Origin of the sequence: Myroides sp. C1519, from assembly GCF_038039755.1 — a bacterium.
Classification (GTDB): domain Bacteria; phylum Bacteroidota; class Bacteroidia; order Flavobacteriales; family Flavobacteriaceae; genus Flavobacterium; species Flavobacterium phaeum_A.
Genome location: NZ_JBBPHM010000001.1, coordinates 115,344 through 173,014 on the forward strand (window position 1 = coordinate 115,344; position 57,671 = coordinate 173,014).

Genomic DNA, 57,671 nt, shown 5'->3' on the forward strand with positions numbered 1-57,671 from the left:
CTACATATTACTATTCCTCCTTTTGAGCCGAGCAAGTTTGTAATGTTTCCCTATATAGCTACAACGGCTTGTTTAAAATTTAGTCTATACACTGATGAGTTAAAGGGAGAAAAACAGACAGTTTTACCAAATCATATATTTGAGTTCTCATCGTCAAAGACAGCAACAGAAGAATTTCAGTGTTATTTTGAAATACCTAAAAAAGAACACTTTACAATTGTAATTGCAGAATTACTCTTTTACTATACTGCTGAAGATGATAGTAAAAATTTGCACAACAACAAACTATATCACCCAAGTACAATTATTTTCGGTAAATAAATTACTCCTCTAAATTAATATAAAACAACAAAAAAGCACAGTTCGTTTAAACTGTGCTTTTACTATTTTATTCGTTTACCAATGCTACGTCATCCCCTTATAATAAATGTCTTTACATAGAAATACCAATATCTAAACCAAAACATTTAAATAGACAACATACCTTTAACCTTCATATCTTTCTGATTAATGTTGTCCAAAGGCATAAAAAGAAATGCGTTTTATACACTTAACATAGATTACACAAAAAACAAACTACCTAATTAAGTTTTGCTTTCCTTACTTATCCCGTTATAAAATGCAACAAATTTTTCTTTTCTCTTTATAACTAACATTTGTTTTTACTCACTTTTATTCTACTTGATATTCTTTCAAATGTTAATTTATTTACACCAAATTCGACCAAATAATAACAATCTGTCAAAAAGCAAGGACATATTGCGTCAAACGCCATTAATTTTTATCCTTATTTCTCTTTAAAAATAATTGTTTTAGTAAAAATTCGAGGTTTAAAAAACAAAGATTAACAATCCCAATAATTTATTCGCAAAAAGCAATAATACACAAAGTTTTAGCTACTTTTTAAGTCTTTGCAGTACCTATTTTATCTATTTTTGTACAAGAATAAATCAGTAGAGTAATAATAAGTACAATACTTTAGATTAATTTTAAGTAAGAAATATTACAAGTAAATATTGATTCGCAATATGTAGAATTACTTTTAAAACATCTTCTTCAATTTAATAGCTATAGACTCATTAATTACCTAAAATATTTCCTGCTTAAACAAACATTCTTGTTGTTATGAAGCACTATAATATTCATCCTGATTTATATGTTGATATATTGCGTTAAGCTATCTTATCCAATATTTATAAATCAACACTAAATTCGAACTATATAGAACTCGTTTCTATAACGTTATATGTTGTTTCCTAATTAAAGCTCTATTGTTGTTGATAGAGCTTTATTTTTTTCTACTCCTTTGAAACAGCTATTCTAATCAAAACCATTTACGCCATTTGAAATACAATATCATTACGATAACCAAGGCAAACATTCCTCCTAAAGTCCAATAATACCCATTTTCAAACTTCAATTCTGGCATATTCTCAAAGTTCATTCCGTACACCCCAACGATAAATGTCAAGGGAATAAAGATGACAGATACTATTGTCAATACCTTCATAATCTCATTCATACGGTTGCTTTGTGCTGAAAAGAAGAAGTTTGTAGCACTGTCTAATTTGTTGAGGTTATACTCTATCTGGTCAAGCAACTCCACCGATTTAAACTGTAAACGCTCAAAAAACACCATACTCGACTTGCTGATAATACAATCCGTATTCCCTTTGTCGTGTTGGGTTTTAAGACTGTACAACACCTCTCTCAGTGGAATAATAGCTCGTTTAATGTCTTGTAACTCCTGCGTATATCCTTCAATATTGACCAACGTACGTCTTTGATACTGCGTCTTCGCATCTATTAACACCGTCTCTACCCCATCTTCAACTACATCTAACACCGTCAGGAAGCTGTCCATCAACGACTCCATTAAAGCGTACAACAAATAACTCGAATCACGCTTGCGCACTAAACCTGTCTTCGTGCGAATACGCTCTCTAATTACATTGAAAAAATCGCCTTTCTTTTCTTGAAACGACAGTAATATTTCGTTTTTCAAGATAAAGCTAACTTGTTCTACGTCTATAGTAACATCCGTTTCTTTAAACGGTAATATTGCCTTGACACTAAAAAACATAACATCATCCAACTCCTCAACACGCGTACGTCTTGAAAAGTTCAGTATCTCCGCCATAATATAAGATTCGATATTAAAGAAACGCCCTATCTCTTGAAGCAACTCAATATCGTGTAATCCGTGTAAATTAAACCATTTGATAGCATTTGGACTTGCCGCATTCAGAATATCCTCTATTTCCTTTAAACTCAAATCGTTGTACTCCTCAAATTTGTTTTCATCATAGACAAATAACTGCATTGAAATAGGAACATCCGGAAAATCACCTGAATATTCTAAATAATTGCCCTGAAGTTTTCTTATTTTATTATATTTAACTCGCCTCACATTTCTTAATTTTGAATAAATATACTGGTTTTTCCAATTAAACAGTATATTGAGGACTAATAACAAAACAAAAAACAATGACTATACTACTGAAAAACATCAAGGAAATTCTACAAGTTAGAAATCAACATATCGACAAATTAGAAGGACGAGAAATGAAAACACTGCCTGTGCTTGAAAACGCTTTCCTTTTAATTGAAAACGACATCATTAAAGACTTTGGTCCGATGAGCGATTGTCCGACTGCTGATTTTGACGAGGTAATTGATGTTACGGGGAAAACTGTTTTACCAACTTGGGTAGATAGCCACACTCATTTAGTATATGCTGGCAACAGAGAGTTGGAGTTTGTAGATCGAATCAACGGATTGAGTTACGAGGAAATATTCAATCGCGGAGGGGGAATTTTAAACTCAGCTAAGAAATTACAAGAACTTTCAGAAGAAGAATTATACGAACAATCGCGCAAACGCTTAGAGGAGGTTATCCAACAAGGTACAGGTGCGGTTGAAATAAAGTCTGGTTACGGACTTACATTAGAGGCGGAACTAAAGATGCTTAGGGTAATCAAGAAGTTGAAAGACAACTACCCTATTGAAATAAAAGCTACATTTTTAGGGGCTCACGCATTCCCAACAGCGTATAAGGACAATCACAAAGGATACATCGATTTACTGGTTGATGAGATGATTCCGGCTATCGCAAAAGAAGGGTTGGCGGAATATGTAGATGCTTTCTTAGAAACAGGATACTTCTCTTGTGAAGAAACAGAACGCATTATTCAAGCGGGACAAAAACACGGAATGATTGCGAAAGTACACGTTAACCAATTTACAGCTATTGGCGGAATTGAAATGTGTGTGAAGAATGGTGCTTTATCAGTTGACCACTTGGAAATAGTAACCGATGAAGATATTGCTATCTTAAAAGGGAGTAAAACAATGCCTGTAGCCCTACCTACGTGTTCGTTCTTTATTTCGATTCCGTACACACCCGCACGTAAAATGATTGACGCTGGATTGCCAATTGCCTTAGCATCTGACTCAAACCCAGGAACTACACCTTCAGGTAATATGAACTTTGTAGTATCTACGGCTTGTATTAAGATGAAAATGACTCCAGAAGAGGCTATTAATGCCGCTACAATAAACGGGGCTTATGCTATGGGCGTTGGACAAGATTATGGTAGTATCACAAAAGGGAAAAAGGCAAGTTTGATTATCACGAAGCCATTGCACTCTTTTTACGAATTGCCATACGCATTTGGTAGTAACAACATTGAGCAGGTTATCTTAAACGGAAAGTTGCAATAAGACAGAGGAACTCCTCTTTTTTACACACCACAAAAAATTGAACTATGAATAGTCAAAAGATAAAATTATTCAAGAAAGCTGATTTAATTGCCCTTACAAAGTTTAGAAGTGGCGAAATTAAGTTTGGCGAGAGAATACATACCTTAGAATCAGATGCTAATTGGGAAGACGAATTAGCAACGATAGATGCAAAATACGCTATTATTGGTATTCCGGAAGACATTGGGGTTAAAGCAAACCTGGGTCGCCCTGGAACCGCTACGGCTTGGCAATCGTTTTTAAACAGTTTCCTCAATATTCAACACAACCGCTTTTGTAAGGGAAGTTGGACTACAATTGTTGGTCATTTAGACTTTGAACAAGAAATGGCTGAGGCGAGAAACTTAGACACAACAAGTAAAGAGGACAGAAAACGCTTGTGTGAATTGGTTTCTTGTATTGACAAAGAGGTTTCTCATACAATTACCAAAATAGTTAATGCTGGTAAAATTCCGATTATTATTGGCGGAGGACACAACAACGCTTATGGTAATATCAAAGGAGTTGCTTTGGCAAAAGGGAAGCACATCAATGTCATTAACTTTGACGCGCATTCTGATTTCCGTCCTTTAGAAGGTCGCCATAGTGGTAATGGGTTTTCTTATGCCTTTGAAGAAGGGTTCTTGAAGAATTACTTCATTTTTGGACTACACGAAAACTATACTTCAAAGACTATATTTGCTGATATAAAGGCGAATGCAGACCGTGTGAAGTACAATACGTATGAGCAAATACGCATTAGAAAAGAAAAGTCTTTTGACACTGAGTTAATTACAGCTCAAAAGCACATAGACTATAATTACTATGGAATTGAGATTGATTTAGACGCGGTGCCAATGATTGCAAGTAGTGCCATTACACCAACAGGTTTCTCGGCAGAGCGATTACGTCAATTCATCCACTTCTTTGGAAAGTCGCGCAATGCAAGCTACCTACACATTTGTGAAGGAGCGCCGTCGTTAGACTTTGAACAAAACAGTCACTTAGTAGGTAAACTGATTGCTTATTTGGTAACTGATTTTATGAAATCAAATATGGAAAGACTTTAATTGTGAATATACTATTAGTTGAGGATGACACACGCATTAGCGATTTCATCGTAAAGGGTTTAGAGGAAAACGGAATGAGAGTTGAACTCGCACAAACGGGTGAGCACGCAAGAGAGCTTATCTTAAATGGAGAGTGGGACTTAATCTTGATGGACATTATGCTGCCGGGCATTGATGGTATTCAGTTGACTAAAATGATTCGTTTTAAGAAGAACTACACGCCTATTCTAATGTTGAGCGCTTTGAGTGAAACCTCAGACAAAATCTCTGCTTTAGACGGTGGTGCTGATGATTACTTGACTAAACCGTTTCACTTTAGCGAGTTGATTTCTCGTATTAATGCACTGACAAGACGTACGAAGTTTAACTACGAAAAAAGGGAACACGTTTATGTATGCCGCGATTTAAAGCTTGACCCCGAAAAACACCTTGTAATGCAAGGAGATAAACAAATAGACTTGTCTCCTCGTGAATACAAATTGCTGTTGTTCTTGTTGGAAAACAAAGACAAGGTCGTGTCGAGAATGCAAATTCTGGAACGCGTGTGGGGTATTCAGTTTGACACCAATACAAATGTTGTAGATGTGTATATCTCTTATTTGAGAAATAAACTGGATGAATCACAAGGCAAAATGATTCACACGATCAAAGGAACGGGTTATATGTTACAAGAATAATTATGAATTTACGCAACCGCTTGACGCTTTATAGTACGATTACCTTTGGTATTGTATTCTGTTTGGCTTCTCTCCTGATATTTTTGGCTTACTACAAACGAGCACAAGACAATATCTTTAGTGAGCTTGAGAATACAACCCTACTTTCGGCTATCTACTATTTAGAACAAGACGAGTTGCCTCAAAATGAGCATTCAGTTATTCGCGACCAATTTAGGACTACTATCCTAAGTAAGAACGTGGCTGTTATCAATGCTAATAACACAGTGGAGTTTGGTCAACTAATTGACGACCCAAATATTACAGATAAGATTCTGTCGTTAATACGCAAGAATGAAACCTTCTATTTTAAAAAGGACAACTCTTTTTACTACGGAATGTTTTACCCTGATAATCAAGGTGATTTTGTGGTCTTTACAAAAGAACCCGGTACTGAATATGCCTCTCAAATCAAGAGTTTACTACTGATATTGGGTATTGTTTTGCTATTGGGATTATTGGCTATTTACCTATTAAGTCGCTATATCTCAAATGTGGCGTACAAGCCGATTAAGAATATAGTACAACAGGTAAACGAAGTAAACTACTCAAACTTAGAGCAAGGAATTGCTGTGCCTAAAACAGACGATGAGTTAGAAGAGCTTATCACAACGTACAACAAGCTATTGGCTCGATTGTCTGAAAGTTTCCTTGTACAAAAGAACTTCATCAACTATGTGTCTCACGAATTTAAAACTCCGCTTACGGCAATTAGCGGAAGCTTAGAGGTGTTTGCACAAAAAGAACGCTCTCCTGAAGAATATAAACAAGTAACCCAAGAAGCATTAGACAATGTTTATAAGATTGAAAGTATCTTATCTAACTTGCTGCTATTATCGGGGTTAAAAAATGCAGAACACCAGTCACAGCTTGTGCGTATAGACGAATTGATATGGGATATTAACGAGGCATTGCACAATAAGCTAACGGAGTTTAAAACACAACTGCACATTGATATACAAGTAAACGACTTCTCGTTGTTAGAGTTCAAAGGGAATGAAACGTTGATTCACCTGGCATTGTACAACATCATTGAAAATGCCATTAAATACTCTAATAACAATCCGGTTGAGATTGTATTAAAGTCTGTCAATGGTCGCCTGAACGTTGTGGTTACAGACCACGGCAAGGGTATTGCCTCTGACGATTTAACCTTTATCAAACAAACATTTTATCGCGGTAAGAATGTAGGGAATATCAAAGGAAGTGGTATTGGGTTATCACTTGCTACAATTATCTTTGACCAACATAGTATAGGCTTTGATATACAGTCGTCTCTAAAGAATGGTACTGTTATCACATTGACGTTTTAGGTAGTCAAGCAAAAGGACATCTATTGATTCTCGTCTGATTTTAAAACGATTACGTTTACTTTATAATGCTTTATCGTTTTGTCAAACAAGTCTACTTCATCACAACTAAACTACAAGGATAAGTTGATGACAACAATGTATTGTAACACTTATTAGAAGGTTTTATTTAAGTAAGGAAACGACAATACCCGTAAGCAGCGTATCCCTCGTTGATACAAGGTTTACGTTGTCACATACATCTAAAGCCATTATATCCGTAACTATACTACACACCCCTTCTATACCTACTCTACCCTTATAAACTAAGGAGAATAACTATTCATTACTTGACAACAACAATAAAATAGTGAAGCTATAGAGGTCAGTTTAATCCCCTATTTTTGTTTCTTATAACCGTATTGTTCGATAAACATATCCGCTAAAGTAATTGCGGTCATTGCCTCAACAATAGGCACTGCCCTTGGTAACACACAAGCATCGTGGCGACCTTTCCCTTGTACTGTAACTACTTCATTTGCACTATTGATAGACTGCTGATCCTTCATCAAAGTAGCCGTAGGTTTAAACGCCACACGAAAATAGATATCCATACCATTACTGATACCACCTACTATTCCGCCTGCGTTATTCGTAGCCGTTTTTCCATCAGGTAAGATAACGTCATTATGCTCACTTCCACGCATCGTAGTACCAGCAAACCCACGTCCGAACTCAACACCCTTAACAGCGTTAATCCCCAACATTGCCTTTGCCAACTCCGCATCTAAACGGTCAAAGACAGGTTCGCCTAAACCAACAGGAACGTTTTGAACCACGCAGAAGATAGTTCCCCCTATAGAGTCTCCATCTTTCTTTACCGCTTTGATTAACTCCTCCATTTGAATTGCAATAGCAGGATCCGCACAACGCACTGGGTTTTGTTCGATTGTAGAAAAGTCGAGTTCTTGATACGGTTTATCAATTGAAATATCACCTACAGACGCCACATAGGCTGTAATCTTAACAGAAGACAACACCTGCTTAGCAATAGCTCCAGCTACTACCCTACAAGCAGTTTCACGAGCAGAACTACGCCCTCCTCCGCGGTAATCTCTATGCCCGTACTTTTGGTCGTACACATAATCAGCGTGGCTTGGGCGGTAAACATCCTTAATATGGTCGTAATCTTTAGACTTTGGATTTGTGTTTTCAATGATAAAACCAATTGGCGTACCCGTTGTTTTACCCTCAAAAATACCCGACATAAAGCGTACTTCATCAGCCTCTTTACGTTGCGTTACTATCTTCGACTGCCCTGGTTTACGTCTATCCAACTCCGCTTGAATTTCCTGTAAATCCAATGCTATTCCAGCCGGACAACCGTCAATGATACCGCCAATCGCATCACCGTGCGACTCGCCAAATGTTGTTACTCGAAAACGATTACCAAATGTATTACCTGCCATAACCTGTGTATTTACTACAAGTTTACTACATTTTTCACAGATAGCGTGTCTGTCTTGGCATTTTTCTACGTGAAAAACACTTATAAATCTTGTTTTAATAGCAGAATATTAAAAAAGTAACTAAACAAGAATAATACAAGGGAACCCATCAAAAACACAATCAACAGAGATAGTTATGTGTCAGCAAAACAATTTATTTACACGCACAATACTTTAAGTAACAAGCTAAAATACAATCACATAAATAAGGTAACACAAAGAAACAAAGCCACTATAATACTTAATAAATTCCGTTGCCCACCTATCAGTTGATTGCCTAACCCCTTAAAAGTAGACATAAAAAAACGAGGTATCACTACCTCGTTTTATATTATTAAAAATAATCGAATCTTAATTTGTTTTGTACATAACAATTAATGTACCCTAAATAATCGCGGAATTTAGGTAAACGGTGAGAATCTTCAACAAATAATATCTCACTATTGTAAGACCCTTTTTCTTGGAAACCTTTGTAATCAATTACTTCATCTTGTTTTCCAATCAAAATAAACGCATCTTTAGGATCGTCTATAGTAATCAAACTATTCTTTAAATTGTCTGGAAACTCTAAGTTTGACCCTATGCGCATACCGTAATCTAAAAGCGGACTAACCATAACAAGTACAGACGCTAATCCTTTCTTCTTTCTACGTTCTCTCAACTGATAGGCAAAATTAGCACCGGATGAGTCTCCCATAAGAATTACTTGCTCCTCTTCAGCTATACTTGCTTCAACGATATTTAGAATACCATTAAAGTCGGACTCAGGTGTCCATTCAACACAATAGCTTGACGAGCTTTTAAACAACTTTTTGAAGTCTTGGAATTTACGAGAAGTACGGTCAGACCCGTATCCGTGAAAATAAATCATTATCATGGGCGTAGATTTTAGTCTTTATTACGAAGAGTTAAATTACGGAGTTTTACGGGGTTTAGGAAATGATAATTGTCAATTTAACAATAAATAATTCGAAAACTGTACTATTTCCTATAAAACCTTTAATCTACACGCTGTAAGATGTCTTTACAACATATTGTTAATCAGCTTATTTTGTTAAAAATAAAGTGTATTTTTAGCCTTATATTTTTTTTAGATGAAAAAACACCTTGTATTACTTAGCCTATTCTCTTTTTTAGGATGTCAAAACAACAAAATTGTTAGTTCGCACGAGCGTATTAGCTACACACCTACGTTGTATGAACCGAAAAGAGAAGTGATTGGAATAGACGAAATAACAGGTAAAGAGCGCTTTACGACACGTTTAGTTTCTTATCGACAAGATATAAACCACAACAAAATAGCAGCGATACGCATTAAAGAAAACCAATTGAACTATACTGTACAAGGATGGTATCCATCATCTGGGTTATCAGTAAGTAAGATGTCACTAACTAAAGAAAAGAGCATTGACAACGATACGCTTATACTAACCCATCAAATTCACATCACAAAACAAGCCGGTAAAGAATCTGCTATGGTTTACGGATATAACTTTAGACAAGCCAACAAAGCGCAAATAAAATCAAGCTATACAGCTATTATCATTCGCCTTACAGACCCCAATGGAGCGTTACTTGACGAACAGATTATTGCGTTATAATAGTGTTCTTTAAAGTATATATTTACAGTTACACTACAAAACTAAATAATGACAAATTACACGAATACTTAATTACTTAACATACTAAACAGCAACTATTTAAACACAAAAAAGCCAAGGTTACCCTTGGCTATAAAAAAACACGTAGTATGAGTAAGCAAATTCCTACTTCAATTTATTTTCTGCGTCGTTAAGACCTTCTTTTAACTTATCTCCTGCTTGTTTAGCAGCTTCTTTTACATCTTCAAAAGCTTCTTTTGCTCTATCCTTACCTTCTTCTACAGTACCTTTAATATTGTCTACAATTTGTCCTGCATCAGACTTCATATCTCCAAGCCCATTCTCTGTCTTCTCTTTACTTTCCTCTACAGAAGCTTTTGCCTTATCAATTACCTCATTAGCTTTATCTTTAGCACCTTCATAAGCATCTTTAACAGAATGTTCGACTTTTCCGACCTCTTCCTTAGCAGCTTCTCCCAAATCTTTAAGACTATCTACAACATCTTCCGCAACGTCCTTCGCTTTATCCCATAAGTTTTCAATAAACCCCTCCGCTTTATCTTTAGCTGAATCAATTACATCATTCGCTTTTTTCTTCAAATCTTCTTGTTTTCCTGATTGATTGTCTTTCATAATAATGCTTTTTTGATTTTTAGTTTCTCTAAAATACAAAAAAAGCTTTTTAATGAAGAGATTTTATTAGTTTATTTTAAAATAAATTACATTAAACACACGAAAAACACCCGATATAAAACAAAAAATATATTTAACCTATTACTATTCGAAGTGTTGTACCTTTACCTTTAGCACTTTGAATATGGAAAAACGCATTCACCAAATCACATCGATCTTGTATATTATTTAGTCCTAAACCCCGTTTAACTTTCTTTACTTCAAACCCTACTCCATTATCTTTAATTAACAATTCTATCCCCCCCTCATTAAGTTTTCTAAAAATAACAATACAATTGGTTGCCTTTGCATATTTATGAACGTTTTGTAAAGCCTCTTGTATTATTCTATATAGGTGAATCTTAATTCGGTGACAAAGGTTTTGTAAATCTAATTCAGGCGCAATAACTAACGTAAACTCTGTTTGTTCATTTCGATTTTGTATCTGCACTAAGTCTTCTAACAGCTGATTATAAAAACTAATCTTAAAGCTTTCTTCATTACCAAGCGAATGCGATACACCTCTAATATACTCTTCAACTTCTTTTACTTCATTTATCAGTAAATTTCTTTGCTTTTCAAGTGTATTTTCTGTTATCTGCATTAATGAAAAACGAGTTACAAAAAGCTTATTTAGTACACCATCGTGTAGTTCTTTAGCGACCTCTTTTCTCTCTTGAGAACGCGCCTGTCCCATTTTGTCGTGAATCGTTAAAATAGAGCTATAGTATTTTTCAGTGTCCTGTTGAAATAACTTAACCATTTTTACTTCACGCGATTTCTGTCTAAACAAAATAATAAAAAAGATAAGTACAGCTAAACCTAACATTGTACTCCCCACTTGAGTTATTACATCTTTCTGGCTTTGTAGTTTTTTATTTGCCTTAATTAAGAAATCTGCCTCATAACTGATACGAGCAAAGGTATTTTTGATCATCCTATTTTCATCAGTCAATAAATCACCTAATTCCTCATATCGTATAAAATATTCTTGATGGTGAACTTTATCAAATTTCAGCAGTTTAGATAAAACTTCCTTTTCTAACGCAAGATCATTGAATTTTATGGTATAAGCTCTAACCTCATTCAAAACAGATACAGCTTGTTCTGAATCCCCTTTTAAAAACAGTAATTCACCTAAAGCGATCTTAGCAATATTTTCATCTTTAGGATTTGAATGCTTTATATTAAAAGCAATAGCTTTCTTCAGTTCACTTTCAACTCCATTTACTTTTTTTTCTGCAATATTTGCTGTTGCTTTTAAAGTAATTAATTGTGCAGTTAATATATCGTCATAAGCCCCCTCACGTCCTAAGTACTTATCTATAGTCTCATCTACAAGTTGACGAACTACCTCATAGTCCTCTTTTTTAAGATAAGCTTCAACTATATTTTTGTAAACAGTGACAAAGTTTAATCGTTTTACATTCTCATTGTAAATTTTATCAATTCGAGGATCGTATAAATAATCAAGAGCTTCAAATAAAGAAACAATTGCTTCATCAGTTTCTCCAAGTCCTGCCAAAATACTACCAAGAATTAATTTTGACATATAGTCAACCTTTATATCATCTTGATATTTATTTAAACGTATAAGCTTTAAAACATTTGACTGAGCCTCTGTAAAAATGCGATTATTTAATAAAACAACACCTTTAGAGCGATAAACATCTCTTAATAGTACAGTGTCATTAATAGCGGTATAAATATATTCTGCTTTTGTGTAGTAATAATACGCCGTATCAAAAACAAATCTGCTCTCATAGTTAACTCCTTTTAAATAGTAACTCCTTGCCTCAAAACGTTGATCATTGTCTTTAGTAGCTAATTCCGATAATAAATCAATATAAGACATATCGGCATAAGTTTTTCTAATGTAATAAGCCATCAATTCTCTTGTTTCCTCTGAATTTGGCAACTTTTTTACTAACTGCCCTATAGAATCTATTTCTGCCTTTTCTTTTTCATTTGCGGTAATTCTATCATACTTATCTATATGCTGTCTTAGAATATCAACTTGAGAATAACTCGTGTCATTTTCCCGATGGCAAGCCATACTCATAACACCAACCAGTGTGATAAAGCCAATATAGCCAAATGTTACCTTTATATTATCTCTAAACTTTTCCATCGAGTTCTAAATCAACTAACAAAACGAATATAACCTCACGAAAATTCAAATATATAAGCCTATAATTCAGTACTATAAACTTAAAATTGACATTTCATTTCCAAAAGTACTCATTACAAAACTATTTATGTTATAATAACAATAATAATTACACTATTTATAAAAAAATAAATAATACTTTCTGCTATAATTGACAATAATTCGATATTTTGTATTTATATTAACAAATAAACCTATAGTATATACTTCAAATGTTCTATTACTTTTTAAACACTAATAGAACAATAGTACCAACTCCAACACTGCTTTTAATTTCAAACTGTCCACCTATAAGTTCTGTGCGTTCTTTTATATTGAGAAGTCCTTGTCCGTATTTAACCCCACGCTGATCAAACCCTTTTCCATTATCATTAACTTCAATTTCAAACGTATCCTCTGTTTTTTGTTTTATAGTTACGTAACACTTTGTTGCTTCAGAGTGTTTTTGAACATTCTGTAATACCTCTTGTAAAATTCTATATATATTAATCTTACAATGATGTGATAAATTATCAATATCTAATTTTTCATCAATATGATATCTAAACTTTATTGCCAAGTTTCTATTCTGTAGTTCAACTAATTCTCTTAATAACGGAACAAACTGTTCAATTAGCATACTATTTTCGTTGGCTAAAGCGTGTGATACACCTCTTAAATAGTTTTCAACATCTTTAAGTTCATTAACAAGTAAATTTTTCTGTTGACTAAAATTCTCTTCTTCTAACTGCATCAATGAAAAACGCGTTATAAAAAGCTTATTTAATACACCGTCGTGCAGTTCTTTTGCTATTTCATTTCGCTCACTTTCTTGAGCCTCAGACATCTCATTATGACTCTTAATAATTGAATTATAGTACCTCTCAGTATCCCCTTGTAACATTCTTACAATCATTAATTTTCTTTTCCTCTGTAAATAGAAAACAACTAATAAAATTAATAAAGACAATAAAAATAATATTCCACTAACTACTACAATTGTGTTCTTTTCTTGTTTTAAGGCAATATTTGATTTTTCTAAAGTAGTTGCTTCATACTTAATTCTTGAAAACTTATTTCTTGTAAGATTGTTCTCATCCACTGCACGTCTTTGCAATGACAAATAAGTATTGAAATTTTCAGATGCTTTGTCTTCTTCATACTTCAGTAATAACTCTACAGCGTTCAAATTTGTTTGAAAGTCATCTTCCTTTTCAGCATAGTCTAAAACCTCTTTTATTATACTATGTGCAGTCTTAGGTTTATTACTCAAATAATTATATTCTGCTAAGCATAATTTTGCTAAGTTTTCTAAGACTAAATTTCCGAACTTTGTTGAAATATCCATAGATATATTAGCTAAACTACTTACTTTAGATAACTCACCACTTTTCATTTGAGCAATTGCTAAATTAAGTGCTAAAGCTGAATAAACCTGTTTATCTATTGGATGATCAAAATCTATCTGTTTATCTATTGCGTCTTGTAAAGAGGTGATAGCTAACTCATATCGTTCTTGTTTTATTAAAATACGAGATACATTATTATGGATATTCGCACGATTTAATCTCCTATAATAATCTGTTGTTAGATTTCTTAATTCCTTAGTATCCAGCATCTCATATGCTTGATTATATAAATCAATCGCCTCATCATTTTGTCCTAATCCAACAAGTATTTCTCCCATTATACAGTATTGTTGAAATAGACGTTTAGAATCGCGATTGCTTAATCCATAACCAATAGATTTAGTCATTTGATTTTCAGCCTCACCATAAATTGAATTTCCTGTTAACAGTTCGGCTTTATGGATATAAACCTCTTCTAAATCTAATGAATCTTGCGTTTTTAAAAATAACTGCTCTGCTTGTGTGAAGAAATAATAAGAACTATCAATCTTAAATCTATTTTCGAAAAACTTACCTAATGACATATAAGCACGAGCCATATCTGTAGAGTCTTCCGCTTGTTCTGCGTACTTCAAAAGATGATGTGAGAAAACTTTATCTGCTTTTGTTTTTGATATAAAACGATGTATTATTTCCCTGTTTTCCTTAGTATTGGATAAACCTAAAACTTTTGCTTCTATATCACCAAGTTGTTTGACTTGTAAGCTATCTTTTCTATAATAATCGTATTTATTTATAAATGTACTTATAGCTATGCTATCTGAATGCAATTTTGCTGCATTCCTCTTTTGACAACTATATAATACCAACAAGAATAATACTGCAAACAGTAGTACTGATTTCTTAATAAACACTCTTAAATTCATACTGTGAAAAGCCTTAATTAAATACCAAAGACAAAAGCTAAAGTGACAAAGTGCGAATTTACTATTATTTACATAAATAAAAATATGATATATCACTATTTTTTCAAAAAACAATATAAATCACTCATATCATTTAAACATATTAGTATTTTTAGGATAGTAAGAATTACTATCAAAAGGTAGTGATTACAGCCTATACGGTGCAATTATATTTAACATATAACCTCTAATTAAAACTCTTACTATTTTAAAAACTACAAACAAAAAAAGCACCCCTTTTTCAAGGAGTGCTTGTTATATAAAGTAAGAATATTCTTATTTATTATGAGGGAATACCTTCAATACAGAAGAACAATTCTCTCTAATTTCAGCTACCAATTCTGGGTGCTCATTCAATTTTAATCCAAAAGAAGGAATCATTTCTTTGAATTTAGCTTGCCATTCAGTTGATTGAAACTCTTGTTTGAAACATTGAGAAAGTAATTTCAACATAATAGGTGTAGCTGTAGATGCACCAGGAGAAGCTCCTAATAACGCAGCAATTGACCCATCAGCAGAGTTTACTACCTCTGTACCAAACTGTAAAATACCTTTACCGTCTTTGTCTTTTTTGATAACCTGAACACGTTGTCCAGCTTTCTCTAATGACCAATCTTCATCTTTAGCATCTGGATAGTACGCTCTTAACGCTTCGTAACGAGATTTCTCAGACTGTAATACTTGTCCGATCAAGTATTTAGTCAAATCCATATTACGCATTCCTACACCAAGCATTGGTCCAATATTATTCATTTCTAATGATTTGAATAAATCAGCATTTGAACCTTGTTTTAAGAACTTAGTAGAGAAACCAGCATAAGGACCGAATAACAATGAATGTTTTCCGTCGATAAAACGAGTATCTAAGTGAGGTACAGACATTGGAGGTGCTCCAACAGATGCTTTACCATACACTTTAGCCATATGTTTTTTCACTACTTCAGGATTACGACATACAAGCCACTCACCTCCTACAGGGAAACCACCATAACCTTTACTCTCTGGAATATCAGCCTTTTGTAATAACAAAATAGCTCCACCACCAGCACCTACAAATACAAACTTAGAGTTAACTACTTTCTTAGCTCCTGTTTTGCGATCTGTAGAAGAAACTGTCCAAACATCACCTTTGCGTTTAATATCTGTAACTTGAGTGTTAAAACTCATATTTACACCATTCTCGCTTTTTAAGTGATCAAATAACTGACGAGTTAAGTCTCCAAAGTTAACATCCGTTCCTAATGGCATATGCGTAGCAGCATAAACATCATCCGTTTTACGGTTGTCCATTAATAATGGCGCCCACTCTTTAATTTGTTTTGGATCTTCAGAAAACTCCATTCCGTGGAATAACGGGTATTTTTGAAGCTCTGCATAACGTTTTCTCAAGAAGTTAACGTTATTCTCTCCCCATACAAAGCTCATATGAGGCACAGTATTAATAAAACTATTTGGCTTTTTAAGAATATTTTTCTTTACCAAATAAGACCAAAATTGTCGAGACACTTCAAATTGTTCAACAATATTGATTGCCTTAGTAGCATCAATTGTACCGTCTGCTTTTTCAGGCGTATAATTTAATTCACAAAACGCAGAGTGTCCAGTTCCGGCATTATTCATTGCATCAGAACTTTCGGCAGCTGCACTGTCGAGACGCTCAATAACCTCAATGGTTAAGTTTGGTTTCAGCTCTTTCAATAGGACACCGAGTGTAGCACTCATAATTCCTGCACCTACCAAAACAACATCAGCCTCTGATTTTTGTATACTTGACATTATATCGGATTTATTTTTTTGCAAAATTAATCTATATTATAGAGAAATTGTAGGAATCTCTCAAAAAATATTTTAAAAAGACAATTTAGAATTTATTCATATAATCTTGAAGGATTATAGTCGCAGCTATTTCGTCTATCAACGCTTTATTTTGTCGCTGTTTTTTCTTCAACCCACTGTCTATCATTGTTTGGAATGCCATCTTAGAAGTAAAGCGTTCATCAATACGCTCTACTGGCATTGCCGGAAAGTTCTTTTCAAACTTACCAATAAACTCATTTAGCAAAGGAACTACTTCAGATGGTTCGTTATTTAAGCGTTTAGGTTCTCCTATAATCACCTTTTCCACCTTCTCCTTTGCAAAATATTCTTTTAAAAATGGCAACAATTCCGATGTATCAACCGTCGTTAAGCCTGAAGCTATTATTTGAAATTCATCAGTAACTGCAATTCCAGTGCGTTTTTTACCGAAGTCGATAGATAGTAATCTTGCCATTTTTATATGTATTCTTTTTAGTAATTAAATGTTCCGTATTCTGATGTAATCGTTAGTTTCTTTTCTTCTGAAGCCTCTACACGACCTACAATTTGTGCTTTTACATTAAACGATTCTGAAATAGCAATGATATCTGCCGCTACTTCTGGTTTAACATAAAGCTCCATTCTGTGACCACAGTTGAACACTTGATACATTTCTCTCCAATCCGTATTAGATTGTTCCTGAATCAACTTAAACAAAGGTGGCACAGCAAATAAATTATCTTTTACAATATGTAAATTATCTACAAAGTGCAATATTTTCGTTTGTGCTCCTCCACTACAATGTACCATTCCGTGTACGCTATCTGCTTTGTATTTAGACAGAATAGCTTTGATAATTGGCGCATACGTTCTTGTTGGAGACAATACCAACTTACCAGCGTCTATTGGAGAACCCTCCACTGCATCAGTTAAGTTCACCTTTCCTGAATACACTAATTCTTCTGGTACAGACGAGTCAAAACTCTCTGGGTATTTTGCTGCTAACGAGTGATCAAACACATCGTGTCTTGCTGAAGTAAGTCCATTACTTCCCATTCCACCATTGTATTCTTTTTCATACGTTGCTTGTCCGAATGACTCTAATCCTACGATTACGTCACCAGGTTGAATATTCGCATTGTCAATCACATCACTGCGTTTCATACGAGCAGTAACAGTCGAATCAACAATAATTGTGCGAACTAAATCTCCCACATCTGCTGTTTCCCCTCCTGTTGAATGGATCGTTACACCAAATGCTTTCAATTCTTTAATCAAATCCTCAGTACCATTGATGATAGCAGAAATAACCTCACCTGGAACCAAGTTTTTATTACGACCAATTGTACTTGACAACAAGATATTATCCGTTGCACCAACGCACAGTAAATCGTCGATATTCATAATAAGCGCATCTTGAGCAATTCCTTTCCAAACAGAAATATCTCCTGTTTCTTTCCAATACATATAAGCTAAAGACGATTTTGTACCTGCTCCATCAGCGTGCATAATCAAGCAGTAATCTTCATCTCCTGTTAAATGGTCTGGAATAATCTTACAAAAAGCTTTAGGAAATAACCCTTTGTCAATGTTCTTAATAGCATTGTGAACATCTTCTTTTTCCGCAGAAACTCCGCGTAGTGCGTATCTATTGTTAGTATTCATAAAAAGTGTGTTGTTTGCGCAAATTTAAGCTTATTGTTGATGTAAAGCAATGTTATTTTAGAGCAACATTATTTTTATTTCTCAAAAAGCCTTAGCCTTGAATACAAGGCAAAAAAAAATCTACCGCCTTAGCAGTAGATTTCTATAAATCTGTTAGATAGTTTTTAATACATCTATCAAAATATCAATATCTTCTTTTGTATTTTCGTGACTAAAAGAAAGTCTTAAACTCGGTTTCTTTAAATCCTCAGCACATAAAAACTGAGACAATACGTGAGATGGTTTTTGACTACCTGATTGACAAGCACTACCTCTTGATACAGCGATTCCTTTCATATCTAATTGAAACAACATCATTGCTGCTTTCTCTTCTGATAAAGGTAATAACACGTTTAAAATATTGTAGAATCCTGTTTTGTTACCATTAAAATGTACATCTGGGTACACTTCAACTAATCGCTTGCTACAATACTCTTTTAACGAAGTAATATGAGCGCGTTCTTCATCCAACAACTCGTACGCCATTTCTAACGCTTTTGCCATACCAACTACTTGGTGTGTTCCCTCTGTTCCTGCGCGAAGTCCTTTTTCTTGTTCTCCTCCAAACATTACTGGTCTCAACACGTTTTTCTTACGGATAAATGCAAAACCAATTCCTTTTGGTCCGTGGAATTTATGAGCACTTGCTACAATAAAGTCTACAGGAATTTCAGCTAAATCAATTCTTGTTTTACCAACTGATTGTACTGTATCGCAGTGAAACAAAGCATCATTCTCTTGACACATAGTAGCCACGCGTTTCAAATCAAGTTCAGTACCAACCTCATTGTTTACGTGCATTAAACTCACTAAAGTTGGCTTATCACCCTCTTTTAATAATTGTTCAAGTTGCTCGTAATCAATTTCACTTGTTTCTTTTATATCTAAAAACACCATCTCCACACCATATTCAGCATTTAATTGCTTTATAGTGTTTAACACAGCGTGGTGTTCTAATTTTGTACTAATAATTCTCTTAACTCCTAAATCTCTAACAGCAGAGCGCAAAATCCAGTTGTTACCTTCCGTTCCACAAGAGTTAAAAATAATCTCAGAAGAACTAACGTTAAACTGTTTTGCGATTATCTTTCGTGCACTTTCAATTAACGCCTTTGCGTGTCGTCCAATAGAATAAGTAGATGACGGGTTTCCATAATCATCTCTTAATACTTTAATCATTTCCTCTACTACTTCAGGACGCACAGATGTTGTTGCTGCACTGTCAAGATATACTTGTTTCATTTCCTAATAATTTGTTGGTATTAATACTATGCTTTACAAAGAAAGCAGTTGTTGTGTTCTTTAGTTAATCAATAAGCAAATATAATAAAAACTCGAAAAAAGAGCATAATTATATTAACAGTTTTACATCAAATGTGATTATTTTTAAATCATTCAACGTTATCTATGATAATATCCTGTTCTTTTAAGACCTTTTTAGCAATGATTCCAAATAAAAGCAAATACACAAAACACAATAAACTAACAATATATGATTGGTGTATTCCTATTATATCTGCTACTTTTCCTTGTATAGGTGGAATAATACCTCCTCCTAAAATCATCATAATTAAGAAAGAAGACCCTTGTGCGGTATATTTTCCAAGACCGATAATTGCAATATTAAAAATAGCTGGCCACAATACACTACAAGCTAATCCTCCTGCTAAAAAGGCATAAACAGCAGTCATACTTGTTGTCATCAATCCAATCACCATTGCTACGAGTCCAAATGTACTAAATAACACCATTGTTCTGGCAGATTTATTTTTACTCCAAAAAGAGAATAAAATTTGAATAACCACACAGATGATATAATAATACAAATGTTGAATATCATTTCCTGCTAACACATTGGCAAACAGCACGACAACGTATGCTAACAAAGGAACTACCACTAAAGCTAATACGCGTTTTGTTTTACTTAAATTAAATACGCTTACAGCACCTGCCCATCTACCAATCATCAAACTCCCCCAATACATCGAAATATAAGGCGCAATCTCTGACGATTGTAACGACCCAAATTCTTCAAGTTTTAATAATTCTCCTAAATTACTCCCGATTCCAACTTCAACACCTACATAAGCGAAGATGGCAAACATCCCCAATAACAATTGCGGATACTGCATAGCTCCCCATCCTTCTTTATTTTTTCTACTACTTACATAAGCAAAAGCGATACTCCCAGCAATAACGACTAACGCACCACAAAGCAACAAAATACGCTTGTTTTCTAAGGGCACTTTTAGTACTTCAATCGCCTGATCTATTGTTTGTAAAGGGTTTCCTTCAAGTAAAGCAACTTGTGGTAAATCACCATTTTCCAAACGTTGAGCTAATACTATACGTTCTGATTCTAATTGATCAATATCTTTACTCGCCTGACTGCTATATGTTCCAAAAACAGGAATAAACAAGGCAATAAGTAAGCCAGTCATAATTAACAATAACTTAATCGACTTACTTGCAGGCTCAATCTCCTCTGTACTAACTCCGGCTGGAATCTTCTTTGAAAAGTAAAACATCGCTGCCGCAAGTAAAAATAGTCCACCAACAGCGGCATATAAAAATGTCATCGTATCCAAACTTAAATGTTGAATCTGATCATCTGTCAACGCTTCCGTACTTCCAAAAAGCGCATACGCCATTAAAAGCGGACCTACCGTTGTTCCCAGCGAGTTGATTCCCCCTCCAAGACTCACTCTACTCGTTCCCGTTTTAGGATCTCCCAGAGAAATAGCCAACGGATTCGCCGCAATCTGCTGTAGTGAAAACCCAAGGGCCACGACAAACAAGCCAACCAACAACGCTACGTAAACACTCACCTGTACTGCCCATATCATTGCAGCTGCCCCGATGGCAGAAAACAGTAATCCATAAACAATAGAGCGTTTAAACCCCCAATTACCGATCAAATCTTTTCGCTTGTAAGAACTCACTAAAAACAAGATTAACGCCCCAAAATAATAAGCTGTATAAAAAGAAAAGTCGATAAGCTGTGATTGAAACTGGTCTAAATGAAAGAAAGCTTTACAGAATGGAATAAAAATACTATTACCCGCAGCGAAAAAGCCCCAAAAGAAGAAAACGGTAACCAATATATACAACGCTGGATAATTGGTTTTTACAGATGAATTACTCATATATAAGTTGTTGGATTACGATTTTAATAAGTTTTCCAAATATAGATAAATCCATAATCTCCTAAGCAATTTATCCTTTCAAAAAAGAAACTCTGTGCAAAAGTTGTTGTTCAAAAAAAGAGCCTTTACTGATTGTTTACGCAAAAATCAAAGGGGACAAACAGAAAATCGCGTTAAAAAACGATTAACTACGTTGTAATTTTACTTTATCCCAAGAAAAAAACTATTTTTGTCACTGAAAATAATTCTAAACTTAATATGAAAAAGTTTTTAGCCATTGCAAGTATATCTTTGCTAACTGTTTTATCTTCTTGTGACGACGGTGATCTTGTATATAAAGATATCGATTTTAGTAAAAACACCTCTGTTTCAAGATGTAGCACAGTAGGTGCAGAAAAGATATTTTACAAACTTCAGAATGACGAAGCACTTATCCTTGTAGTGGATGCAGAAAATCTAATGAAAGACCCAACACTTAAAACTATTGCGGTTAATATTGATGGTCAATCAACTTCATTAGACTATAGAAAATACACAGATAAAGTAGATAGTAAATCTATTTGTAACCTACCACCTCCTGCATCGCCATCAGTGATTCAAAGCATTCCTGCATCGCCTGGGGGAACAGTTATTATCAATAGAGAAATCGCTTTAAACAACAATACTTCTGAAACAAACAATTCTGTATCGTTGACTTACCAATACGCGTTTTATTTACAAAACATCAACTTTAAAGAGGGAGAAACGAATATTAAGTATGATAAAATGTTATTTGGAACGAACAACTATGCCAACCGTACTTTAGAGTTTAAGTTTACTGGAGCAGATGGAGTCTTAAAAACATTGAATGAATGTGAAGGACGCACTGTTACACTTTCTAATAGAGAGGCTGTTTTAGTTGGCTTATCAATTGATGAATTACCTAATGAAGAAACTGTTAAAACGATTAACTTAGACAATGAAAGAGTAGCTACTTTTAGATATTACAGTCGCACGGGAATTAATCTACCTAACGTATGTAAATATGAAGGAGATATTCCTGGTTCATCTGAAGCAAACGTAAACAAGTTAGAAGAACTGTGGACTGCTACTAAGGGGCAAATCGTTATTGAAACACGTAAGACAAATCCTGTTGAAGGACCAGCAAAATTGGTTCACAAAGTAACACTTAAAGGTGCACACTTTATCAAAGACCAGTATGACAACCTTTCTTTTACAAAAGATATTGTATTAGGTGAATATACTACTGATATTAAATAATATAGATTATATATAACCAAAAAAATGCCACCTGATTAGGTGGCATTTTTTGTTTTGTATTAATCGATTACAGCAACAACAACTAATCGATTGTCTCACAATCAACCCTATTTCTTCAAAATTGTAATCTCACCTACATACTGACTTTTAGAGTTACTTTGTATCTCATCTGCACAAACTTGATACCAAAAAGCCCATACGTGAACCCGGTGATTTTCCCAGCTTTTAAATATTGGAAGAACTAACTTGTAATGCACCTCTTCAGCTTCATATTCGTAAATAGTGGACTCATGTACTATCGGATTGAACAAATAAACTACCAGTATGTTCTTTTTATCTGAATCTTCACTTGATTTAAACCTTCTCCATTGCATTGATAATTGAAGATTTGACATCATTTTTAAACTATGTAACTTCCGTTTTTTACCACGACCTGTAGTAAATCCCAACTTACTCATATCAATATATGCGTGATTTCCATATTGAAAAGTTGCTTCTTTCATTCCTTTTTCAACCAAAAAAGGGGTTACCATTTTTTTCAGAGAATTAAGCTTGTAAAAAGGATTTGTGAACTCTTCTAAATTGGTAAAAAAGTTAGTCAAATATTCCTCTTCTTCGCCTGGATTTACACTTACATACGTTTTTTCATAAAAGGAATCCTTCTTTTCTTTAGTACCTTGATGACGAACCTCCGTGTGGTTTAGCACATTTTGCTTGGCTTTTTTAACCTCCCCATCCACTTGTAAACATTCATTATTTTTTTTCATAGCTTTTGTTTTTTCACGAACCAATTGATTTTAAAACCATTACAAAGCTATTTTATAATTTACTATCTTTTCTTCACCCTTCCACTTTTGTCCTTTCTTTTCTCTTTTTTTCCTTTCTTTTCTCTTTTTTTCCACTTTTGTCCTATTCCCATTTCTACGCATCCCCCTTGTTTTTACCTGTAAACATAGAAAACCACAAACCACTGTAAAACAAACAGATAGATATTTTACACCACCTTTTATTTAGCATCGCTTTGCATAAACAGTAGTCTTGCTTGCAAAACAGGGGCCTTTTCCGAAGAAGTCCCGATGAAAGCTACAACCGTTCTCGATGAAATGACTTAAAGAAACTCACACTTATTTTAAACAAGCCCCTAACTAATCAATATATAGTATGTCCTCTTAGACATGTGTTAAAAAACAAAAGAGGCTGTCTTTCAATAAAAGACAGCCTCTTTTTTATCTTATACTTTAACCGTAATTTCTAACAAACTAAATCTCATTGAATAGCAACTTATTCATCTCGGTATCTAAAATTGCTGGCAACTCCCAATAAGCAATAAAATCCATAAACATCTGACGTCCCCTATCTTCTATCGTTGCCTTGGTCCACTCCTGATAATTCAGCAAGTCTAACTCCGAACTTGTCAATCGGTACTCGTGTTTTATGGCATTGCGCACTTTATTTTGAACATTTACAAAAGTATTCGCTTCTTGTTTGTTGTACGATAAGAACATATTCCCCACTGAGTAAGTGTACTTATTTCTGTTTAATTTCTGTTGACTATTGATATCTTTATACGTACTTCGCTCCATATAGTAATCTTCAGACGGATAAACCAGATTAATACGCGGCTCTCCACTGCTCAACAGCGTTCCTTTATACTCTTCCAACGATTTTAAAAAATACTCTAAGCCTGTCCAGCTTTTAAAGCCTTCTCCTTTTTGAATGTGCTTGCTAACTTCACGCCACTTAAAGTGTTCTACACGCGACTCCATCAATGTCTCTAAAAGATACGTATTATCGTGTGCACGTCCTCGCAAATAGTAGTTGTTCACATCTCTAAACACGTCTTCTTGGTTTAGGTTGGAGTTGTTTCCTTGTAACAAAAAACACATAATATTGTGACGCTCAATGGCAAATAACAACCTTTCAATCGTAGCTATTTTCTGAGCTATTTCTATTTCTGTAGCCTTCTCTTTTTCTGGTAAATCGTGCATCAAAATTGCTAATACCAGATTCAACATATACTTACCATATCCACGCGGAAAATTGTTTAATCGTTGTATGCTACGCTGAATCTTTTCACTAACAATGTACTTGAAGTCCTCATCACCATCTACGGCAAACGGATTATTGATAAAATACCACAGAACTACTGCCTTTCGCATACTTTCTAACCATTCGGTAAGTTCACTGTATTCGGCGTAATTCGTATCGCCTAACTCCTTTTCTAAGTGGAAGTCTTGGGTAAATAGGTGTTTCTGGTACGATTTAAAATCGGTGGATACCATAGAAGTACGAGAGAAGTACAACAACCAAAACGCCTTTAAGAATGCGTCATCATCCATTGCTTGCTCTGGGTTTCTTCCCAACCATTTATAGACCTCCAGCCACGATTGGTTTACTTTCTTTCTACTCCTGTCAATCGTACCTTTGGTAGTCAATTGTTTAGACACAATGTACAACACACGGTTTTTTAATCGCTCTAAACTCGACAATTGTTTTCCTCTAAAGTTCAACGTTTCAAAGACCATCGACACGTCTAATGGACGCTCTTTGGACTCGCTTAAATTTAGAATTGAAAACAATAAATGCTTGGTTATTTTCTCTATCCACAGCACAATTTCTTGTTGTGGAAAATTCGCTACTTTCTGAGCAAAATACGTCTTAGCAAGGGTTAGGTTGTGCGTGTACAGCGTTTCTGTTTCCTCACGCATATAGGCCTCATCATTGAAGATTTCACGAATCAAATAGTTGTGTGAGGGTACGTCAACGTGGTATCCGAAAATATATCGGTTACTATTGTTTTCACGCACTTTGAAATAAGTACCAATTAATGCTTGTTTCATTGGGCCATCGTCTAAGACAACTGCTAACTCAGACAAGAGAATCAACAAAGTCGTTAAACGCTGTTGTCCATCAACAAGGTTTACTCCATCATACGCCTTGTTGTTTACATACAACTTATCGCCTCTCAAAGTAAACCCCTCTTTGCGAATACTCTCTTTGTCGTTTGCAGTAAAATCGGTTAATGTCAGAATACCAGTAAAGTGAAAAGCGTTTCTCAATTGATGGGTGTTAGAAAGGTCGTTCCACAACTCCTCTAACTCCTTCTTAGTCCACGAATACCCCCGTTGGTAATCGGGAATACGGAATACTCTCTCTCTAAAAACCTCTTCAAATGTTACTATATTCATATTAACTATCTTTAATCCTATTACTTACAATAGTACCTCTAACTATGATACTTCATAGGGTTGACTGCTGTAAGGGGGAGTAAAAATAAGACTATTCAAGGGAAAAATGAAATGTAAGACTAAGTAGTTAAAATGTATAATGCGTTAACTGTAAACTATCAATTTTTAAATAATTTTATTGTTATTAATAAGTACTTGCTTAGCGATAAACAATTACGATTTAACAATCATTTGTACTATTGCTTTTAGAACTAAAATACCTTGTATAAACACTACAAATCGTCATTTATACACTTATAAAATAATATATCTGTACTATTAGACTATTTCTTTTTCAACTTTCACTTAGTAAAAGAGCCCCCTTTTTCTCTATAATTTTATGACTATGAATAGTTTATTAAACAAAATCTTCATAATCACATATTGTATAGCAAACATCTTTATAATCAGCTAAACATTTTATATATTGCATCTCCTTATTTCGCCTTTTTTACAAGGATAAAAGCTACTTAATTAAATATTATTTCTCTTTTAGATTTGAAACAACTTTAAGTAGTTACACAATTTTATCACTATTTGTGCGTAATAGATAGTGATATATAAATATGAACCTTAAATAAGCATTTGTATAATAAAAGATTAAAACACATTTAAATGAGAAAAACAATCATGCTGGCCGTTTCCTTACTAACTTTTAATACAATTTGTCTTGCTCAAGATCAAACAAACTCTATTGATAGTCAGTTTACAACACTTGTAAATGAATCAAACAATTACCAAACGTATAAAATTGTTCCTAAGGTTAAATTGCAACAATTACAAACTAATGTAAATAATGCAATGAACAAGTTACAATTAGTAATTGACAATCATTCAGCTGCAACTCAAGCACAAACTGACTCATTAATCTCGATGTCTAATAAATTGGAAACTGCACAAGCTGATTTAGCTGTTGCGTTAGAACGTGAGAATAGCTTCCAAGTTTTAGGAATGTCAACGCAAAAATCGACATTTACTTCTATTGTTTGGACTATTATCGGGATACTAATTTTAGCTTTGGCTTTCTTTGTTTTTAGATTTAAAAAGAGTCACGCGGTTACTCGTGAGGCAAATTTAAGGTTAGCAGAAACAGAACAAGAATTAGAAGACCTGAGAAAATCATCTCTTGAACGTGAACAAAAAATTCGTCGTCAATTACAAGACGAAATCAACAAACACAAAAAAACAGTTTAATATAAACTGTTAAATGACACTTTTGAACATAACAAAATACCTTATACAAAAAAGACAGACATTGAATAATGTCTGTCTTTTTTTATGATTAATAAACTTACTAACTCAATTAATCTCTTTTTAATAATTTTGAATAGATTAAAGCTCCTACAATAGCTCCAGCAACTGGTGCTAAAATAAACAACCACAATTGTGATATATAATCTCCTCCTACAAATAATGCTTGTGAGATTGAACGTGCTGGGTTAACTGACGTGTTCGTAATCGGAATAGAAATTAAGTGAATTAACGTTAATGCTAAACCAATAGCAATTCCCCCAAACTTATTATTAGCTTTCTCATCCGTTGCCCCCATAATGATAATTAGGAAAAAAGCTGTTAAAACAAACTCAGCTACAAATGCTGACAATGCATCATACCCGTGTGGAGAAAGATGACCATAGCCATTTGCTGCAAAAGCCCCTGGCATAGTATTATCTATAACATTAGCATCTACTCCTTTGTAAATAACGTAAAGAACAGAAGCTGCAGCGACTCCTCCTAATACTTGTGATCCAATATAACCAAATAAATCTTTCGGAGAGAAACGTCCTCCTGCGTAAAGTCCGATTGAGACAGCAGGGTTGAAGTGTCCTCCTGAGATATGACCAACTGCATAGGCCATCGTTAATACAGTTAAACCAAAGGCTAATGCTACTCCAGCATAACCTATTCCTACTCCTGGTAATCCAGCAGCGAATAAAGCACTACCACATCCACCAAATACTAACCAAAATGTTCCAAAGAACTCTGCAAAATAATTTTTCATAGCGTTTTTAAAAATATTATACACTATTAAGAGCCCTTAATTCGCATTTAGTCACTATGTTTAACTTTTGACTTTTTAATCTATATTATTAATAGTTTTAAGACAATAACAAGCACCTTTTAGTATTTATTACTCTTTTTTAGCATTTTATTACTTAATAAACAAAACCTAAAAGTTTGAAGGCATAGTTCTTTTTATTCTCAAAACGTCATTTCCATTGTGTTTTTTATTTATTAGCTCCTCTTTATATTCCTATTTCAACTTACTAATTGCCAAATATTTCTTACTATTTGTATTAAATAAAAAAGGTATTCCTTTTTGAGAAATACCTTTTTTACTTTCTATATTATTATACTTATGACTCTAATCGTACACAACTACCAGAAATAACTTTTAAACCATCTAATGTTTTCTTCCAGGTACGAATATATTTAAACATCCCTTCTATTGGCATATCCATAAAGCGACCTTTTGTTTGATAAACACTCATCACAATAGCACAGTCTCCAACTATATTAATATCTTTAAAGGTAACTTCCAATTCATCTACAATCATAGTACCTGAACGGTGTGAGGATAATTCCATTTCTTTAGTTATTGTCAAGCCATTAGGTGCAATAAACAGAAAATCATCGTGTATAAACTGATTCAATTCACTTAAATCGCGACTTTTAATTGCTTGGGCTAATTTCTCTTCTAACTCCTTTATATCTTGTTCTGTAATCTCCATAACTCATCTGTTTTCAGTTACCTTTAAAGTTACGAAGTATTACTCCATTTAGCCAATTATTCAACGTTTTTAACATCCAAATCTACATATTTTATCCCTATATGTAGCCTCTGTCTTTTACAAATCGTGTTCGTATTCGTCAATATTCCAAATGTCTATAAGTGCAATTAAACTGCCCATTATCCCCTCGTAATACTGTTGTTGTTTAAAGTTTGGAAAAGCAATATCTCTAAGAATATTGGCACATTTATCGTCAGTAAACACCTTGTTAATTTCATCACCTGTATGAATAGCTGCTCGTTTATTTTTTAAATCAACAATGATAGTAACACCATTGTGTTTCCCTGGCTTACCTACTTCCCAAGTATTACTCAATTCAATACAATATCTCTTAAAGTCACGCTCTATTGGTACTGATTCCAATAAAGCGATCACTATCTCGTTAGATGTTTGCTGCTCAAAAGCAGCAATATACTGCTCTATTTCCTTTGCTTGCTCAAGTGTCAGTACATTTGTATAATCACTAACACTCCCTAAAGATTTAGGAAAGTTATTTTGTTGAGCTACTGCAATATTTGTTGCTTGTTTATCCCCGACTTGCTTACAACTGTTAAAGGATAGACTTGCTAACAGCATAAATAATAGATATTTCTTTGCCATTAATGGTGATTTTATATGCTAACTTACAACTATTATAAATAACAATTTAGTTATTTATAATTTAATCTACTGTTTTTAAGCACTTTGCAATTATCAAAAGTAAATTACAACCAATCTCTCTTTTCTTTTATAACACAAACCATTGTTAATTAACACATTAACTCACTTTTTTTTGTAACTTGTACCTATGTTTCTTTGATATAGCCTTACAACCATTATGTTATAAAACTAAAAAACCACATTCAATTATGAAAAAAGCCAATCTACAAGTACTCCACTCTTTCTTGTCGCCACTGGAGTACACAGCCATTTTATCTGATACGAGAGAAACTATTGAAGACTGCTCTTTCATAGATTTCTTATTGGCACAAAACATCATTTTAAAGGTAGATAAAAACAGCCAACACTTGGATATTGACATCTTAAACTTTATTATGAAACGTCTTGATTGCAGAGGAAAGGCATTGGATATTGACCCTAAAAAACTACACAAAAAAGTAATTACAGCAATTCGAAAGGAAAAAATCACAAAAGAAGAGGCTATTCCTTACATCATCAAAAACATCAAAAAGAAATTAGACAAGGATTACTTGATTTGTAGACTTGAACGTTTTGATGATGACGAGCTATACTTAGGCGTACTAAAGAAAAAAGAATATAAAAAACTGAGTAAAATTGAACTTACGTACGGAGAGTTTTTCAAATATGGGAAACAGAAGTCAGAGGATAATGACGTTAGCGTTGAGTAAACTAAATAAAAAAAAAAGAGGAACCTGCGTTCCTCTCTTTTGTATTTTAAATTTTCTCAAAATATACAGACATTGTTTTAACGTGAGATGCTAAACTTTTTATTTCATAAGTTTTTTCATCAAGCTTTCTTATTGAAAAATCAAAAAAATCAGCAATTCCTGAATATCCACCTTTACCATCTTTACATCGCGTTATTTTAGAAAATTTAACAATCCATTCAGCCGAATAAGCAGTAACATTTGCTGGAATAGCTACAATTTCAGGTTCTGCCACTTGATCTCTTGCGATTCCATTTAAAAAAACCAACGCTCCTAAATTAGATTGAAAAGTTACAATCATTCTTCTACCACAATTGTTTTTTGTTAAAATTAAAATCGAAGTTAAAGGATATCCTGTTTCATTCTTTACTTGAACAGTTTCATTTGGTTCAATCTTAATTTTATTTACAAAATCCAAATTTTGCCCATATAAATCCTTTGAAACCTTATTAATAGTTCCCTTATTGTCCTTTACAAGTAAATAAACATCATCATTCTCTTTGTTTGCCTTTATGGTTCTCATCCTCATTGTTCCTTCGACATCTAAGTTTTCTTGTGGTAAGGCAACCCCCACCCCAACTTGCTTACTCTGTCCAAATACATTCACACATAAAGACATCAAGACTATAATCGCTAAATTTCTCATATCATATTTGTTTTTCATCATTTATTAAGATATTTTTTGAAAAATAATCTTGTATGTACGTTTAATATTACCATTATTGATTATCTGAAATTCATTTGAACCTGTTTTTTGAAAAGTAAAATTAAACTGAGTATCATTTCCTCCATCACCACACCCCAGAACATCAGAAAAACTTACTTCATAAGCAGCTGATAAATGTATATTACTTAAACTATTGTCTATTGTACCTACCGCTACATTTGCTAAGACATCACGAGCTACTCCATTTATAAATAACATTGCTACTTCATTAATTTGAAAAGAACTAATCATTGTTCTACCACAAGTATTTTTTGAGGTAACAATAATATTAGCCACCTTATAATCTTGAATATTTTTAACAATCATAGATTCACCAGACCCAACGTCTACAGAAACTTCTTCTCTTTTTATTTCAAGTTCAGCTCTTTTCAATGCTCCTATATTTCCTTTTGAATCGACAACTGCTAACCTAAAATCCTGACCTGATTCTATTGATTTCACAGAACGCAATCTTAACGTACCATTTACATCTAAATCTCCTGTTGGTATTGCTGTATTAATCCCTACTTGAGCAAACCCCACAGAAGCAGACAATAAAAACATCACTAAAAAAAATTTATCTCTCATAATATCATTCTTTTACTTAATTCTTTTTTAAGCTATTTTTTTAAACACTAGTATATAAGTACGCGTAACATTTCCATTATTCGTCAACTTATATTTTTTTGTAGATGTTTTTTCTAATTTAAAATTAAAATCATCAGATCCTGAATTATCATTTGTACATCCTCTAACATCAGGAAACGTAATTTCATAAGCAGCAGAAACTCCACTTGAAGAACCATTAGGAATTGGTAAAACTTGTGCTTGTGCTGCTACATCCCTTGCAATACCATTGATAAATAACAAAGATCCCATATTTGATTGAAATGAACATATCATGGCACGATCACAACCATTCACTGTAGTAACAACTATATTAGACACCTCAAATCCTAATGTATTGACTACCTCTATACTTTGCTTTGCATTTAAAGTTACTGATACCTCCTCTCTTTTAATCTCAATACCCGTTTTTGCAACAGATCTCATAACTCCTTCATTATCAAAAACCATAAGATCAAAAACACTATCGTCTTTCAACTCACTAATTTTTCTAATGCGCATAGTCCCATTAACATCAAGCATTTCCGTGGGTAGCTTTACATTAATTCCTATTTGACTGAATAATAATGTACAATAAAACAAAGCTATAAATAGCATTAAATTTCTCATAACGTGATTTTTTTCAAACTTAACATAAAATCCAACAACCACCAAAAACAAAGCTATTTATGTTAAATAAACAATTAGTTTAATTTATTTTACATTATTTAAAACAAAACAAACCAAAAAATAACACATTAAACAATAATACTTATTATAATCTTGTTCTTCTCATTTTAATCATAAAATAATGACGTTAGCGTTGAGTAAACTAAATAAAAAAAGAGAGGAACCTGCGTTCCTCTCTTTTGTATTAATATGTATCATCTATTCCTCCTACATCGGTGATTTCTCCATTTGTGAATCTAAACTCTAAGCCGTGTTCATTATCTAAAGCATATCTTATAGGCAAAATGATAACTCCTCCTGCTAAAAAGCGGATATGCAACAATTCTTTGATATATGGATTGTGTTTTTCTACCGCATCAATTCCTAAAGGGGCTTCTCCTGATTCTGCCTCGTCTTCATAATAATGAGCATAATAAGCACAATAATACTCATATGCTCTCTCTTGTATCGCTTTTAAATACAGATCTATGTTTGCAATAAACAGCTGATGTGTTTGAGCCATTTCAGTCAATTCAGCTTCTGTTGGTGGCGAATCTACTTCTTCTCCTTCATCGTCGTATGCTGGACCTAAAAACACGGTTACTTCTTCTGAAAAGCTTGGGTGTGAAAACAAAATAGAAGCTGAATACCCAGCCCAATCTTGTTCTATTGTCTTAAAATATGTATGTTCTACCATCTTCAAATTATGTTTTCTTATTTGTTGTGTTCAATCCACAATAATCTACTTGTATCGTACCCCGCACGTTCAGCTATTTTGAGGTATTCTTCTTTGATTGCATCAGGTATTGTCTTTGCACGTGATAAAATCCATAAATAATCTAAGTCTTTCCCTCCTATCAATGCAAACTGATAGTTCTCATCCAACGCTAAAATGTTGTAACCTGAGTAAAAAGGACCAAAAAAAGACACTTTTAATTGTCCGATGTTTTTTTCTCCAACAAACTTTGCCTTTCCTTCTGCTACTTTCCACTCTTCTGTAAAAGGATTAAATCCCTTATTTACAACGCGTATTGTTCCATCTTCATTTAAACTATAACTCGCCGTTGTATTATTCAAATCTTTTTCAAACTTAAAGTCAAAGCGAGCTATTTCATACCAATTTCCCAAATAACGCTTAACCTCAAAGTTTTCAATTACTTGGGCTTGCTCTGCTTTTTGTTGACACGAACTAAAAAACAATATAACTGCACTAAAAACTAATAATAACTTTAAATGTACTTTTCTCATAATGTCTAATTGTCAAATGAACTGATCTATTCTTATTTAACGTTTTATCCGTAGTGGTTTACAAGTAACACGCCATTGTTCTGTTTGTCGTAATACAAACAATTGTCGTTACCATCTGTAAAAAACTCACTCCCTATTGTGTAACCAATGGCTTCAAACTGACCACTTGCCATAGCATAACAATGCGTATCAAGTCCTTCTAAATCTGTGTACACATAATCGCTTTCATCTGCCTTACCCCAACCGTCAATGACTTGTCTAAAACGACCAAACTTCCCACTGCGTTGATAGTCTGCTTTATTGATAGCATACTCGTAAAACGTTTGCAGGTAATAATCTACATCAAAGTCCCCAACGTTTATATCACACAACTTCGGCAGTATTTCATCTATGTAATCTCCTGTTTTCTTCTTGCTGTTTAAATACGCAATGCCATTAGCTGTAAAGTCGGCTGCAATAATCGGATACACTTGCTTTGCTACTTCATATCCCTTATAAACAGTAGTTTTACCAGCAAATACGTACTTGCCATCTTGTAGGGAAAATCGGGTAAACTGACTGTTATTTTCTTGTGAATCCACCTCCTCATCAACCCACATTCCGTTGTGAGATACAAAATGCAACTGCTCATTTGACGCAGTGGTGATTGTACACAAGGGATAAAAAACTCCCTCTAATTCACTCGTAGCAAATACTTCTGAATAAGTGGGATATAGCGTTATTTCGAGCATTGTTTTTCCTTTTGATTAATTGCAAATATATAATCTTAGCCTAAAAACAGACTATCATCGTTTATTTTTATTTTAAAAATATGATACGTAAGAAGTGATCTGTGATGAGTGAACTGTAACGAGTAAAACAAATGTCGATGTACGTACAAAAAACAACTGCTCTATCTTTGCAGAATTACCATAGAAAAACCACAGAAATAGTCTAATTTTGCAGCAAATAGTAAAATAATGAGAGACGCAAAGGCAACTAAAAAGAAATTACACGAACGAAATAAACACCAAGAGCTTTACAACTTTGACAAGCTAAAAAGCTATGTTCCTGAATTAGAGGCTTTCGTTATTAAAAACCCGTCAGGGGTTGATACTATTGATTTTGCTAATCCGGAGGCAGTGCGCTTGTTAAACAAGGCAATCTTAATGAAGGATTACAAGATAAAGTTTTGGGATATGCCTAAAACAAACCTATGTCCCCCTATTCCAGGGCGTGCTGACTATATTCACTATATCGCTGATTTGTTGGCAGAAGGGAATAATATGCAGATTCCGACCGGAAAAGCAGTGAAGATTTTAGACTTGGGAATTGGTGCTAATGCTATTTACCCAATTATTGGAGTAGCTGAATATGGCTGGCAATTCGTAGCTTCTGAATCTGAGAAACAGTCGATTGATACTGCTTTGCATATTATAGACAACAATCCTCATTTGAAAAAAAGCGTAAACATTCGCTTCCAACCGAGCAAACGCAACATCTTGAAAAACATTATTCAAGAGAAAGAGTACTTTGATGTGGTAATTTGTAACCCTCCGTTCTTTAAATCGCGTGAAGAGGTTATGGCTAAGACTACTCAGAAACTAAAAAATATTGGTAAAGAAGTTATCGGGCGACCTGTACAGAACTTTAGTGGACAAAACAATGAATTGTGGTGTGACGGTGGTGAAAAAGCTTTTATAACAAACTACATTTACGAGAGTAAACATTTTAAACGACAAGCTGTTTGGTTTACAACATTGGTATCTAATAAAGACCACTTAAAACCATTGCAAAATCTATTGAAAAAGGCAGAAGCTAAAGAGGTTCGCGTAATTACAATGGAACAAGGAAATAAAGTTAGCCGTATCTTGGCTTGGAAATACTAAAATATAAAAGCTCATTTGTTAGTTCAAATGAGCTTTTATTATATCTTTTTGACAATATATTTTTACGTCATTAATTCCTTACTTAGACCATTGTTTTAAAGTTCCTTTAAAATATAAAAGAGACATATAAAAATCAAAAGCCTCTATTTTATTCTTTTTCAATAACTTTAAAACAGAGTTTTTAATAGGTGATTTGTAGGTATAATCTTTAAATAAATCTATTCCTCGTTTAGGTAAACTTTTTAACATACTGATGCGTTCTTTTTTAGAATATCCACTTTTATAAAGTGTTGAAAGCATCGTTCTGAGCAAACCATTTGTGTAATCTTTAAAACAAACTAAATCTTTACTATTTTGATTTAGTTTTGCAATATTAATACAATGAAAATAGTATTTTAAAAAAGCTAAATAAACAGCTTTAATCGATGTATAACGTTGTTTTTTTCTTGACAATGAATTTGGATGATATACATAATAATATTCTTTTTTATTATTAAAAAACACCTCTTTACAATGCTCTAAATAACTTAAAATAAACACAGTATCCTCATGAAGAACTATATTCTTATCAAAGAATATAGCCTGCTCTTTTAAAATCGATGCCTTAAATAACTTTCCAAATAAAAAACCAGTTTTATGTAATTTATACTCGTCAAATAAAGTTTTAAAGTCTGTTATAGAAACAATTTGAGGAGCCATTTCTTTTGCTACATCATAATCAAAACCAACTGTATTAAATCCATGAATAATTAAATCTACATTTGTCTGTTTATAGTCTGTTATAAGACTACTTAAGTAATTTTCAGAAACATAATCATCACTATCCGCAAACACTATAAAGTCGCCTTTACAAACTTCTAATCCTCTATTTCTTGCCATTGAAACTCCTCTATTCTCTGTATTAATAACAACAATACGAGAATCCTTTAAAGCATAAGCCTCACATATTTCTTTCGTTCTATCTTTAGAACCGTCATTAATAATTATTAATTCAAAATCTATAAAAGTTTGATTCAATAAACTATTAATACATTTCTCTATTGTTTTCTCTACATTATAACCAGGTATAATTACGGATATTATTGGCATTTTTTTGTTCCTTTTCTGATGATTATACTAAGATTTTTTCTTAATATCTCTTTGGGTTATTCTATTACAAACATATTTATTATTTTCTTATTTAGTAGCATACTTTTTTAGTAAAATATAATCTTAAAAAAAGACGCTATACAGCGCCTTTATTCAAACAAAAAGCTGTGAGAATCTCACAGCTTTTATTGTCTATATATCTTACCAGAATCCTAAGAATTTCCACCAAGCTCCACCGATAATAATCCAGATTAGCAAGTTGACAACACTCATAACAAATCCTGTTTTCCACCACTCACCCAGTGTAGTATATCCTGATCCAAAGATAATTGGAGCAGTACCTGTTCCGTAGTGAGTTAATGACATCATTAAAGATGAAGAGAAACCTAATGCTAATGCTAACAACATTGGAGGTGCTCCTAATGCGATACCTGCTGCGAAAAACGCTCCAAACATCGCAGTAATGTGTGCTGTTGTACTTGCAAAGAAGTAGTGTGAGTACACATATACTAATAACAAGATAATCACACCTACAATCCAGCTTACTCCTAAGTGGTCAATACCTGTTCCAACTGTAGTTGCTAACCAAGATACCAATCCTAATTTACCTAAGAAACTCGCCATCATTACTAAAGCAGCAAACCATACTACTGTATCCCAAGCTCCTTTGTTTTTCAAGATATCATCCCAACTTAACACTCCTGATATGATTAAAATCGCTAATCCCACAAAAGCTGCTGTAGTTGGTTGTATCACAAAGGCACTACCGAATATCATCGCTGGTACACCTGCCCACATAATTAACAACAAGATGAATACACTTAATGTAATTTTCTCAGCCAATGAAAAAGGACCTAAATCTTTAATCTGCGCTTTTGCAAACTCTGGTGCGTCTGGTGTCTTTTTAATTTCTGGTGGGTAAAGGAAAAAGATAACCAACGGCATCACGATTAATGAAACAATTGCTGGTACAAACGCTGCAGCTGCCCAAGTCATCCATGAAATGTGTTGATTAGGAGATGTTCCTTCATAAATCAAACTTACAATTAACGGGTTTGGTGCTGTTGCTGTAATAAACATCGCTGATGTAATTGGGTTAGTGTTGTAGTTTACTAACGCTAAATACCTACCGATTTTCTCTGTAGAACCACGCTCTGGTTTAGAACCAAAACTTGAGGCAATCGAACGCATAATAGGGTGAATAATTCCTCCTCCACGCGCTGTGTTACTTGGTGTTACAGGAGCTAAGATAGTCTCTGCAAAAGCCATTGAATAGGCAATTCCTAATGTCTTTTTACCAAATAATGATATTAAAAAATAACCAATACGTGCTCCTAATCCTGTTTTACTCAAACTGATGGAAATCATAATTGATATACCAATTAACCAAATAAGGTCGTTTGAGAAACCACTCAAAGCATCTGCTAACGCTGCTTTTGAGTTGCCTGGATTAGTAACTCCTGTTATGGCTACTAATGCTATAGCTACAATGGATACCCCTCCAATAGGTAGGGCTTTTCCAATAATTGCTGCAATTGTTCCTACGAATAAAGCTAACAAATGCCACGCATTTGGACTTACTCCTTCAGGAACTGGAACTAAAAACCAAATAATTAATGTTAACGCGACAGCGACTAACGCTGGTACTGGTTTAATGGGGTCTAATTTACTTGCCATCTTACTCTCAATTTTTGTCTTATATACAATCTTTAAATAGAAAGAAACAGTTGTTTATGTTAAACAACAAGAATCTAATTAACCAAAACATTGCATTAAACAACAATCGCATTTCAGAGGAAATGGAGACACCTTATACGTACTCTTTTGCTAACAAAGGTTGTACTAAAGGCAATAGGGACTTTATGAAGTCTTAATCACAAATAGGCTTTGGCAATAGGTTCTTACTTCTATCTTTTACCTTTTTTTCATTATATAGCAACAAACAAGCCAAACATATTTATCCTTAACAGATTTTTATATTTTTTTTATTTATTAGCCTAAAATAATTGAATCACAGCTCAAAAAAACGCTGATATAAAGCCTTTTTTGACCGTAATTACTCAAATGAGTTTGATGTAAAAAACAGAAATAATTCTATGCAAAAACATTAAAGATTATAATTTTCAATACACTGAAAAACAAACATTTAAAACCAAACCCATCCCTAATTATTTCATTATTAAAATTACAAAAAAACAATCAAACCAAGGGTACAATATGCGAAAAATATCATATCTCAAATAAAAAAATAAACTAAATTGAAAATTATAAGAAAAACACTTGTTTTTAACTACCTTGCTTCTAAAGCCTTATAAACAAAATAGAAGTTAAAGGTATTATTTAGAATTGTTGTTTTTTTACATTTATTACCTTTTTTTACACTAAAATGGCCCTGTTTTATGGTTTTTTAAGCCCATTATGACGTATAATGGCATAAAAAAGACTATTCAAAAATCGTATTTCTGCGTAAACACAAGGCTACACGCTAATTTTTCTCTCAAATAGCATCTAACCCACTTCCTTTATTTGTACTCACAAAAGCATATAAACACAAACACCCTTGTAAAATTACAAGGGTGTTTGTGTTTATAAAACGTATGTTCAGGAGTAAATATCTCCTATGAAATTATATTTTGGCTAAAGTCAAACTCTCGTTCAACACTTTTAACCATTCGTCACGATCGTTTACTACAAACTTAAACTCATGACCATTTATTGTACGTACCAATAAACTATTATTTATAATAAACATTGTCTTTTGTTTTTCGATACTTTCAATTCTATCTAAAGTCAGTTTAATAGTTCCTGTTTTTAAATTCTCTTGAAATGATTTAAAAACAAGCTGTTTATTGGTTAAAAACAACTTCCCGTTTAAATTACGAAACAAATTAGCAACTCCATAGGCTATTAGCTCTTCTCCTTCTTCTAAATCAAGTTCTATTTCTTTGTCAATCTTTTTAGAAAACTTGTTCATTGTAAAATCAAATAATAGAAACCAAAAAATACCAAAAGACACGGATTGTATGGCATAAGACCTAAATGTACCTAATTCATCAAAAATTAAATCTATAACCACTAATGCTATAGCATAAGCCACTATAGTTATAACAATAGAAATAGCCTTTGCCAGTAGACTTACCTCAATCTTATCTTTTCCAATCTTCATCTTGTTGTGCTTTAGATTTCTTTAACAAATATAAAGAAATACAACTATTTAAGTTATAATAAAATAGCAAAAAAGAAAAGGGGTATCCGACATTTCGAACACCCCTTCTCAAACTTAAAAAACTCAACGTTTTCGGTGGTTTAAGATATAACCACCGTGATATTTTATACTACAATCAGTAGTCCTTGTTTTATAATTTACTCTATTTCTTGAAAAATTGACGTATTATAAATGTCGTCTAATCCATAAAAAAGCACTTCTTTATACTGTAAAGTTGGTCGAATCACTGTCGAATCCAGCGCTTTATTAATACTCATAGCAACTAATTCTGAACAATACAACTTATCGTCATTCGCACTATCAAATTCTAAATCAAACGCTACTTTAGCTTTGTAATACGCTGTAGCTTGACTAACCACTGCTTGTTGTTGTGAAGCGGATAGCATATTCGCATAAAAAGCATACGTATCTATATCCTTTAAAAATGTCGAAATCGGCTCTCTCAATACTTCCCCTTGACCAGTGAGTTCACTTGCTTCAATATGAATAACAAATAAACTATCTCCTACTTTATCAATCAACCCAATGTGAGAATACTTTTTCTCGTGTGAACCGAGTTTCCTAAAAAAACTGGAAAAATACCCATTGCCTTGACGAACAACAACATCTCCTTTATTCAAAGTGGCTGGTAGTCGTAAACCATCATCTACTTTCTTAGGTGAAGTGCATCCTATGAAAAGCACGATAAAAAGCAAATAAAGCCCTTTTAAGCGATTTATTTCTTGCTGTCGATATGTACCAACCATTTACCATCAATCTTCACTACTTGCATCTCCTCTTCTTTCCCTTCTTGGTTTTTAAATTTTACCCACGCCTTATTGTCAACGATAGAATCTTTTATAAACTCAAATTTATAGTTAGGCTCAATAGGCGTCCCTCCTACTGAAGCTGCAAAGTCAACTAATTTCCCTGTTGATTCTGTAGCGTATTTCTTAGCTTCATCCACTTTCCCTTTAGCCATATTCTCAGTAAAACTCTGCACCGTATTTTTTGGTCCATTTGAACACGACACAAATAATAGTGCTGCTCCTGCAATTGCAATTAATTTTTTCATCTTAGCATTTTTTAAAATCTCTTTAAAGATATATTTTTTTGTTAAAACAATAAAACAGAAAAAGCCATCTTTTCAGATAGCTCTTCCTTAACACTTACTTTAATTTACTTCCTTTTCAATACTATTATAATTCAATTACGCACATATTGAAAGAAAATGAAAACAAAACAATAATAAATATTTTCTTGTTCCTTACTAAAGCGAATTTAACACTCAAAATGCGAACTTCTTTACGGAAATCCTCATCTGCATAAGTTTTTTAAAAATTTAGTATCAATTATATATTACCCCCTTCTTTAAAACAGACTATTTCATACTAATTATCAACAACTTACAATACAAATATTTTTATTATTATTTTCTTACTTCAAAAAAAAATAATAAAAAACAGCTATTTATATGACTGTATTTTTATTATAACTAATGATTCACTAATATATGTACAACGGATTTACCTCATCAAATAAAAGCTTGATGAGTTCTTGTAACAAATCTATTTTTCTTGTGCTACTATTGGGATTACACAGTGTACTATAGAGAACAAATTCGAATCAAGTTCGAGACTCATACCACACTTCTTCGGTAAAAAGGCTGATTTCCGAGCAAATCCCGAACTTGTGTGGGAAGACTCTCGAATGAGGTCCTATCAAATCTTTTCTAAAACTTCTGTTGAATCTCTTTAACGTTGGTGGAATTTAGCTAAGAAGTTTAGCTATTGCTGAAAGCATATAGAGTATATGAAAGTTTACTCCAAAAAAAATCCCCGATTAGAATTGGAAGCCTAATCAGGGAAAAAATCAGCAGTTATAACAGTAGCTGCTAACGGTTGCAATATTACGCATAAATCCCGTCTGCGCAAGCGTTTCTAATAAGTATTTTTAAATTATTTTTTAATGTTTTAACTATCAATTATATAAGAATATAAAAAAAGTAAATTCAAGCATAGTTTTATTGCTTTTTAGCCACAAATACAATGATAGCACAGGGTTTACGTGCCTAAAAAAAGCGTATTTTCTCTATTGAGTTACACAAAAGCATCTAAACACGCTCTTATTTTTCTCCTCCAATTGCATATTTTACACGCTCGCCAAAGCCTGGAGTAGCATAACCAACTACTTTTTCTTCTATGACAGCACCCTCTTTTTCGTAGATAATGCTTACAGAACAATCGTTATTTACATCTACCCAAATCGTCTTACTTTGTCCTTTTGCTAAAGAAGGTATAGTAAAGTCTTCACATCCTGTCATTTTTATACTGGTCAATGCAACGCCTGTTTCATTTGTAAACGTAATGCGTAAATTGCTTTTTATTACAAAAGCTACAAACATAAAGGACAGTAAAAATGGTACGTTTATCAACATAACCATACAAGTATTATACAGTTTCTTACGGTCTCCTCTACTCTTAATAATCTTAAAAACTAACCTTCCTAAATAAATAACATTCACTAAAACAAGTGCACCAATAATGCCATAGAGGAAGTCTAAAAGTTCCCCAAGCCATTGCGGACTAATATATATTAATACTAATGTTACTAATGAGGTAACGAATAGTAGAAAGGCTAATCTATGCCCTGTTCTACTGTCTTTTTTACTTTCCATACTATTGTTTTAAGTAAGGTTAAGATACTAATTAGTTTTCAATACTTATCTACATTTCATCACATTTAACCTTTCTTACTCCTAAAATACCTAAATATTGTGAATCTATATTGTAGAAATAAATCAATAGTTGCTTCTTTAGTAGTTCTCTTAGAGTTATTTTGCTTTTTTTAATGAACATTTGATATCTTAAAACTTTCAAAAATTACGAACTACTCGTATATTTTATCTGTATCTTTAAAATCGTAAGTTTTTATTACATAAAGCTTTAACCACTAAAAAAAACATTATGAGAGTAAAACCTATAAGAACTGAAGAAGATTATCACATTGCACTGATTAGAACAAAACTCCTACAAGGCGCTGAAACGAATAGTCCTGAGGCAGACGAACTGGAGGTTCTGAATATACTAATAGAACATTATGAACGTGACAACGCTCCAATGGGGATGCCTGATCCTATTGAGAGCATAAAAATATATAATGAATTTTTCAACGAAAACACTGACTGCAAAAACAAGGATATGGAGTAATTAACTAACCTTCTGTTAGCCCATCGCTATAAATCTTGTAAGCACTAAACAATAGGCATAAAAAAACACTGACGAAAAATACGTCAGTGTTTTTTTTATTGCATAGATTTTCTTGTTTTTTACTTTACTTACAAGGGCTTGTAAACCCTATTTTAATTGATTGTCCTTCGTTATTAATTAAAACAACGGAACCATCCATCGTACGCCAAGTGCTATTTGATGCTCATTTTTATCTGCTGGTTTTACATCGTACTTCTTGTAATTGTAATTATAGAAGTTATAAGCGGCATATAAGCGCAAGGCTTGAAATGGTGCCTTCTCAAACGGATAGTATTCTACTGCTGTTGATATTCCTGACAACGCATAGGATACGTTATTGTCTAAATCACTTCTGTAGTTATACATCGCTTTGACAATTGGGGTTAGCTTCTTTGTTTTATACTTAAACGTGGCACTTGTTACGTTATCTCGTACGTAGGCTAAACCTGTATCTGGATTATGACTGTTTAATTGTGCGTCGTTCAAATTGTAACTTCCATACACCCAATCCATCTCTACCATCAACTTGTCAAACATCAATCGGTTTCCAATTGTAATCCAACTGTAGTATTTCTTGGCATCGTGTTGCATCAACCCATAGCCATAACGGGTTTTCAAGTGCTTGTTAAACAACTCTCCTTCCCATAAAAACAATCCTCCGTAAGCTTTGTTTTTATACTCCTCTGCAACGAATTGTTCGCCTTGTGACACCACCTGTAATTTATAGGATTGCCCTGCGCGTTTGTAGGTTACACTCGCTCCGGGACTAAACAACTGAGATGAGGCGATGATATTGGTAAACATATACAGCTCAGCACTGTTGTATGATAGCTCAGTTGAACCCCAAGCGATGAATTGTTTACCCGCACTTACAGTCCAATTATCATTGATATTATACTCCAAAAAGGCAAACTCCAAAGCCTTTGATGCCGTACTCTCATTTAAACGGTAACGCAATGAATAGGTCAACTTATCGTCGTAAGTTCCCTTTACGTAAACACGCGATTGCACAGTTCGAAACTTGCTGTCTGAGGTGTTTTGACTGGTGAATTTAGTGTAGTTCTCAAACTTACTATCTAAAAACACGTCTATTTTATTTTTTCCTTTACCACCAGAAACTGTTGTAGCGGGGGTTATAGACCCGAATAGCTTTTCTTCTTCTTTCTCGGTTTCTTGTGCGAAAACAGATAGGGAATTAAATATGAAAAAGCAAAATAAATACTTAATTCTCATAATTAGGTTAGTTTTAAAAAGTTTAATATACGAAATACCTTGATAGTATTAACATATTTTTATGTTTCTAAAGTACAGTTTTCACAAATTATAAAGCGCACAAAAGCAAGAGCACTGCAAATACAATGCTTTCGTATGACTACTAAAATTCGTACTACTGTAAAATAAAAGAGGGTAACAATACGTGATTCGTATCTACCTCTTGTGTAGAAGCTTGTTGTATGGGCTTACTACAGGAACCTTGCGTTTGGGTAGAACGCTTACAGACTCCCAGGGGGTTTAGCTAATTGCGCCATTGTAAAGTTGGGTAAAATAACAGACTCTATGCATCGCATAGTGGGTATAGCCTGCGTAATCTATGTGGCGCAAAGCTACAAATTAAATAGTTTTCTCACAATAGAATTGACATTTTGTAACAAAACACCTTTGTGAAGCATATATAAATCGCATTTAACGAAACAACCTTACCTTTTACACCCCCACGTATAAAAAACAGATAACGTTTATTAGAGCGCATTTATCTCGCTTTTTCTAAAAAAAGTATCGTTACTTGATCTAATCCCCCACTTTAAGACTATTGTTCTTACTTGTCGTTCTACAACCTAACGCTCTCAATACACAGACGTAGATGGCCTAAATCAAGCGAAGTATAGCATTACACCTTCTTACGTTTAAAAGCCTAACTCCTCTAATAAATAACATAAACAATAGCAATCTGCATTAGGTGACACAATGCAATAGCAGTGCCCCTACTTTGAAAGAATATACCCTTGATTTTTTCGCTTGTGGAAAATATTCAATAATTTTAAACGAAAATAGACAGTATGCCACGAATAGTATATATCACACTTTTTACCTTGTTTACTTCTCTCTCTTTTGGTCAAACGACAGAGGAAGATGATGTAGTATCCACTGCTTACGAAATCATCTATGTCAATCAAGTGAAATTAGACAAGAAGGTCTTTTTACAGCACGCTAATTTGTATTATTACGAAGAAGAACACGCCTTTTTATTGGAGGGATTAACGGATAAGCAGACTATTGGAAAGTGTTTATTTGAGTACTCACACACTGAAAATGGAAGAGACTACTATGAGTTTTACGACAATGATTATGAATATATTGATGATGTTGAAAATGGTGTGCTTTTATTTAGAAGTCTCCCTAAAAAGATTAAGGACAGTGAAAACACAATGTATAGAGAGATACGATTAGAAGCAGACAAGGCTAAATAAGATTTTTATATCACTTAATAAGCAATGCTTTTTTTATATTCTATTTCTAAAATAATACCGAAAAGGTATGATTTATAAATATTTATGTGTACCTTTAAAATGTTGTGTATTAGTATGAATTTTAATGAGGAATCACTTTTTATATTTCGATATATTAAGTGATTTTTTTTATGCTTATACTTTTGTATCTATACCGTAACAATTGGCAAAATAGCCGCTAACTACTTCGCTTATTCTTGTAAGCCTTTTTGCTATACTAAGCTTGGCTTTTAAGCGTATTTACTACTTCATATTCCATTTTATTTACTTACTAAACTAATAGTAGCACACGATTACTGTCCTGAATACTACGATACTTACTATGGTTAATACGAAGCTGATTCATAAAACGAAGCAAACTTTTATTACTGTACAAAAAAGGCATATACAGTTCTTATTTATTGCTTTATTTACAACTACTTAACCAAAACAAAAAAGCCTTAAAAAGGTTTGTACACTTTTTAAGGCTTATATTGAATAGCGCAATAAGTTGCACTTATTTCTTTTATCTATTTACATTCTGTTTGAAGTAAATCTGCGTAGCTCCTAAACCATACTTCTGGTAATTTGCATCTTCAGCAACTACTTCTGGATAGCGACTAAACAAAAACTCTAACTCCGTTTTCAAAACTCCCTCACCTACACCGTGAATAAATACAATACGTGGTATGCGATTGCGAATTGCAAACTCTACTTGTCCCCTTGCGGTTTCTAATTGCAGTGTAAGCATATCGTACTTCTCCATACGTTTATGGTCTTTTGTCAACTTCTCAATATGCAAATCAACTTCCATAATAAACTCATCTTTACGAGAACGCTTTTCCTTTGTAAACGAGCGTTTGATAGGGTCAACCTTATCTTGTAAAGCAGCGTTAATAGAACTACGCGTACTTGCTGAGCGCATATCTACTTCGTCTTCTTTAGCTATTTTCAACAACTCATTCGCTTGATAATTCAAAATAAAGCCGTCTTTAGTTTCAATCGTTATATCATTACCAGACACTTTAGTAACCACTCCTTCTTCATCTTCGTCAAGTACCTGTACAAAATCTCCTTTATTTAGCATCTTCTTTATTGTCTAATGTTTCTGATTCATCTATTTCTTCTCCATTTAGATCTCTTTCTTCAAACGGATGTTGTCTATTGTGTGTGTTGCTCGGTGTTTTTTGCATCAAGCGCATCATCGAATAGAAAAACAATCCCACTCCAATTACCTGTACCCATACTTTTGGATGCTCTTCGTATTGTTCCACCAAAGCCCATCCCATAAAGAATAAGGTAACAATAGATAATAATATTTTCACTTTTTTCATATCTCTTTTATGGAGCTAAACGTTCTATTTTCCAGTCTAATTGGTCTTCTGTTAATGTATATCGAATACGGTCGTGTAGTCGATTTGGACGTCCTTGCCAGAACTCCATTGATACAGGACTTATCACAAAACCTCCCCAGTTATCAGGGCGCTTTACTTCTTTTCCTTCTGCTTCCTTTTCTAACGTTGCTATCGCTTGTTCTAACACATCGTGCGATGGAATAACCTCACTCTGATTAGATACAATTGCCCCTAACTGACTTCCCAAAGGGCGTGAGTAGAAGTAATTGTCTGACTGTACATCTGTTGCTTTCGTAGCTATCCCTTTGATAATTACCTGACGCTCCATAGATGCCCAGAAAAACGATAAACATATGTGTGGGTTAGCCAAAATAGCCTTCCCTTTTTCTGAGTCGTAATTAGTATAAAACACAAAACCGTTCTCGTCATACGATTTCAACAGTACCACTCTCGACTTCGGAAAGCCATCAAGTCCTATTGTAGAAACGGTCATTGCATTCACCTCATCTACTCCTCCAAAATCCTCTACTTCGTAAAACCATTTTCTAAACTGCATCATTGGATTCTCATCCACATCGCTCTCCAACAATACGTTCTTCTCATACGATTTTCTGTAATCACCTAAATCGCTCATACTTATATCTTTTATAGGTCAAACTCCTTACCGTCATCAGCTAATAATATCTGACCAGAGTAAACAGTTTCTGCCTCTTTTTTAAACAATTTAATATCGTTATATCTCGTAGAATAATGTCCCATTACCAATGTTCCTGCATTAGCTAATGTTGCAATTCTACCTGCTTCTTTAGCCGTACAATGCTTTGTTCGCTCTGTATAATGTTCTTCTGACTCTAAAAACGTACTCTCGTGATATAACACTTTTACGTTTTTAATAATTGGAACTACAGCCTCAGAGTACTTTGTATCTGAACAAAAAGCATAACTCTCTGTCGGGTCTGGATCATACGAAATATCCTTATTCTTAATCACCTCACCACTGTCAAGGGTAATATCTCCTCCGTTTTTAATCTTTTGGTAATAACAACGGTCGATTCCCAAGTCCTCAATTGCTCCAATGCGCAACTTGCGTTCTCCTGGTACACTTTCAAACAAATAACCGTTTGTATAAACACGGTGATCTAACGGAATTGTACGTACAATAACCTTATCATCTTGAAAGACTACTCTACTTTCCTTACTTGTTTGTTCGTGAAAGTACAAATTATATCCGGTAAATGAATTAGATAATCGAAGTTGTAATAAAATAACTTCCTTAATCCCTTTAGGACCGTAAACGTGTAAGTCCGCCTTGCGGTTTAGCAACATAAACGTAGAGATTAAACCGATTAACCCATAAAAGTGATCTCCGTGTAAGTGAGAGATAAAAATGTGGTTAATACGTTGGAATTTTAGCTTCTTTTTTCTTAACTGCACTTGCGTTCCTTCACCCGCATCAATTAAAAACATATGTCCATTCATCTCTAAAACTTGAGAAGTTGGGTTTGTAATAGTTCGGGGTGTAGCGGCATAACAGCCTAATATGGTAAGTTTCAATGTACTGCTTATTTCAAATTTCAGGTTGTAATTTACAAAAAACAGCAACAGCACACAAAAAGAAAAGGGCCTAAATTACTTTAAGCCCTTTTTATATATTTAAAATCCTAAATCTCTTTGGATTTCGTCCATTTCAATCAAATCGTGCGCCTCTTGTAAGGTTGGCACTATAATCAAGTCGCCATCAAACTCGTTAAAGTCGATGTCTGACACAACAATAACAAAAGATTTATTAGCCTCTTCCATATGGGTGATGGCTAACTCTTCAAACAACTCAATATCTTCTTCTGCTACTTCAGCTTCCGAATGTGTCAAGTCAATGATAAGGTTATGTGTTGTAAAATTGCTTTCGTATTGCTGACTAAGCTTTTCTACAAAAGCCGCTATATCAGCTTCATTACTACTAACAACAATGGTATGTCCCTTTTCTTTTATTTTCATTGTATTCAACTTGCTTTATTAATCTAACGAAAAGCTAAATTAACGAATTTATTTAATTTTTGAAGCCAAAAGGTAAATAACTGCCATACGTACAGCTACTCCGTTTTCAACTTGGTCTAAGATAACTGATTGTTGCGAATCTGCAACGTCTGAAGTAATCTCAACCCCTCTGTTAATCGGACCTGGGTGCATTACCACAATTTCTTTATCCAATGAATCCAACAACGCTTTGTCTAACCCAAATTGTTGAGAGTATTCTCTTGTTGTTGGGAAATAACTAAAGTCTAAACGTTCGTTTTGTACACGTAACATATTTGCAACATCACACCACTCTAACGCTTTTCTCAAGTTTGACTCTACCTTAACTCCTAAACTTTCAATATGTTTCGGAATCAACGTTTTAGGACCACATACTCTAACCTCAGCTCCTTGCATTTGCAAAGCGAAGATATTAGACAAGGCTACTCTCGAGTGAAGAATATCACCTACAATAACCACTTTCTTTCCTGCTACATCTCCTAATTTCTCGCGAATAGAATAACTATCTAACAACGCTTGTGTTGGGTGTTCGTGTGCTCCATCACCTGCATTAATAATACTCGCCTTCACGTTTTTAGATAAGAAGTGTGCTGCTCCTGCATTGTTATGACGCATAACAACCATATCTACTTTCATTGCCAAGATATTATTTACCGTGTCAATAAGTGTTTCTCCTTTTTTCACAGACGACTGTGCTGCAGAAAAACTGATAACATCAGCAGATAAACGTTTTTGGGCTAATTCGAAAGATAATTTAGTACGAGTACTGTTTTCAAAAAAGATATTAGCGATAGTAATATCTCGAAGGGAAGGAACTTTTTTAATCGGACGATTGATTACTTCTTTAAAGTGATCCGCTGTTTCGAATATTAAATCAATGTCGTTTTTGTTGATATATTTAATTCCTAAAAGGTGGTTTACGCTTAGTTCTTTCATTTTACTTTAATCAGTAGTTTAGGTAGTTAGTTTTTTTCGCTTTCTTGTAAGAATACATTATCATTAAGTCCATCTTCAGACCAATGTACGCGTACAGTTTCGTCGTCAAAAGCATCCACCTGTCTTCCTCTATAATCAGGTTGAATAGGTAAATGACGGCTAAATCTACGGTCTATCAATACAAGTAGTTCAATGTCTAAAGGACGACCAAAGGACTGAATAGCTGTGAGTGCGGCACGAATGCTACGCCCTGTATAAAGTACGTCATCAATAAATACCACTTTCTTGTCCTCGACTAAGAAATCTATTTGTGTTTTATTCGCTTCTAAAGGTTTTTCATTTCTTCTAAAATCGTCACGGAAAAACGTGATATCTAAGAATCCCAACGGAATATCTGCAATACCATATTCATTCTTTAAAATATTTTTAATGCGTTCTGCTAAATATTTTCCACGTGGCTGAATACCAATAAGAAGAGTGTTCGAAAAATCAAGATGTTTTTCTACCAATTGACAAGCCAAACGATGTAGAATAATGTCAATCTCTTTTGAAGTAAGTAATACTTTTGGAGTCATATAAAAAAGAGTTGTGTTTGGGGGGTAAAAATACAATTAAATATGGTTTACCACTAACTTTATTAAAAAAAACTATAACAAATAATGCTTTTTTCACTCTTCTTAATTGTTTTAAAAAACCTACTTTTGAGTAAATACATTAGGTAATCTATTATAAATAAATTGAATAACGTATTATTTGAAATTTATCAACTATGAAAAAAATATTGCTGTTTTTATTATTTGCGTTTACAAGTCAAATTGGCCTGGCTCAAACGCAGCACAAGAACAAAAGAATGTCTTTTAACGACCTCTCTAAAAACCAATGGGTTGTACAAGACAAGGAGAAAGATCTACAATTGAGCTTTAACGGAAGTAAAATCATCTTAACAAGAATAAGTGAACCTGTTACAGTGGGACAAGAGAAAACAATTGTTGCTCTTATTCCTATTCCTAAAATAAATATAATCAACGACGATATTCGTATTAAAACAGGTAAACCAAGTATTCCTACAAAACACAATAATAAACCGCTTTCTCCAACTGAAAAGGATGTGTTGAAATTATTAACAAAACGCAAGCTACACCTAAATGCAAGTAACGAGAGTTTGTTCTTTATTGAGAATATTGAGCACTTTCAGGAGTTTTATAGTGAACACAAACATCGAATGACGCAGTTTTTATCTAAATTTATGTGGCAACTTATTCAACTTGATGGCAATACAGACGTAAACACTACTATTACTATTGCTTTTGACTTTGCTCAACAGCTGCTTACAGGTACAATAGATGGTATACCTTTTGAAAGTAGGTTACAAATCAATGCTACAGATAGTACGTTTTACTTTGAACCTATACAGTTTACTTCTACTTTCGATGAATTAACTACAAACCAACAAAAAGCGTTTATCAGTAAATTTGACAACACCTTCTTTCACTTTGACATTGCAGAACAAACACTAAACTTTTATAAAGACGACCACCTTGTTATGATGTTTGGTTTAGTAAAAAAAGAAGATTGATAACTGACTATAAACAAAGGCAATAAAAAGAGAACACAGCAGTCAAAACACAATAAGCAGATACGACAACCGCGTTCTGTCGAATAAATGTTTTAACTTAGTGCGCAAATATTCAAGATAGTTTTATGAAAGCTTTAATTTTTAATGGTTCTTTAGACGAAGAAGCATTCCGCACATCGCGACGTATTGCACAGTATTACGCTGATCAATTCACAAAGGCTAACGTAGAAGTACGACAAGTTCACTTATCAGATTTTCAAATCCCTATATTTCAAGCCAAATTAATGGATAACGTACCACAAACGGTACACGACTTTGCAGATGCTTTTAGAGAAGCAGATGTAATGATTTGGTTAACACCGCTATATCACGGAGGAATGACAGGGGTTATGAAAAATGCTATTGATTGGCTTGAAATTACAGCCAAAGATCAACCTGCTTACCTAACGAATAAAGTCGTTGGATTCACTTGTTGGTCTGCTGGAAACCAGGCTATGCAAGGTATTCAAGCGTTAGACAATATTGCTAAGGCATTGCGCGCTTGGTCATTGCCGTACTCTATCCCAATGAGTAATTCGGATTTATACGAAAACAACGACATTGCGGATGCCTACAAAAAGAAAATGAGTATGATGGCAGACTTACTAATAGAAAGCCAACAGCGATAAAAAACAAAGCCCCTATTTTTATAAATAGGGGCTTTGTTTTATTAAAAAAAGAGAAGCATCCCCTCTTCTCTTTTTTGAACAATGTAAAACCATATTGGACTTCTGTCCAATTTTAAACAAACACTTTCACTTTAAACACATAACCCTTCCCTGATTTACCCTTTTATCTATTCTCTTTTTCAAACAATTCAAAACAAGAAACAGACAAACCAAAGGAAGGATCACATAACTGTAATTAGCTCTTTAAGATAGATTCCTTTTAACTATTATAAAGAGCTATTACAAGCAGAATATAACTATTCTGGTCTTCTGATGTTGTATAATGTTCATTGCAATAAAAATGAACTACATTATTTTTACACTGGCTTTGTGTTAAAAAATAACTGCAATAATCATCACTACAACTTGATCTTTTACTATTATATTTTATTTATTGTCTTGCTGTACCTATTATGTACTATACAAATGTATAACTGTTTTATACAGCATACAAACTCAACAAATTAAGCAGTAAATAACGTAATCACCAATTGAGAACGCTTATAGCAAGTTATTTCACTTTTTCTAAGTTTAACCTGTTGTAATAAAACAATCTTCACTGTACTTTTTGTCAAAAAATTACACTGTCAAATATCTCTCATTATAAAAAAAGAACATAATGTACTTTTTTACTAAACTAAAATGATAAAATAGATAAATATATAATTCAACTTCTATTTACACTCATTCGCATATCTCGATTAAACCACAACACATATTTAACAATAGTTTAACATAAACACAATGCAAAAGAACCTTAACAAAACACCTTTTATTACTTTTACTACTAACTTTTGTGAGTTTTATTTAAAAAACAATCAAATTAAACAACTTACTTACAGCAATTCCCATAAATAACTAACAAAACTTTCTTAACATATCACACTATCTTAATACCAATAAGTAATTTACAAAAACAAAAAAAGGCTTACCTCTACTTATAAGAGGTAAGCCTTTTGCTATATTCTTTTAATCAGCTTATTTATTTAAAATAATAAACTCTGATCTTCTGTTTTGTGCATTCTCCCACTCTGTACAAGGTTCACAAATCACTTTCAACTCTTGTGATCCATATCCTTGATACTCTAAGCGGTCTGCTTCTATTCCTTGCGAAACCAAATATTCTACTGTTGATTTTGCTCTGGCTTGAGATAACTTTAAGTTGTACTCTGCTTTCCCTTTACTGTCTGAGTGTGAATTAACCTTAATACGCATATTTGGATAGCGCTTCATCACCTTAACCAACTTATTCAACTCTTCTTTACTTTCTTCTGTAATATCTACTTGGTCAAAAGCAAACTGAATATCTGCTAAGCTAATCTTATCTTCTTCAATCATCAACTCATCTAACGGCCTTAGCATTACTTCAATGCTTTGTACTCCTTCGGTATCATTTCCTACTACTTCAATTACCTCATCTAAGTAATCTGGATGAGACACCTTAATTTTATATTTCCCCTTACAGGTTATAAATTCACGTGCTACACCATTCTTTCGCGTATAAACTTTTCCTTCTACATTGCGTCTATCATTGATAAACTCTACTTGCACATCGGCTACGGGTTTGTTAAACTGCTTGTTTTTTGCCAACACAGAAAACTCGATATTACACACGGGTAACGCCTTATAAACGTCTTTACGACCAATGCGATCTGACGAAAATAGCCCTACTTCTTTTGACGGATAGTATGAAAAAGCAAAATCATTCTTAACTGTATTAATTGGCGCACCCACATTGACTGGCTTACTACCTGGCGTATTCATATCAACCACATAGATGTCCATTCCTCCATAACCACCCCAACGGTCAGACGTAAAGTAAAGCTTATTGTCCTCTGCCAAGAAAGGATAGTCATTTCGAGTACCTGAGTTAATAGCCGGTCCTAAGTTTTCTGGTTGCCCAAACTCATCATCTTCTAACAACGCTACTCGCCACAAATCTAACTCTCCCAAACTACCTGGCATATTTGACGCGAAGTACAAATATTTACCGTCACTGCTTATAGTAGGATTAGTGTACATATACCCTGCTTTTGTAAAAGGCAACGGCTTAATCTTTTTCCATTGCTTTCCTTTCAACTTCGCATAGAACAAACTCATTAGTCTGTCGCGGTGTTTTACTTCTTTATTGCTTCTAAACTTTCTATTTCTATACGCTTCAGATGCAAAGTAAAAACGTTGTCCGTCTGGCGAACTTACCGCCATTCCATCGTGAAATCGTTTATTTACTCTTCCTTTCACGTGGTTCACTTCAAAAGTAGGCTCTGCTTTCCCTTTAAAACTTGCAAAGTAAATATCCGTATTGGGTTTGCGCTCCCATTTTTCGCGTACTTCAAATAGTTTACGCGGAATCTTCTTTTCGTGTTTCGTGCGATTAGACACCATATAAATCGTATCTCCTGCATTCATCCATGCACCGTATGTATCGTAAACACGATCGTTCATTCCCGACTCCGCAAAAGAATACTGTGGTTCTAAGTTTGCCAACAAATCGTGTGCATTCGGATTAGCCAAGAAATCCTTTGCTCTTGAATCACCTGCTGCCTTTGCTGCAAATTGTTGCATGACTTCTTTGGCAACCACATATCGCCCATTTCTCTCCAAAACCTTAGCGTACTTATAATACACCTCAGCAGGAACTTCAGGATCTTTTACAATCGCCTTGCCGTAATAACGAGACGCTTCAATATCTTTAGACAGTCGGTCATAACAATCTGCCAATTGCAAAAAGATGTAATTATCAGTTCTCACACCTCTCACCAATCGCCTATATTCCTCCGCTGCTTTTGTATATTCCGTATTCTTATAGTACTTGTCTGCCTTTTTCAAACTCGGTTTTCCCTTGGCTTGAACAGACATACTGAAAGCACATAATAGTGTTATCAATAAAATTCTCATATACACATCTTAATTTTCACAACAAAGATTTTACCCTTCGCTACTTTTTATGATTTCTAATCAAAATTACTATTTATAATTCGCTTAACCTTATATATGCTAACGTCTTTTTTTAAAATTAGTTGCATTATTTCTTATCAAATCGTTCTAAATGGCTCTTTTAAGTGGTTTTGAAGGAAACATATCTTCTTATAACAGCCTTTTTTTTCATCAGAAATACTCCTTACTCCGCTTACTGAAAACAACACAGTGACTAACCTCTGCATTAGCCACAAAAAAAGGCGTGATAAACTCACACCTTTTTTACTATAATTTTCTTCCGTTAATACTGATAGTCAGACGGAATCTGGTCTTCCATATACTCGCCTAAAACCTTGAAAAAACGGGTTGCTTGACGTACTTTTTCCAATGCTTGGTAATATTTCTCATAGTCGTTATTAACCAACACTACATTGGCGTGAAACGAATATTGAAATACGCTTCCTGTAAGTGGAACCGACTGTATCTTACTCAAGTTTAAGTCGTGAGAAGCAAATATCTCTAAAACACGGTTTAAACTCCCCTTTTGGTGATCAGTGTAGAAATACAAACTTGCCTTGTTAAACCCTTCTACTTGCTTAGGCTGCTTGCTCAGCAGATAAAAGCGAGTATAATTGTCATATACATCGTGAATGTTTTCTGCTAACACCTCTAAGCCGTACATCTCTGCCGCCAACATTGACCCGATAGATGCCACACCTTTATATTGGTTATTCTTGATGTTACGCGCACAAGTGGCCGTATCGTCCATCGCTAATCGCTTCCACGTTTCATATTGATCAAGAAAGTTTTCACATTGTAACAACGCCATTGGATGCGTGCGTACCTCCGAAATATCGGCTAACGATTGCCCACCTAAAGCCAGTAAATTGTGCTTTATAGGCAACTTAACCTCTCCCCAGATATACAGGTCGTTCTTCGTCATCAAGGAATAATTTGGCAAAATAGACCCCGCTATTGAGTTCTCTATCGCCATCATACCATAATTTGCTTGTTCGTTAACTACTTGTTTAACAAGTGAGTTAAACGTGGGACTATCCACAATCTCTACCGCTTCTTCTTTAAAAAATCGGTTCACTGCTTCGTGGTGAAAAGATCCCTTAATCCCTTGAATGACAACTGATTTCATAATTAATTCTTTTTGTGGTTAAATCAAGTTACCAAAGTTAAAAGATTCTCAGAAAAAACAGCTTTTTACGCATCTTATTTTTACTATTAATTAAGAGTAACTTATTTTAACGCTTTATCCTCATTTTCAAGCTATAACGAACACCTTCTTTTATGTGTAGGAATAGTTGTAATTTTCTCTTTTCTCTTATAAATCCGTTAAATTCAACGCCTATTTCAAAATCAATTCGTAATTTGGAACCTTATTAAAACCAACAATATCATGAGAAAACTAATGTTAATAGCAGCAATCGCGTTTGCTGTTCCAGCGTTTGCCTATACTGACCTTACCAATTTAAAAACACCTATAGAAATGAAAGAAACGCCTAAAGACAAAAAAACAATCTACCAGTTTAAAGTAACAGACCTTTATGGAGAGGAGTTTGACTTTGCTTCTTTAAAAGGAAAAAAGATCTTAATCGTAAACACAGCTTCTGAATGTGGGTTGACACCGCAATACAAACAACTTCAAAGCTTGTATAACGAATACGGCGGAGACAACTTCGTAATCGTAGGTTTCCCTGCTAATAACTTTGGGGCACAAGAACCAGGAAGTAATGAAGAAATCGCTACTTTCTGTGAGCAAAACTACGGAGTAAGCTTTCCAATGATGTCTAAAATATCTGTAAAAGGTCCTGATATGGCTCCGATTTACGAGTTTTTGACTAAAAAATCAAAGAATGGTTATGCGGATAGCGAGGTTGAGTGGAATTTCCAAAAATACTTAATTGACGAAACAGGTCATTTAGTGAAAGTTGTAAACCCACGTATCTTGCCAACAGAGCCTGAAATTAAAGATTGGGTAAGAGCAAAATAAGGTTGCTTAACTACGATTTTTGCTTAGTTTGTTCGTATATTTGGGTTTTAGTTTGTAATTATGACTTATCCAGAAATAGAATTAGCACAAAGCATTATTGAAATCTGTAAAGCAAAAAATATACAACGTATTATAATATCTCCAGGATCACGCAATGCCCCGCTTACAATCGGGTTTGCAAGTGATCCTTTTTTTACGTGTTATAGTATCGCTGATGAACGCTGTGCAGCTTTCTTTGGAATGGGAATAGCACAACAAGAGCAGTTTCCCATCGCTTTAGTATGTACTTCGGGTTCTGCCCTTTTAAACTACTATCCGGCTGTAGCAGAGGCTTTTTATAGCCAAATCCCCTTGATTGTTATTTCTGCTGATAGGCCTACTCAAAAAATAGATATCGGAGACGGACAAACGATTCGCCAACGCAATGTATATGAAAACCATATCCTTTATAGCGCTAACCTTCACGAAGAGGCTAACGTAGAAAATGATATGCTGATCAACAATGCGATTAACACGGCAATTGCTAAAAAGGGTCCTGTACACATCAACGCGCCTTTTGAGGAACCGTTGTACAACACTGTGGACGCTTTAACGGTTACGCCTACGATTATAAATATGGAGGAACTACCTCCTGCTTTTAAAG

The 57,671-nt window shown here is 33.9% G+C and carries 55 protein-coding genes (2 of these 55 cut by a window edge); 17 read left to right on the forward strand and 38 right to left on the reverse strand.

The window, feature by feature from the left end:
• Positions 1–321, forward strand: partial view of a hypothetical protein gene (locus AABL81_RS00515; protein WP_341340070.1) — the final stretch only. Its footprint begins 405 nt before the window's first position; 321 of the gene's 726 nt are visible here — the last part of the coding sequence; the start codon falls outside the window, past its left edge; it ends in the stop codon at positions 319–321.
• A 1,003-nt stretch (positions 322–1,324) separates the two neighbouring features.
• Here the strand turns inward: AABL81_RS00515 and corA are convergent.
• A complete protein-coding gene (corA, locus tag AABL81_RS00520) occupies positions 1,325–2,410 on the reverse strand; it encodes a magnesium/cobalt transporter CorA (RefSeq protein ID WP_341340071.1) in 1,086 nt (361 codons plus the stop codon).
• Positions 2,411–2,487: 77 nt separating this feature from the next.
• On the opposite strand from corA, the gene hutI reads away from it, so the two are divergent.
• The 4 genes from hutI to AABL81_RS00540 are packed head-to-tail and all read left to right on the forward strand — an operon-like array spanning position 2,488 to position 6,840.
• A complete protein-coding gene (hutI, locus tag AABL81_RS00525) occupies positions 2,488–3,723 on the forward strand; it encodes an imidazolonepropionase (RefSeq protein WP_341340072.1) in 1,236 nt (411 codons plus the stop codon).
• 44 nt (positions 3,724–3,767) lie between these two features.
• Positions 3,768–4,811 (forward strand): formimidoylglutamase, encoded by a 1,044-nt coding sequence (locus AABL81_RS00530; RefSeq protein WP_158210740.1) that lies wholly within the window; start codon positions 3,768–3,770, stop codon positions 4,809–4,811.
• Between the two features lie 2 nt (positions 4,812–4,813).
• The gene (locus AABL81_RS00535; protein WP_158210739.1) at positions 4,814–5,488 is read left to right on the forward strand and encodes a response regulator transcription factor; all 675 of its coding nucleotides are present in this window, start codon (positions 4,814–4,816) and stop codon (positions 5,486–5,488) included.
• Between the two features lie 2 nt (positions 5,489–5,490).
• Positions 5,491–6,840 carry a sensor histidine kinase gene (locus AABL81_RS00540; protein WP_341340073.1) on the forward strand — a complete coding sequence of 450 codons (1,350 nt, stop codon included), beginning with the start codon at positions 5,491–5,493 and terminating at the stop codon, positions 6,838–6,840.
• A gap of 374 nt (positions 6,841–7,214) precedes the next feature.
• Here the strand turns inward: AABL81_RS00540 and aroC are convergent, their stop codons facing one another.
• Both aroC and AABL81_RS00550 read right to left on the reverse strand, forming a co-directional pair.
• Positions 7,215–8,285 carry a chorismate synthase gene (gene aroC / locus AABL81_RS00545; protein WP_090406452.1) on the reverse strand — a complete coding sequence of 357 codons (1,071 nt, stop codon included), beginning with the start codon at positions 8,283–8,285 and terminating at the stop codon, positions 7,215–7,217.
• A gap of 373 nt (positions 8,286–8,658) precedes the next feature.
• The gene (locus tag AABL81_RS00550) at positions 8,659–9,201 is read right to left on the reverse strand and encodes a YqiA/YcfP family alpha/beta fold hydrolase (RefSeq protein WP_341340074.1); all 543 of its coding nucleotides are present in this window, start codon (positions 9,199–9,201) and stop codon (positions 8,659–8,661) included.
• 217 nt (positions 9,202–9,418) lie between these two features.
• On the opposite strand from AABL81_RS00550, the gene AABL81_RS00555 reads away from it, so the two are divergent.
• A complete protein-coding gene (locus AABL81_RS00555) occupies positions 9,419–9,925 on the forward strand; it encodes a hypothetical protein (protein ID WP_341340075.1) in 507 nt (168 codons plus the stop codon).
• Between the two features lie 165 nt (positions 9,926–10,090).
• Here AABL81_RS00555 and AABL81_RS00560 read toward each other — a convergent pair whose 3' ends face one another.
• The 8 genes from AABL81_RS00560 to AABL81_RS00595 form a co-directional block, all read right to left on the reverse strand.
• Positions 10,091–10,558 (reverse strand): hypothetical protein, encoded by a 468-nt coding sequence (locus AABL81_RS00560; protein ID WP_158210735.1) that lies wholly within the window; start codon positions 10,556–10,558, stop codon positions 10,091–10,093.
• A 133-nt stretch (positions 10,559–10,691) separates the two neighbouring features.
• Positions 10,692–12,728: an ATP-binding protein gene (locus tag AABL81_RS00565; RefSeq protein WP_341340076.1), complete on the reverse strand. Its 2,037-nt coding sequence runs from the start codon at positions 12,726–12,728 to the stop codon at positions 10,692–10,694.
• Positions 12,729–12,987: 259 nt separating this feature from the next.
• Positions 12,988–15,021: a tetratricopeptide repeat-containing sensor histidine kinase gene (locus AABL81_RS00570; protein WP_341340077.1), complete on the reverse strand. Its 2,034-nt coding sequence runs from the start codon at positions 15,019–15,021 to the stop codon at positions 12,988–12,990.
• 315 nt (positions 15,022–15,336) lie between these two features.
• The gene (locus AABL81_RS00575; RefSeq protein ID WP_158210732.1) at positions 15,337–16,836 is read right to left on the reverse strand and encodes a malate:quinone oxidoreductase; all 1,500 of its coding nucleotides are present in this window, start codon (positions 16,834–16,836) and stop codon (positions 15,337–15,339) included.
• Between the two features lie 85 nt (positions 16,837–16,921).
• On the reverse strand, positions 16,922–17,332 hold the full coding sequence (gene ruvX / locus AABL81_RS00580; protein ID WP_090406434.1) for a Holliday junction resolvase RuvX: 411 nt from the start codon (positions 17,330–17,332) through the stop codon (positions 16,922–16,924).
• Between the two features lie 17 nt (positions 17,333–17,349).
• Positions 17,350–18,522 (reverse strand): AIR synthase related protein, encoded by a 1,173-nt coding sequence (locus AABL81_RS00585; RefSeq protein ID WP_090406432.1) that lies wholly within the window; start codon positions 18,520–18,522, stop codon positions 17,350–17,352.
• Between the two features lie 153 nt (positions 18,523–18,675).
• Positions 18,676–19,803, reverse strand: coding sequence for a cysteine desulfurase family protein (locus AABL81_RS00590; RefSeq protein ID WP_158210731.1), 1,128 nt, complete (start codon positions 19,801–19,803; stop codon positions 18,676–18,678).
• 149 nt (positions 19,804–19,952) lie between these two features.
• Positions 19,953–21,707, reverse strand: coding sequence for an MFS transporter (locus AABL81_RS00595; protein ID WP_341340078.1), 1,755 nt, complete (start codon positions 21,705–21,707; stop codon positions 19,953–19,955).
• Between the two features lie 258 nt (positions 21,708–21,965).
• On the opposite strand from AABL81_RS00595, the gene AABL81_RS00600 reads away from it, so the two are divergent.
• The gene (locus AABL81_RS00600) at positions 21,966–22,967 is read left to right on the forward strand and encodes a hypothetical protein (protein WP_158210729.1); all 1,002 of its coding nucleotides are present in this window, start codon (positions 21,966–21,968) and stop codon (positions 22,965–22,967) included.
• Positions 22,968–23,074: 107 nt separating this feature from the next.
• Here AABL81_RS00600 and AABL81_RS00605 read toward each other — a convergent pair whose 3' ends face one another.
• Both AABL81_RS00605 and AABL81_RS00610 read right to left on the reverse strand, forming a co-directional pair.
• Positions 23,075–23,734: a hypothetical protein gene (locus AABL81_RS00605; RefSeq protein WP_341340079.1), complete on the reverse strand. Its 660-nt coding sequence runs from the start codon at positions 23,732–23,734 to the stop codon at positions 23,075–23,077.
• 492 nt (positions 23,735–24,226) lie between these two features.
• Positions 24,227–26,155 carry a DUF262 domain-containing protein gene (locus AABL81_RS00610; protein ID WP_341340080.1) on the reverse strand — a complete coding sequence of 643 codons (1,929 nt, stop codon included), beginning with the start codon at positions 26,153–26,155 and terminating at the stop codon, positions 24,227–24,229.
• Between the two features lie 654 nt (positions 26,156–26,809).
• Between AABL81_RS00610 and AABL81_RS00615 the strand changes: the two genes are divergently transcribed.
• Positions 26,810–27,388 (forward strand): LPXTG cell wall anchor domain-containing protein, encoded by a 579-nt coding sequence (locus AABL81_RS00615; RefSeq protein ID WP_341340081.1) that lies wholly within the window; start codon positions 26,810–26,812, stop codon positions 27,386–27,388.
• 109 nt (positions 27,389–27,497) lie between these two features.
• Here the strand turns inward: AABL81_RS00615 and aqpZ are convergent, their stop codons facing one another.
• The 3 genes from aqpZ to AABL81_RS00630 all read right to left on the reverse strand — a co-directional run bounded on the left by aqpZ (position 27,498) and on the right by AABL81_RS00630 (position 29,586).
• Positions 27,498–28,196, reverse strand: a complete 699-nt coding sequence (gene aqpZ, locus AABL81_RS00620; RefSeq protein WP_158210715.1) for an aquaporin Z — start codon at positions 28,194–28,196, stop codon at positions 27,498–27,500.
• A 355-nt stretch (positions 28,197–28,551) separates the two neighbouring features.
• Positions 28,552–28,926, reverse strand: coding sequence for a nuclear transport factor 2 family protein (locus AABL81_RS00625; protein WP_158210714.1), 375 nt, complete (start codon positions 28,924–28,926; stop codon positions 28,552–28,554).
• A 117-nt stretch (positions 28,927–29,043) separates the two neighbouring features.
• Positions 29,044–29,586 carry a TPM domain-containing protein gene (locus AABL81_RS00630; RefSeq protein WP_341340082.1) on the reverse strand — a complete coding sequence of 181 codons (543 nt, stop codon included), beginning with the start codon at positions 29,584–29,586 and terminating at the stop codon, positions 29,044–29,046.
• Between the two features lie 248 nt (positions 29,587–29,834).
• On the opposite strand from AABL81_RS00630, the gene AABL81_RS00635 reads away from it, so the two are divergent.
• Positions 29,835–30,335 carry a hypothetical protein gene (locus AABL81_RS00635; protein WP_341340083.1) on the forward strand — a complete coding sequence of 167 codons (501 nt, stop codon included), beginning with the start codon at positions 29,835–29,837 and terminating at the stop codon, positions 30,333–30,335.
• Between the two features lie 46 nt (positions 30,336–30,381).
• On the opposite strand, the gene AABL81_RS00640 is transcribed toward AABL81_RS00635, so the two are convergent.
• The 6 genes from AABL81_RS00640 to AABL81_RS00665 all read right to left on the reverse strand — a co-directional run bounded on the left by AABL81_RS00640 (position 30,382) and on the right by AABL81_RS00665 (position 34,334).
• On the reverse strand, positions 30,382–31,041 hold the full coding sequence (locus AABL81_RS00640) for a hypothetical protein (RefSeq protein ID WP_341340084.1): 660 nt from the start codon (positions 31,039–31,041) through the stop codon (positions 30,382–30,384).
• A gap of 3 nt (positions 31,042–31,044) precedes the next feature.
• Positions 31,045–31,668 (reverse strand): hypothetical protein, encoded by a 624-nt coding sequence (locus AABL81_RS00645; RefSeq protein ID WP_341340085.1) that lies wholly within the window; start codon positions 31,666–31,668, stop codon positions 31,045–31,047.
• Between the two features lie 27 nt (positions 31,669–31,695).
• Entirely contained in the window at positions 31,696–32,316 is a 621-nt protein-coding gene (locus AABL81_RS00650) for a hypothetical protein (protein ID WP_341340086.1), read from the reverse strand.
• 244 nt (positions 32,317–32,560) lie between these two features.
• Positions 32,561–33,052, reverse strand: a complete 492-nt coding sequence (locus tag AABL81_RS00655; protein ID WP_341340087.1) for a hypothetical protein — start codon at positions 33,050–33,052, stop codon at positions 32,561–32,563.
• Positions 33,053–33,069: 17 nt separating this feature from the next.
• The gene (locus AABL81_RS00660; protein WP_341340088.1) at positions 33,070–33,603 is read right to left on the reverse strand and encodes a lipocalin family protein; all 534 of its coding nucleotides are present in this window, start codon (positions 33,601–33,603) and stop codon (positions 33,070–33,072) included.
• A 44-nt stretch (positions 33,604–33,647) separates the two neighbouring features.
• Positions 33,648–34,334 carry a hypothetical protein gene (locus AABL81_RS00665; protein WP_341340089.1) on the reverse strand — a complete coding sequence of 229 codons (687 nt, stop codon included), beginning with the start codon at positions 34,332–34,334 and terminating at the stop codon, positions 33,648–33,650.
• Positions 34,335–34,562: 228 nt separating this feature from the next.
• Here AABL81_RS00665 and rlmF point away from each other — a divergent pair, with 228 nt between their 5' ends.
• A complete protein-coding gene (gene rlmF, locus AABL81_RS00670; RefSeq protein ID WP_158210708.1) occupies positions 34,563–35,471 on the forward strand; it encodes a 23S rRNA (adenine(1618)-N(6))-methyltransferase RlmF in 909 nt (302 codons plus the stop codon).
• Between the two features lie 78 nt (positions 35,472–35,549).
• Here the strand turns inward: rlmF and AABL81_RS00675 are convergent, their stop codons facing one another.
• Both AABL81_RS00675 and AABL81_RS00680 read right to left on the reverse strand, forming a co-directional pair.
• On the reverse strand, positions 35,550–36,560 hold the full coding sequence (locus AABL81_RS00675; RefSeq protein ID WP_341340090.1) for a glycosyltransferase family 2 protein: 1,011 nt from the start codon (positions 36,558–36,560) through the stop codon (positions 35,550–35,552).
• A 201-nt stretch (positions 36,561–36,761) separates the two neighbouring features.
• Complete coding sequence (locus AABL81_RS00680) at positions 36,762–38,237, reverse strand: anion permease (protein WP_158210707.1); 1,476 nt, start codon at positions 38,235–38,237, stop codon at positions 36,762–36,764.
• 56 nt (positions 38,238–38,293) lie between these two features.
• Between AABL81_RS00680 and AABL81_RS00685 the strand changes: the two genes are divergently transcribed.
• Positions 38,294–38,434, forward strand: coding sequence for a hypothetical protein (locus AABL81_RS00685; protein ID WP_158210706.1), 141 nt, complete (start codon positions 38,294–38,296; stop codon positions 38,432–38,434).
• Positions 38,435–39,186: 752 nt separating this feature from the next.
• On the opposite strand, the gene AABL81_RS00690 is transcribed toward AABL81_RS00685, so the two are convergent.
• From AABL81_RS00690 to AABL81_RS00705, 4 genes are all read right to left on the reverse strand, one after another.
• Positions 39,187–39,726, reverse strand: coding sequence for a GRAM domain-containing protein (locus AABL81_RS00690; RefSeq protein WP_341340091.1), 540 nt, complete (start codon positions 39,724–39,726; stop codon positions 39,187–39,189).
• Between the two features lie 197 nt (positions 39,727–39,923).
• Positions 39,924–40,532, reverse strand: coding sequence for a YiiX/YebB-like N1pC/P60 family cysteine hydrolase (locus AABL81_RS00695; RefSeq protein ID WP_341340092.1), 609 nt, complete (start codon positions 40,530–40,532; stop codon positions 39,924–39,926).
• The gene (locus AABL81_RS00700; protein WP_158210703.1) at positions 40,502–40,840 is read right to left on the reverse strand and encodes a DUF4878 domain-containing protein; all 339 of its coding nucleotides are present in this window, start codon (positions 40,838–40,840) and stop codon (positions 40,502–40,504) included. Before AABL81_RS00700 ends, AABL81_RS00695 begins: the two co-directional genes overlap by 31 nt.
• A 1,050-nt stretch (positions 40,841–41,890) precedes the next feature.
• Positions 41,891–42,442, reverse strand: coding sequence for a hypothetical protein (locus tag AABL81_RS00705; RefSeq protein WP_341340093.1), 552 nt, complete (start codon positions 42,440–42,442; stop codon positions 41,891–41,893).
• 289 nt (positions 42,443–42,731) lie between these two features.
• Between AABL81_RS00705 and AABL81_RS00710 the strand changes: the two genes are divergently transcribed.
• Positions 42,732–42,974, forward strand: a complete 243-nt coding sequence (locus AABL81_RS00710; protein WP_158210701.1) for a hypothetical protein — start codon at positions 42,732–42,734, stop codon at positions 42,972–42,974.
• 177 nt (positions 42,975–43,151) lie between these two features.
• On the opposite strand, the gene AABL81_RS00715 is transcribed toward AABL81_RS00710, so the two are convergent.
• Positions 43,152–44,246, reverse strand: a complete 1,095-nt coding sequence (locus AABL81_RS00715; protein ID WP_341340094.1) for a porin — start codon at positions 44,244–44,246, stop codon at positions 43,152–43,154.
• Positions 44,247–45,070: 824 nt separating this feature from the next.
• Here AABL81_RS00715 and AABL81_RS00720 point away from each other — a divergent pair.
• Entirely contained in the window at positions 45,071–45,481 is a 411-nt protein-coding gene (locus AABL81_RS00720) for a hypothetical protein (RefSeq protein WP_341340095.1), read from the forward strand.
• Between the two features lie 544 nt (positions 45,482–46,025).
• Here AABL81_RS00720 and AABL81_RS00725 read toward each other — a convergent pair.
• The 7 genes from AABL81_RS00725 to pyrR all read right to left on the reverse strand — a co-directional run bounded on the left by AABL81_RS00725 (position 46,026) and on the right by pyrR (position 50,399).
• A complete protein-coding gene (locus tag AABL81_RS00725) occupies positions 46,026–46,586 on the reverse strand; it encodes a Smr/MutS family protein (protein ID WP_090405981.1) in 561 nt (186 codons plus the stop codon).
• The gene (locus tag AABL81_RS00730; RefSeq protein ID WP_341340096.1) at positions 46,576–46,833 is read right to left on the reverse strand and encodes a hypothetical protein; all 258 of its coding nucleotides are present in this window, start codon (positions 46,831–46,833) and stop codon (positions 46,576–46,578) included. The genes AABL81_RS00725 and AABL81_RS00730 overlap by 11 nt, the downstream gene beginning before the upstream one ends.
• 7 nt (positions 46,834–46,840) lie before the next feature.
• Positions 46,841–47,488 carry a pyridoxamine 5'-phosphate oxidase gene (pdxH, locus tag AABL81_RS00735; RefSeq protein ID WP_341340097.1) on the reverse strand — a complete coding sequence of 216 codons (648 nt, stop codon included), beginning with the start codon at positions 47,486–47,488 and terminating at the stop codon, positions 46,841–46,843.
• Between the two features lie 11 nt (positions 47,489–47,499).
• The gene (locus AABL81_RS00740; protein WP_341340098.1) at positions 47,500–48,408 is read right to left on the reverse strand and encodes a ribonuclease Z; all 909 of its coding nucleotides are present in this window, start codon (positions 48,406–48,408) and stop codon (positions 47,500–47,502) included.
• 99 nt (positions 48,409–48,507) lie between these two features.
• Positions 48,508–48,849, reverse strand: coding sequence for a ribonuclease Z (locus AABL81_RS00745; protein ID WP_158210696.1), 342 nt, complete (start codon positions 48,847–48,849; stop codon positions 48,508–48,510).
• A 48-nt stretch (positions 48,850–48,897) separates the two neighbouring features.
• Complete coding sequence (locus AABL81_RS00750; RefSeq protein ID WP_158210695.1) at positions 48,898–49,824, reverse strand: aspartate carbamoyltransferase catalytic subunit; 927 nt, start codon at positions 49,822–49,824, stop codon at positions 48,898–48,900.
• A 26-nt stretch (positions 49,825–49,850) separates the two neighbouring features.
• Complete coding sequence (pyrR, locus tag AABL81_RS00755; protein WP_090406000.1) at positions 49,851–50,399, reverse strand: bifunctional pyr operon transcriptional regulator/uracil phosphoribosyltransferase PyrR; 549 nt, start codon at positions 50,397–50,399, stop codon at positions 49,851–49,853.
• A 194-nt stretch (positions 50,400–50,593) separates the two neighbouring features.
• Between pyrR and AABL81_RS00760 the strand changes: the two genes are divergently transcribed.
• Positions 50,594–51,400: a hypothetical protein gene (locus tag AABL81_RS00760; protein ID WP_341340099.1), complete on the forward strand. Its 807-nt coding sequence runs from the start codon at positions 50,594–50,596 to the stop codon at positions 51,398–51,400.
• 125 nt (positions 51,401–51,525) lie between these two features.
• Positions 51,526–52,068 (forward strand): NADPH-dependent FMN reductase, encoded by a 543-nt coding sequence (locus AABL81_RS00765; protein ID WP_158210693.1) that lies wholly within the window; start codon positions 51,526–51,528, stop codon positions 52,066–52,068.
• A 1,017-nt stretch (positions 52,069–53,085) separates the two neighbouring features.
• Here the strand turns inward: AABL81_RS00765 and AABL81_RS00770 are convergent.
• Positions 53,086–55,005 (reverse strand): OmpA family protein, encoded by a 1,920-nt coding sequence (locus AABL81_RS00770; RefSeq protein ID WP_341340100.1) that lies wholly within the window; start codon positions 55,003–55,005, stop codon positions 53,086–53,088.
• 322 nt (positions 55,006–55,327) lie between these two features.
• Positions 55,328–56,173 carry a prephenate dehydratase gene (locus AABL81_RS00775; protein ID WP_341340101.1) on the reverse strand — a complete coding sequence of 282 codons (846 nt, stop codon included), beginning with the start codon at positions 56,171–56,173 and terminating at the stop codon, positions 55,328–55,330.
• A 261-nt stretch (positions 56,174–56,434) separates the two neighbouring features.
• On the opposite strand from AABL81_RS00775, the gene AABL81_RS00780 reads away from it, so the two are divergent.
• Both AABL81_RS00780 and menD read left to right on the forward strand, forming a co-directional pair.
• A complete protein-coding gene (locus AABL81_RS00780) occupies positions 56,435–57,028 on the forward strand; it encodes a glutathione peroxidase (RefSeq protein WP_341340102.1) in 594 nt (197 codons plus the stop codon).
• Positions 57,029–57,088: 60 nt separating this feature from the next.
• On the forward strand, positions 57,089–57,671 hold the 5' end (the start) of the coding sequence (gene menD, locus AABL81_RS00785) for a 2-succinyl-5-enolpyruvyl-6-hydroxy-3-cyclohexene-1-carboxylic-acid synthase (protein ID WP_341340103.1). 1,070 nt of this gene lie beyond the right edge of the window; the window shows 583 of its 1,653 coding nt (coding positions 1–583); it begins with the start codon at positions 57,089–57,091; its stop codon lies beyond the right edge, outside the window.

Excerpts from the sequence above, each read along its gene's own strand:
- hutI (WP_341340072.1), top strand. The coding sequence starts at position 2,488 with ATGACTATACTACTGAAAAACATCAAGGAAATTCTACAAGTTAGAAAT.
- AABL81_RS00530 (WP_158210740.1), top strand. The coding sequence starts at position 3,768 with ATGAATAGTCAAAAGATAAAATTATTCAAGAAAGCTGATTTAATTGCC.
- AABL81_RS00540 (WP_341340073.1), top strand. The coding sequence starts at position 5,491 with ATGAATTTACGCAACCGCTTGACGCTTTATAGTACGATTACCTTTGGT.
- aroC (WP_090406452.1), bottom strand. The coding sequence starts at position 8,285 with ATGGCAGGTAATACATTTGGTAATCGTTTTCGAGTAACAACATTTGGC.
- AABL81_RS00550 (WP_341340074.1), bottom strand. The coding sequence starts at position 9,201 with ATGATAATGATTTATTTTCACGGATACGGGTCTGACCGTACTTCTCGT.
- AABL81_RS00555 (WP_341340075.1), top strand. The coding sequence starts at position 9,419 with ATGAAAAAACACCTTGTATTACTTAGCCTATTCTCTTTTTTAGGATGT.
- AABL81_RS00560 (WP_158210735.1), bottom strand. The coding sequence starts at position 10,558 with ATGAAAGACAATCAATCAGGAAAACAAGAAGATTTGAAGAAAAAAGCG.
- AABL81_RS00565 (WP_341340076.1), bottom strand. The coding sequence starts at position 12,728 with ATGGAAAAGTTTAGAGATAATATAAAGGTAACATTTGGCTATATTGGC.
- AABL81_RS00570 (WP_341340077.1), bottom strand. The coding sequence starts at position 15,021 with ATGAATTTAAGAGTGTTTATTAAGAAATCAGTACTACTGTTTGCAGTA.
- AABL81_RS00575 (WP_158210732.1), bottom strand. The coding sequence starts at position 16,836 with ATGTCAAGTATACAAAAATCAGAGGCTGATGTTGTTTTGGTAGGTGCA.
- ruvX (WP_090406434.1), bottom strand. The coding sequence starts at position 17,332 with ATGGCAAGATTACTATCTATCGACTTCGGTAAAAAACGCACTGGAATT.
- AABL81_RS00585 (WP_090406432.1), bottom strand. The coding sequence starts at position 18,522 with ATGAATACTAACAATAGATACGCACTACGCGGAGTTTCTGCGGAAAAA.
- AABL81_RS00590 (WP_158210731.1), bottom strand. The coding sequence starts at position 19,803 with ATGAAACAAGTATATCTTGACAGTGCAGCAACAACATCTGTGCGTCCT.
- AABL81_RS00595 (WP_341340078.1), bottom strand. The coding sequence starts at position 21,707 with ATGAGTAATTCATCTGTAAAAACCAATTATCCAGCGTTGTATATATTG.
- AABL81_RS00600 (WP_158210729.1), top strand. The coding sequence starts at position 21,966 with ATGAAAAAGTTTTTAGCCATTGCAAGTATATCTTTGCTAACTGTTTTA.
- AABL81_RS00605 (WP_341340079.1), bottom strand. The coding sequence starts at position 23,734 with ATGAAAAAAAATAATGAATGTTTACAAGTGGATGGGGAGGTTAAAAAA.
- AABL81_RS00610 (WP_341340080.1), bottom strand. The coding sequence starts at position 26,155 with ATGAATATAGTAACATTTGAAGAGGTTTTTAGAGAGAGAGTATTCCGT.
- AABL81_RS00615 (WP_341340081.1), top strand. The coding sequence starts at position 26,810 with ATGAGAAAAACAATCATGCTGGCCGTTTCCTTACTAACTTTTAATACA.
- aqpZ (WP_158210715.1), bottom strand. The coding sequence starts at position 28,196 with ATGAAAAATTATTTTGCAGAGTTCTTTGGAACATTTTGGTTAGTATTT.
- AABL81_RS00625 (WP_158210714.1), bottom strand. The coding sequence starts at position 28,926 with ATGGAGATTACAGAACAAGATATAAAGGAGTTAGAAGAGAAATTAGCC.
- AABL81_RS00630 (WP_341340082.1), bottom strand. The coding sequence starts at position 29,586 with ATGGCAAAGAAATATCTATTATTTATGCTGTTAGCAAGTCTATCCTTT.
- AABL81_RS00635 (WP_341340083.1), top strand. The coding sequence starts at position 29,835 with ATGAAAAAAGCCAATCTACAAGTACTCCACTCTTTCTTGTCGCCACTG.
- AABL81_RS00640 (WP_341340084.1), bottom strand. The coding sequence starts at position 31,041 with ATGATGAAAAACAAATATGATATGAGAAATTTAGCGATTATAGTCTTG.
- AABL81_RS00645 (WP_341340085.1), bottom strand. The coding sequence starts at position 31,668 with ATGAGAGATAAATTTTTTTTAGTGATGTTTTTATTGTCTGCTTCTGTG.
- AABL81_RS00650 (WP_341340086.1), bottom strand. The coding sequence starts at position 32,316 with ATGAGAAATTTAATGCTATTTATAGCTTTGTTTTATTGTACATTATTA.
- AABL81_RS00655 (WP_341340087.1), bottom strand. The coding sequence starts at position 33,052 with ATGGTAGAACATACATATTTTAAGACAATAGAACAAGATTGGGCTGGG.
- AABL81_RS00660 (WP_341340088.1), bottom strand. The coding sequence starts at position 33,603 with ATGAGAAAAGTACATTTAAAGTTATTATTAGTTTTTAGTGCAGTTATA.
- AABL81_RS00665 (WP_341340089.1), bottom strand. The coding sequence starts at position 34,334 with ATGCTCGAAATAACGCTATATCCCACTTATTCAGAAGTATTTGCTACG.
- rlmF (WP_158210708.1), top strand. The coding sequence starts at position 34,563 with ATGAGAGACGCAAAGGCAACTAAAAAGAAATTACACGAACGAAATAAA.
- AABL81_RS00675 (WP_341340090.1), bottom strand. The coding sequence starts at position 36,560 with ATGCCAATAATATCCGTAATTATACCTGGTTATAATGTAGAGAAAACA.
- AABL81_RS00680 (WP_158210707.1), bottom strand. The coding sequence starts at position 38,237 with ATGGCAAGTAAATTAGACCCCATTAAACCAGTACCAGCGTTAGTCGCT.
- AABL81_RS00685 (WP_158210706.1), top strand. The coding sequence starts at position 38,294 with ATGTTAAACAACAAGAATCTAATTAACCAAAACATTGCATTAAACAAC.
- AABL81_RS00690 (WP_341340091.1), bottom strand. The coding sequence starts at position 39,726 with ATGAAGATTGGAAAAGATAAGATTGAGGTAAGTCTACTGGCAAAGGCT.
- AABL81_RS00695 (WP_341340092.1), bottom strand. The coding sequence starts at position 40,532 with ATGGTTGGTACATATCGACAGCAAGAAATAAATCGCTTAAAAGGGCTT.
- AABL81_RS00700 (WP_158210703.1), bottom strand. The coding sequence starts at position 40,840 with ATGAAAAAATTAATTGCAATTGCAGGAGCAGCACTATTATTTGTGTCG.
- AABL81_RS00705 (WP_341340093.1), bottom strand. The coding sequence starts at position 42,442 with ATGGAAAGTAAAAAAGACAGTAGAACAGGGCATAGATTAGCCTTTCTA.
- AABL81_RS00710 (WP_158210701.1), top strand. The coding sequence starts at position 42,732 with ATGAGAGTAAAACCTATAAGAACTGAAGAAGATTATCACATTGCACTG.
- AABL81_RS00715 (WP_341340094.1), bottom strand. The coding sequence starts at position 44,246 with ATGAGAATTAAGTATTTATTTTGCTTTTTCATATTTAATTCCCTATCT.
- AABL81_RS00720 (WP_341340095.1), top strand. The coding sequence starts at position 45,071 with ATGCCACGAATAGTATATATCACACTTTTTACCTTGTTTACTTCTCTC.
- AABL81_RS00725 (WP_090405981.1), bottom strand. The coding sequence starts at position 46,586 with ATGCTAAATAAAGGAGATTTTGTACAGGTACTTGACGAAGATGAAGAA.
- AABL81_RS00730 (WP_341340096.1), bottom strand. The coding sequence starts at position 46,833 with ATGAAAAAAGTGAAAATATTATTATCTATTGTTACCTTATTCTTTATG.
- pdxH (WP_341340097.1), bottom strand. The coding sequence starts at position 47,488 with ATGAGCGATTTAGGTGATTACAGAAAATCGTATGAGAAGAACGTATTG.
- AABL81_RS00745 (WP_158210696.1), bottom strand. The coding sequence starts at position 48,849 with ATGAAAATAAAAGAAAAGGGACATACCATTGTTGTTAGTAGTAATGAA.
- AABL81_RS00750 (WP_158210695.1), bottom strand. The coding sequence starts at position 49,824 with ATGAAAGAACTAAGCGTAAACCACCTTTTAGGAATTAAATATATCAAC.
- pyrR (WP_090406000.1), bottom strand. The coding sequence starts at position 50,399 with ATGACTCCAAAAGTATTACTTACTTCAAAAGAGATTGACATTATTCTA.
- AABL81_RS00760 (WP_341340099.1), top strand. The coding sequence starts at position 50,594 with ATGAAAAAAATATTGCTGTTTTTATTATTTGCGTTTACAAGTCAAATT.
- AABL81_RS00765 (WP_158210693.1), top strand. The coding sequence starts at position 51,526 with ATGAAAGCTTTAATTTTTAATGGTTCTTTAGACGAAGAAGCATTCCGC.
- AABL81_RS00770 (WP_341340100.1), bottom strand. The coding sequence starts at position 55,005 with ATGAGAATTTTATTGATAACACTATTATGTGCTTTCAGTATGTCTGTT.
- AABL81_RS00775 (WP_341340101.1), bottom strand. The coding sequence starts at position 56,173 with ATGAAATCAGTTGTCATTCAAGGGATTAAGGGATCTTTTCACCACGAA.
- AABL81_RS00780 (WP_341340102.1), top strand. The coding sequence starts at position 56,435 with ATGAGAAAACTAATGTTAATAGCAGCAATCGCGTTTGCTGTTCCAGCG.